Genomic DNA, 57,671 nt, shown 5'->3' with positions numbered 1-57,671 from the left:
TTAGATTATCAGACACCTCGCCCAATAATCTAAAAGTCTCGCTTCTTTAAATATCCTTAAAGCAGATAAGACCAGGATTACTCCAGTATGTTGATCTTATCTTGGTTTCCCATAGCTACTCCCTTTTAGAACCGAAATAATTTTATCATTTCTCATTCTTATTGTCAATAAAGTGATGACAGAAAAAGCATTGTACCCCTAGGGATGCTCACTTCCTAAAGCAAAAATGAGAGATGCACTAAAAAAGTGTATCTCTCATTTTTGAAATCATTAGTCCTCGTCCAGCAAAGAGCAGGAATGTTCAGCCTTCGCTTTGCGGTTAGACGAGGACGGGTCAGACAAAACCTTGTTTTGTCTGACAATGATTATCACGGCGTTCAACTCTAAAAATTCTCAAACAAATCTTTAAAATTTTTATTTAGATAACTGAATACAATCCATATTAACGGCAACATTAGAAGATTCAATAGCAAATGTTATTGTGGCACCTTCTGGAATATCCACATTTACATTTACCGTACCCAGCTTATCCCAACCACCTGTATTTGGAAAAACAATCTCTTGTTTTCGAACCCCATTTACGATAAGTCCAAGTTTACCTGAGTCTTCATTTCCTCTCGTATATGAAATCGTCATTTTTTTTGCAGCAGAAGCTCTTTTAAATTCAATCGAATCCCCTACATATTGAAAATAAGAAGTAATCTTCCCACCTGAAGCACCGTCTAAATTCTCGATCTTAATGTTTCCACTAAGTTTACCCTCTTCTCCTTCAAATTTACTTGAAATGGGAAGCAAAGAGGGGTCTGTTATATCAAGATCAATGTAATCTAAATTCACATCTGACTCTTTAGCTTCAACTACAAATTTTATATTCGCACCTTCAGGCACATTTATCGGTAAATCCAGCTCCTGATACTCAGACCATGAACGTGTACGTGGGAAAATAATATCTTGCATATAAACATTATTTATATAAAGTGAAAGGTTGCCAAGGTTAAAATCACTACTTGAATATTTGATGGTAAGACCATAGGCTAAAGGTACTTTTTTAAATTCAACAGCATTTTTTAGCGTTCTTAAATCCGAGACTATTTTTCCACTTGAAGCTAATGTAAGCTCCTTAATTTTTACGTTACCTGTGAAGCTACCACTTTCTGCTTCAACTCTAAATTTACCAACAGGGGCAGTAGAGTTTATAATATTTAAAGAAGTAGAGGGTTCTTTTGAATAGAAGTCTATACAGTCAATATTGGCAGTTGTCCCACCACCATTGACTTTGAGCTCTATTGTTGCATCTTTAGGGATATCTACTGCTATATACTGGGATTCTTTATAATCCGACCAAGCTTTCGTATTTTGAACTTTGATTTTCTGATTGTATACGCCATTTATATATAGTTTAAGTACACCATAGCCATCAAAATTTGAACTTGAATATCCAAGAATAAACCCCTTTGCTGCTGGTGCCTTTTTAAAGGTAACTGAAAATGCTTCACCTGAAAATTTTATACGCTCATCGCTTGAATTGGAAACCACTCGGCCTTTTGAAGCTAAAGATGAACCGTAAACAATCCCAGCACCACCGATTGTAGCATTTTCTGCTTCAAGTCTTATACCACCATTATTTTGCACAATTTGTTCTATAGCAGATTCGCCGCTTGTAGTCAACGGTGCAACACCCGTTTTAAAAGGCAGTCCTTTTTCTTTTGCATATTTTTCAACAGAGCTTCCAGCTTCTCCATAGAACGTTGCGTTCCCACATTGAAGAAGTGCACCATTTTCAATGACTACTGCCGGATTTAATATCGTTACACTTTTCAAACCAAAACAGAAATCAAATGAATTGCGATTAATATTAGTTATTGACTTTGGTAGTATGACATTTGTTAAGCCTATACATCCGTCAAAAGCACCGCCACCAATTGAAGTTACTGAACTAGAAAGTGTTATATTTTTAAGTGATGTACAGTCTTTAAACATTCGGCTACCCAGAATACTATTATTTATCGTTACGCTTTCTATCCCCGTACATCCCTTAAATATTTCGTTTCCTAAATCTTTAACAGAACTTGGGATAACAATATTTTTTAGGCCAGTACAGTTTAAAAATGCATATCCTTCAATTGAAGTAATTGAATTGGATAGGATTAAACTGGTTAGACCAGTACAACCTTTAAAAGCATTATAGCCAACTGAAGTAACTGAATGTGGAAGTGTTAAACCTGTCAAACCTGTACAATTTTCAAATGCCCCCAAATTAATTGTGATAACTGAATTTGGAATGGTTACAGTTTCCAAATTCACGCTTTTTACAAATGATTCTTGTCCAATTGTCTTAACTGTATTGGGTATCGTGTAGCTGGTATTGACTTTCCCTGCTGGGTAAGAAATCAAGGTTGTTTTATCCTTAGTGAAGAGGACCCCCTCTGCCGCAATATAGTTTTTATTTGAGCTATCAACCGTAATTTCTTTTAAAAGCGTACAATTTGAAAATGGATTAGCGCCTATCTTTTCCACCGAACTCGGGATGTTAATTTTCACCAGAGGGCACCGGTCAAATGCAGCTTGACCAATTTCAGTGACTGTATTTGGGATGATTATCGTTGAAAAACCACAGTTTGAAAAAACTGCATCTCCAATGGTTTGGATTGATTTTGGAATTGTTAAAGTTTTTAGATTATAGCACCCTTGAAAAGCACCTGCAACAATTGTTTTAACTGAGTCTGTAAGCGTCAAATTTTCTAAATCAATGCAACCTTCAAATGCAAGAAAACCAATCTCAGTACTTGAAATAGTTGCCGTTTTTAAAGGACTATTAAAAAACGCCCGTTTGCCTATTTTCTTGACTGAACTTGGAATCGTTATACTTGTTACCCCCGAATTCTCAAATGCACTTTCTCCAATTGAAGTAACGGAAGTTGGAATGTTAATCGTTTTAAGATTTGCGCAGTCTCTAAATGCATATTCATCAATAATCTTAACTGAATTGGGGACGACAAGACTTTTCATAGTAAGATTCCCCGCAAATGCCCAATCGCCAATAGCGGTAACTGAATTTGGGATGATAACCGCACTCGCTGAGCCGTTATATTTAATCAAAACGCCTGTTTTAGGATCAATTTCAAAATCACTGCTTGCTGCAAAGGTCGATATTGATAACATGCTCACCAAACAACAAAATACCAGTGTAAATTTCAAAAACTTTTTCATTTTATCCTTCTCCTTTTTTCAAATAGATTTAGACAAACACTTCTTTTCTCTAAGTATCAATGTCATTATTCTATCTAAAAATGGTCATTTGTGGCCCTCCTTTGCATGAAACAACCTATTTCTGTCATGAATAGAACAGCTTTTTATTCTAAGACAGTTTAAATAGGACCTAATCCCAGAAGCCCTTCTCGACATAACAGGTTCTAATATGAGTGGCAAGTCGATTTTTTTAAGCATCCTCGGCGTAAATGCTATCTTGGCACAAAGTATATGCACCAGTTTATCTAAAAAATAGAAATCCGCATTTTACCCTTTGGTTAGTTCCGTTGCGTACGTGGTACAAGACGAAACAAAAGACGGAACAAGTTGCTTAAAACAATCCCAATACTATCGCTAAAACAACGATCAAGGGGGCAGGCACTTTTTTTGTCAAAAGCAACACCGTCGTAATTACTGTAACCAATATATTGTCTATGGAAAAACCACTTTTTTGCATCAATATTACAGCCGCAACTGCAATCAATCCGCCTGCTATAGCGTTAATGCCCTTGAGAGATACTTTAATTGCCTTGATCTGCTTCAAGTTTTCCCATACAGGATATACAAAATAAATCAAAAGCAAACCCGGTAAAAAAATGCCGACACCGCCGATGATTGCAGCCATAATTTGAAGTAAAACACCGCCATCTCGATAAGACATCCCACCTGCATATGCACTAAAGCTAAACATAGGTCCAGGTAGTCCCTGAACAAGACCATATCCTGTTAAAAACGCCTCATGTGTCATATAGGCTCTAACATCTACCAATTCACTGTACATAACGGGGACTATGACTTGACCACCACCAAATACCAAATACCCATATCTATAAAAACTTTCAAAGAGAGTCAATAAACGATGATCAAATATGACGTTTAAAACAATCCCACCTATTGCAAATGTAACAAAAGCAATTAAGTAGCCCCAAGGTGGATTTAATTTAACCTTATGCCAAAGTTCTTTTTCTCCAGAGGCTAGGATGCTTACAATCCCCCCAAATACAAGCAATAGTGGAAATATCCACGGCAAGTGAAAAAAGTAAGTCACAACAGCGGCAATAACCATTAATGTGCCTGTCACCCAATTGGTCACCACCTTTTTAGTGATTCTAAAAGCGGCAACCATAATAAACCCTACAGCCATCGGCCCAATATATCTTAAAATATTGGGCGCTATATTATGTGTGTCAAATATTTGATAGACAAAAGACAGTGCTGTCATCACAACAAGTACTGGCAATGACCATACAAGCATCGTCAAAAAAGCAAGCAACGGACCACCGGTCTTATAGCCTACTGCAACCAATGTTTGTGTGCTCGTTGGACCAGGTAAAATACTACACAATGCAACAAGTTCTATGAGTTCTTCTTCCGTCAGGTACTTCTTTTTAGCCACAAGTTGATCCATAAAGATACCAATATGCGCTTCTGGTCCACCATAGGCCCCTAATGAACAAATAAATGCATCCCTAAGAAAAGCACTCCATTTGATATTATTTACAGTCATATTTTCCCTCCATATCCCAGTAATTATGCCTAACCGAATTATCAAAGCATATACTCAGTCCGCTTCACTACCTGCGTAACCCTTGCGCAATCCGTTAGGAGCGTTAGGAGCGCTATGGCTAGGCTTTCTATATAAGTTTAAGCCAAATCTCCATACTTGTGGTTTTAGGCGAATGGCTTGCATATCGCTCTGCACAAAACGCATCTGTTTGCAATTTATGGCTTTGAAGCCATTTATTGTAAATGTAATTTTGTGCCTTATAAAGCGCATCCATGACCAATGCTTCAAAGTTTTCAGCTTCAAAAGAACAAACAATATACGCTCCCGTCGGTAATTCCCAGTCTATGAAATCATCCGGCACTTTTGCAGATTCATGCTTTGCACCTGCAAAATAGCTGAAATAACCTTCCACTGCACACGGATACGCCACACCAATTTCCTCATTATCTTCGGGAATTTCAAGTTTGATTTGTTTCTGATTATGAAAATTTCGCCAAAGAGTATCCAGCGGATCAATCCCCGATTCGGTTCCAAGCCCCTCTATGAACTGAACTGGAATATCCTTTTTTAACCCGATAAAATGAACAGGTTCCGTAATTTCTTTTCTGTTTACTTCAAGAACAATCCCATTAGTAATCAAGGGCACCCCTTCATCAATTAAGATGTAGTGCAGTAAGAGCTCAGGTTTTGTCATGCGATTAAATGTTTGTGGATTTTTCCGGTACTCATCTGGCGTTAGCCCAAAGGTATCTTTAAAAGTACGGGAAAAGTGTTCATGAGAAGAAAATCCAAGGTCTAATGCAATGTCTAAAATGCGCCTGTCTTTTTGAAGCAATAAATCTGTTGCCTTTGCCATTCGACGGCGTTTTACATACTCAGCCACTGGTTTTTTCACCAATCGGCTAAACAATCGTTGATAATAAAATGGCGATAAAGAAGCCATTTCTGCGAGTCTCACAATATCAATTTCTTCCTCTAAATGAGCCTCAATATATTCTATAGTCAACTGTATTTGTTCCCATGCGTGCATTTATAAGCACCTCCTTTAATGATAGAATATCATGTTCGGAAAATTAGTACTTGACTCTGTCTGCTCATTTTTCAACTTAAATCAAAGCGTATACTCAGTCCGCTTCGCTACCTTCGTAACACTTGCACAATCCTATCGGATTGCATTCAGTGGGCGTTTGGACTCCCACTGAATTAGGCATATGAACCCCCACTTTGAGAAGTGGGGACATCTCCCAAGGGTTATAATAAGTCGCACGTACGTGGCTTTCCGTTGTGTACGTGCGAGTTTCGTTGTGTACGTGGTACCATTGGGAACGCCATTGAACGCACAACGGAATGTCTTTATGTTCTACGGCTCTGAAAATGGCCTGTCAAAGTGCTTTTTTGTAAAATATGGCCTTCCATTTCTACCAACAAATCACGCTTTCTACTTTTAGGTGATAACGCGCATTTACAATCCAAAATATATACTGTAAAAACATAGGTATGGATTGTCTTAAGGGGAGGTTTAGGACCTTTATATCGATGCCTTCCGTAAGCTCTCCCTTGTATTGCACCACCAAGATTTTCTATAATTTCACCATGTGGTATTGCTTCGGGAATGCTGTTTTGTACGGGTAAATTCCAAATCAACCAATGGTTGTAGTTTGGAAAGAGCGGATGGGACGCATCATCCATAGTTATAGCAATCGACTGTGCTTCAGCGTGAATGCCCTCCAAGTGGATGCTTGGCGATCGATCTTCTCCGCGGGCAGAATACAGATTCGGTATCCAGTCCCCTTCTTTAAAAGCTTCACTCCATATTTTTAAAATTTGCGCATGCATCAAGGTCCTCCTCATAAGAAAACGACCCAACTGAATACAGCTGGGCACATTCGTCACTCTATATTGTCTATATTTTCTTGCGTTAAATTCACAAACGGCACAGTAACCTCTTTAGCATTATTCATATACGCATCACGCCACTGCTCGTATTCTGCATAATCTATTGGTTGATCCAGTTTATACTCACCATCTTGCATGATATAATACACAATGCCATCCCCATCGGTATCACTTTCTGATGGAAATGAATTGCCCTCATAATTTGACTCTGATAGAGATCGATCCCAAGCATCTACCATACCCACATTGGCATATTGATCTGATTCACTTTCATACTTATACAGGGTATAGGGCCAGAAATCGCCCGCTAAACCTTGATTATGTGACCACTCTGCTTTGACGATACCATTGTCGTAATAAGTAATTGTTGGAAATTCTCTGAACACTTCATTTGCAGTTTGAGTATTGATTTCAAAATCATATATCAATTCTACCATGCCTGCCAAGGAAGCATTTGTATAGGCAATAATTAATTCATTTTGACCATCTTGGTCTATATCGTATACTGCAAATTGATTTTGTGATAAATCACTGTCTTCAGTCCAATCACATGCCTCACCCCCTGGGAAAGTATGCTCAGAAAAAATGCCCTCTAGAATTGATTTATAGGCATTCTTCATCGATTCTATTGTACTAGAAGTACTCTCTGGTGTACTCTCTGGTGTATTCTCTGGTAAAACAACTGGTAAAGGATTTGGCACTTCATCTCCAGAGGTGCTCTGTGCTCTACACGCCATTAGGTTGCTTGTTAAAAATAATAACAAAATTAGAACGCCATACTTCTTGATGTTTTTTCTAGATGTCTTTGCTTTCATATTGTTCATATATCTTCTAAAAGATATAAACCCCTCTCTGGAAAACACTCATTTTTCTTTACATATTCATATACATTGCTTAAAATTATTCTGGGTTGAACACCATTTTTCCGTGCTCTATCGTATTCCCTCAACCATAAAGCTTTTAATTCATAAGCCTCAAGCCATTTCAATAATATAAACAAATTGATTTCAGCATCTATTTCGTTGTGATATTTGTTATAAAATTGGATCGCCTTATCATATTCACTCAACTCAATATTAAGTCTGAAAACGATCTCAACTAACTTATTTATTTTTTCTTTGCGTTCATAATCAGAATGTCGTGTCGCCGGTTTCATTTTCAACGCAGTTTGCTTAGTGCGCATAAATCCATCCATAAGCAATTTGCTTTGTTCAATCGCCATTTCTTTTGATTCCGACGATTTCAAATTCTGAATTAATACGGATATCAATGAAGAAGATAAAGTCTCCCTGTCAACGTTGCTAGTGATCACTGACTCAAGGACAGCTTTTACTTTATCTTGTTTTATGCCACTACTAAACCGCCTTGCAATTACTGTATACAACAATTCTGTTTGATCCATACCAATGGATCGAAAAGGATTATCTGTCCTAAAAAGATAGTAGCCACAAGCATAACTTAACATCTCATACAGTTTGAAAAGCAAATCGGTTGCAATATCGCCCTCAGTACCATAAATAGAAACACCCTGTAAATCCTTTATATAACCCTTTACTACAAATCTCCATTTAGGGCGATCTTTCTTATGAATCATACTATTGGGCGCAAGATAGTACTGTTTATACGCATACTCCATAAACAATTCAATTTGTGGTTTTAAAACATAGACATCTACTGGTTCATTTCTAGAGTCATTTGTTTTACCGCTTTTAGTATATTTTTCCGAATTTTTCACCAGCGTATCAATTGCCTTCTCTTCACGCAACTTTTTAGGCATCGCCTTGTACATTTCAGCAATAATGAGCCTCAATTCCGCTTCATTATATGCTTTTATCATTTCTCTCAGTTCTGATATCAACATATTCTGCTTACTTCCAATTCTTTTTTTTATCAAAGTGTATACTCAGTCTGCTTCACTACCTTCGTAGCCCTTGCGCAAACGGTTAGGATTGCATTCAGTAGGCTTCATCTCCCCCAATGGTTATATTATACATGATTAGAATGTCAAAAGTGAAAAGGTTGAGCACTTGTCTACCATTATGATGCGTTTAGGGATTTGCCTTAATTTGATGACAATGTCACTCTGAAATAGCGCAAGTGATGACAATATTACCACTTTGAAAAAATCCGGTGGCATTGTAAGCCCATGTCCCTTCTGATAAATCGACGATTTTTGTTGTATTAGCGCCACTAAAGACTATTTGCTGTTCCTCGCCTGATGGTGAAAAAAGAAACAAATCAACGCTCCCCCCTTGGATATCAGAAGTGACGATCAAGTTTAGTTTTTGACCTGATTCCGCCTGAAAACTGCCAGACTGAATAACGTTTTTTCCACCATTATTGGTGATCATAACAATAGGCATACTCACAGAAGCGCCTTCACGCAGCACGCTTAAAGTTTCTTTTACGCGCTGCGTCCAAATAGAGACTGCCGTCGCATCTGTCTTCTGAATACTGATATTCCCGATCATTTTATCTGGCATATTAATGCTAACAAGGTAAAAGTAGTAAGACCCTGCATCTGTTCCATTCACCTTTACATCACGTTTGACTGGCGATTCTGGATACATAGAAAAATTCAGCGTCTTGTTAAGTTCACTTTGGTTTACGTCCTTTTCATCAAGTTTAGGCACATTGGGAAGGCCTTGCAACAATTGCAAGATTTGATGGTCCTCCAAATCCTCATCTAAATAGAACAGTATCGCATAGCCCTTGCTGGTCCATTGTAAATTGATCTCTAAAGTATTGTGCTCTTCCAGCGTATGCTTTCCGAGTCGCTCAAAAGAGAAGTTCGTGTCGCTCAAAAGCGTCTTTGACATATTGGGCTGAGGAAGGTGTTGCATTGGGTCAGTTTGCACAGGCGAAGACAACGTTATGGAAATTTCACCCTCTATTGCTTTATCTTTGCTGTCTGCCACTGTGATCAAACTCCAAAGACCCTTGGCACCTGGATAAGACCTTTTTCTTTGATCCACAGTGGACTGAATGCCCCGATATACGATTTTGCCACTTGGATTGACCAACCAAACTGCCATTTTACCTTGAGACAACTGATAGTCCAATTCTAAGGTGACTGGTTCCTCATTGTCAACCATAAATGCCGACGGCGCAACATATGTAAAGGATACTATGCCTGTCCCTAACAGCGTACATAACATGAGCAGACACAAGACCATAATGCCACGTCGTTTTATATTCATATCAAACAAATTGCTTAGGCGACTTTTCATATCTTTTTTTGAACTTCCAAATCGTGTGGAGAACATTGTATTCACCTTTCCCTTTCCCTGCAAAGCTGATAATATTGTATTTGCATACTGAGCACGTTCATTGCAATTCATTTTTCGGGTTACATCATAGTCACAGACCAATTCAATATCCCTTGCAGCTTGTGCCGTCATAAGATAAATCAGCGGATTAAACCAGTGTAACGCATTTGCCAGCAAAAGGACCAGCTTATACCACATGTCTTTCCGCCGATAATGTGACATTTCATGTCGTAGGATGAAGCTCATTTCCGCCTTCACGAATTTCGTATGTGGCAATAAAATACGAGGATGAAGAATACCAAGCAGCACTGGAGCCTCTACCACGTCCGTGATGATCGGTTCTGGCAGTTTAGAAATCCCCATATCCGCACCTATTTCACAAATGGTTTCTCTGATAAACTCTGGGACACTTGCTTTATGGGACACTTGCATTTTACGCAAAAAAAAGAGATAAGCGCCTATTTGAAAAAATAAAAAAAGGCACACGCCAATAAGCCAAATAAGACTGCTGATTTCTAGAAATGATAGGGTCATCCTCGATGATTCAGAAGCTATTGGCATAAATTCCGAAACAGAAGTCGTTTTCGAATGAACCTCAATGAGCTTCTGCGAAGCAGCATCACTGATATATGGAACCGTTACAGTTGCACCCTGTTCAGGTACTTTGATCTCCACAGGAGTCACTGGTAAAGTGAACTTAAATGGAATCAATAGCCTAATAGCAATCACAATCCATGCGACATATCGCCACTCTACTCGGTACCGTTTTTGAAGCTGAGGTCCCATAAGCAAAAGAAACCCTATAATCACTGAAGTCGTAATAGATAACTCTAGAACCTGTAATACAAGTTTAGCGTTCATTGCGGTTCCCCTCCTTCAGTGCGTCAAGGTATTCTCTCAGTTCCTCAATTTCCACTTCATCAAGGCCCTGCTGTCCTGTAACCGAAAGCATAAAATTTTTTATAGAGCCTTGGTAGAGCTTATGCAAAATATTTCTGCCTTCTTTGCGTAAGTATGCCTCCCTTTTTACAACAGCGACATAATATTTGTTTTTCCCTTCCCGTGTACTTTTAAGAAAACCTTTTTCCTCCAAACGCGACAAAAAAGAATTGAGAGCGTTTGCACTCCAGCCCTTGTGTGCCAGTTTTTTATCAAAATAAGTACGAGGTACGGGTGGCTGCTCTATTTCCCATAAAGCCAACATAATATCCAGTTCCGATTCTGGTAGTCGTTGCATTCCTTTCACCCCTTTCGACTGCAAATGCAGTACATTAATATACTACATTTGCAGTCGATGTTTGTCAAGATATTATCTTAATTTTTTTTATTATAAAACCCTTGGGAATATGTCCCTCACTTCTTAATAGAGAAGACATATTCTTAATTCAGAAACACTCACACCCTTACTGAAGCCTATACATTTGATATTGGAAAAAGTTTTCATATCAAAATGCATTCGGAGTTGCATTGAGTGGTATTTTGAATTAAAATTGTTATGAACTAGTTTGTTTGTCATAAAATAATTATAACTCATCCGAACTGGCTCTTCGAGCCAGTTTTAAATATTTATAGGACTAAAAAAGGACTATAACAAATCTGATTTGCCATAGTCCTTTTTCTATTTGAGGGCTATTTTGCAACAGCACCATCGTGTTAAAAAAATTACGCTTCCATTTACTTTTCAGATCGGCTGAGCCAGCCTTCCAATATCATCCCATATACAATTCCAGCCACAAAGCTTATAGGATCTTGAAATCCCGTTGAGCTGTAAAATGCAAAGGAGATTAAAAGACCTAGCAAAGCGCCACGAAACAATACTTTGCGTCTCCCTTTTTCGACCCATGGCGCACCCACGACTAGACCTAAGATAACGCGGTTATACCACAATGAAAACACAAAAGTCGGTGAAGCTGTAAAATCAGAGCGGATATAAGCCCCAACCACACACAAAAATCCTAGCAAAGCGCCACCAACAAGCGCTACTTTCATTCTTCTTTTCATCTCATTACTCCCTTTAGACCAATTCTAGTCCATAAACCTACTAATTCCATTAATCACCTTATTTAAACAGTTTAATGGTACCTGTATCATCTAAATGTTTTAATAAAGAAATCGTAATCGGAAATCCAAATAAACCAATAGCGCCCAATAGTTTAACACCTACAAACATACTCATGAGTGCAACTACAGGGTGTAAGCCCAGCTGACCGCCAACAATCTTTGGCTCTAGAATATTTCTGACGATTGTTACAAAGACATACACAACCAGCAACCCAATGGCCATTGGATAATCTCCACGCAAAAATGTAATAATTGTCCATGGAATCATAATGCCACCCGTTCCAAGCACAGGTAATATATCAAATATCGCTACAACAAGTGCAATGAGTATTGCATTTTGTATGCCTATAATAGAAAGCCCTATAGATAGTTCTACAAATGTAATGGACATGATCAGAGCATAAGAGCGCATCACCACAAAGATTGTGTTCGCCATATACTGTTTGATTGTTTGGATGATCTCATTTCCACGTGTAGAAAACTGTCTTAATATAAAGGTGGATAGAACATCAAAATCCATAGCAATAAAAAATGTTGATATGATCATTAACATCATTTTTATTAAAAAAGAAGGCAACGATGACGCAATCCCTGACAAAGAGCCTACGATCGTCAATGATATATTGGTAATATTTTCTCCAAGTGCGTTTACAAACTGGTTAAAACCTTCATTTAGAACTTCCACAAGTGCGGGATCCAAAAGGACTATCGTGTTTTCGATACCATCAAATGCTGAAATCAGGTAGGGTCCCAATTTGTTTTCATAGATTGTTGGCAATGCAGAGATCACAGCAGAAATTGTTGTGATGAGTTTAACCCCAATCAAGAATACAAGAACACCCACCGTGCTGTAAAAAACTAAAACAAGTAAAAATGACACAAGCTTACGCGGCACTTTGAGCGTTAAGGCAATCACTTTTGCTGGCTTCTTCAGCAAATATCCAATAATGAATGCCAAGATAAAAGGGCTGATCAAAGGAAATGCATATTTTAGAATAACATATGTGATTGACGTGATCAGAAAAATATAAATTATATTGACAATAAATTGCTTTTTCTTGTCGTACTGTGCTTCCATTTGTTTCTCCAATCTTACAAAATATAATGAAATAAGTAACTTCTACAGCTTGAATTCGTAAATGTTTGAACCTCACTTCGCTGATTTGACCCTTAGGAGGAATATTTCCCAAAAGACTGATTAACCATTTAGAGTCTCATAGTCTTCAACAGGCAAATCCACATCCAAAGTCGCTTCAATTGCATTGAGGGCAATCATGCCACTCACTTCAAAAGTCACTTCAAAAGTCACTTCATCCAGCTGTTTTAACGCTCTGTCATCTTCATCATACTCATCAAAGATGTTCCCCACAATTTCTTCTAAAAGGTCCTCAATTGTCACGATTCCTGTTGTGCCACCGTATTCATCAATGACTAACGCCAGAAGACCTTTCACATATAATATGCCAATGATATTATCAATACTATCTTCACTCAATAATTTAACCAATTGCTTAGGCTTTTTGTTACCCTCTTCTGCCATCAACTTTATTTAGTAATCAAACCTTCATCCTTTTATAATTTTGAAACAAAAAAGACCGCAAAAACAAAGCACACTCATTGCATCACGGCCTAAAGTTGTAAAATGAAGTTTTAATTCTTATTAGTCTTACCTTAATATTTTACCTCAATCTCTATGGGACGTCAATCTCATAGCACACCTTCAAAACAGCCATGAATACATATAGGAACATATCCACTACATCAAGTCTTAAGATTGTGCTCTTTTACCTCATAAAGATCCAGTCTTCTATTGTTTAGCAAAGTAACGGTTCCAGATTTTCTTGAGCGCTTCAATAATTCAAGATCAAGATCCCCTACAATAACCATCTCAAGATTAGGGGTACACTCCGCCATTATGCCATCCCTTGGAAAAGAAAAATCTGAAGGTGTAAAAATGGCGGATTGGGCATACTGGATATCCATGTTTTCAACATGTGTCAAATTGCCCACAGTGCCCGCGATAACCGTATAGACTTGATTTTCGACGGCTCTCGCCTGAGCGCAGTATCTCACTCGCATGTAGCCTTGTCGCTCATCCGTGCAAAAAGGTGTGAAAATAATATTAGCACCCTTCTCAGTGACAATACGAGCAAGCTCCGGAAACTCAATATCATAACATATAAGAATCGCAATTTTACCACAGTCTGTATCAAATACATTGATCTCATCCCCAGTTGAAATCCCCCACCACTGCTGTTCATTTGGTGTTATGTGCAGCTTATACTGTTTTTCAATAGTGCCATCTCGTCTAAAGAGGTACGAAATATTATAAATCATCCCCTCTTCTTCAACAAAATGAGAGCCTCCAATGATATTCACGTTATATCTAACAGCAAAATGTGTAAAAATTTCAATATAGCGCTCTGTAAAAGTGGTCAATTTTCGCACCGATAAACTCGGTGTGTCTTGATCCATAAACGACAAAAGCTGTGTGGTGAATATTTCAGGAAAAACCACAAAATCAGATTTGTAGTTAGAGGCGACATCCACATAGTACTCACATTGATGCGCAAACTCTTCAAAGGAATTGATTTTTTTCATCATGTACTGGATGACGCAAATGCGCACAGGAAAGGCTGTTTTAAAGTGATGTGAATTGGTTGACTGGTACTCTATGTTATTCCATTCCATGAGCGTCGCATATTGAAGCGATGCACGGTCATCAGGTAGATACTTCTTGATAATACGCTTTAAAACAAATCCGCTACTCAATTGAAATGTCAAAATCGGATCATAAAGATTGAGAGAGATGACCTCCCTCACATATTCTTTTGCAGTCATTTTATCAGCATAATTAACGTAGCCTGGAATTCGACCGCCAATAACAATGCTTTTTAGATTTAATGCATCTGCAAGTTCTTGTCGTGCTTTATAGAGCCTTTTACCAATTTTCATATTTCTATAGTCTGGATGAACCATTACTTCTATTCCATAAAGATTGTCTCCATCAGTATTATGATTCGTTATATAACCATTTGCTGTTATTTCAGCCCATGAATGTTGATCATTATATTCATCAAAATTGATGATCAAACTTGAACTAGAACCGATAATAATCCCTTCCAATTCAACGCAAATTTGTCCTTCTGGAAAAATACTCAAGTGGCTTTCCAACTGCGAAACTGTCCACGGCTCCATATTTGGAAAACATAACTTCTGTAGATTGATAATCGCTTCAAAATCCGCTCTCTTAATAGTCCGAACGGTTACAACTTTCTCGAATTTTGACAAATCTATATCTGGCATATAAACCCTCCTCTAACGACAAGTTAAACTTGTCTCACCTATAGTTTATACCCAATAAATGTATATGGAAACATTTTTGTGTTTATCGCTCAGATATTGAAGTTATAACTAAATGCGGATGTACGTTCCACGAAGTTCTGCATGCAAGGGTTTATGCTTCACTAGGTATGCTTGCACGACCTCAACTGCATGTATTTTCATTTCACTTCTTTGGATTCCATATTTCCGCGGGACGCCTTGCTCAATTACATCTGATGCCCTTTTCTTGAAAATCGACGGTCCGTATGTAAATCAAAATAGGCATGACTATCATTCATTTGAATGACTGTCTGCACCGTTTTATTTTTAATTTTGCCCTCCTTTTGGGTTTCAAATCTGATAATTTCTCCGTTTATCAGGCACCGACTTTTGTAAAACCCAACCTACTTTAATTATGATCCTAAGACCATGCGCTCTATAAACGTATCGTCTGTGATGCATTAAAACAAAAGAGGGGATCACTCCCCCCTCTTTACTATTCCCGAATTTCAATCAATTTTTCCTTGAGTTGCTTTTCCATTTCTTTAAGTTCTACTTCGGCCTGTTTACGTTTTTCACTGCCTTCTTTTTGGATGTTAAGCGTTTCTTCGATTGTGTCTATCAGATCTTGATTGACTTTCTTCAATGTCTCTATTTCTACTATACCCTTTTCAGATTCTTTTGCAACTTCTATCGAATTTTGTTTAAGCAATTCTGAGTTTTTAAGCAGTAGCTCATTCGTTGTTTTAGAAACTTCTTTTTGCTGTTTAAGTGCTTTCTCTTGTCTAAAAAGCGAAATGGCAATAACAATCTGATTTTTCCAAAGTGGTATGGTATTTAAAATTGAACTCTGAATTTTCTCAACCAATACTTGGTCATTGCCTTGGATCAATCTAACCTGTGGCCCAGTTTGGAGCACAATGGCGCGACTCAATTTCAAGTCATAGACCTTCTTTTCAAAACGGTTTAGAATCTGGTTATAATCATTGACGATTTGAGCCTCAATTGGGTCACCGCTTTCCATAGCTTTCGATTTCAGGTCTGGAATCGTAACGTTTTTAAGTTCTTCTATCTTTTTTTCACCCGCAATAATATAGTATTCCAGTTCCCTGTGATACTCCAGATTTTTAGCGTATAAATTGTCTAAAAGTGTGATGTCTTTGAGAAGTTGCATTCTCGATTTGTCCAGTTCGTCTACAATTTTATCAATCTGAACACCAATTTTTTCATACCTTGCCATGAATTTTTGAGCGGATTTCTTAAAGCCGTCAAACAATCCTAAAAAGCCGTGACTGCCGCCTATCTGATCGACTTCAATATTTTTGACATTCACGATGAGATTCGAGAGAATTTCACCAACTGCCCCACTGTCTTTAGATCGCACTTGATTTAAAATGTTGTTTGAAAAATTGGAGATATTACTTTGAGCTTGTAATCCAAATTGTAAAACAGCGGCAGAGTCTGATAAATCCATGTCTGCAACAATTTTATCCACTTTGGATTTTTCTTGAGAACTCATTTTTTCATATTCAGTAATTTCTTTTGTCATGGTATCAATGGATGTTAATGACTGATTTGCTAATGTTAAATGCTCCATATTGGGTTCCTCCAAATTGTTTTTTTACTGTTCTTCAAAAATCTGCATTAACGCTTCCATAACGTCCGCCTTTGGCAGTGGCATAACACTGTCTATATTCTCAGGTATACCGACGGTCTTAATAATTTCTTGATCAGCATCACTGGTTACAAGCCCTGTTCTAAAACCATGTCTCTCCCATGCCATTTTTTGAATTTCTTCATCCTGTAAGGCTTCTATCAGCAATTTACCATGATCACTTAATGCGATCACCGTATGTTCCGACCAAATCGTAGGTTCTGGGTACAGAATTGCCACGCGATTTTTTACTTTCTCCCAAATATCTGGATTATCTAAAGCAAATTCAACCAACTGATTCTCATAGCCAACAACTAACGGCCCATTACCCATCCCTTTTTCTATATAACTGGAAAACAAATTACCTGATGAATAATCCATATAGCCAAGCTTGTCTAGAATTGCTTTTGCCCTAGGGCCCACGGTGTTCACATCATCTGTTTCAACCAATTCCAAGTTATTGAGTACATTGCTTAAAAGCCCTAGATACATATTGCCTGAATTCGACTTGTTTGGATCAGTGCAGATAATATTGATCTTACCGTATAAACTAAGTCCTATATCTTTCCAAGTCTTTTCTGATTCTATCCCTTTGATAAGACCCTGAAAGTCAGATAGATAAAGCGTATCGCCTCTCTTTGTCACATAGCTTTCTGTTTCCAGTGCAGAAGCAACTTCATCCCAACTGTAAATTACTATGGGGGAATTAAAAACCTTTTCACTTTTTTTGAGCAGACTGCCTTTTTCTCTCTTAAAAATCTCTAAGGCCATCTGACTAGAAGGGAAGAGAAAATCAACATTCTCATAATCATTATATCTTACCATTTCCACTGATCCTGCTTTTGTATAGTCCACAATGATGCCATATTTATTTTTTAATACCTTTTGAATGGCTTCATCTTCAAAAAAACCTTGCTTTTCGCCACCAATGTAACCCGAGAGCGTTATGTTTTGCTTATGCCCCCCATTGCCAATTGTCACGATGGCTATAACTGCAATCACTATAAAAATAGCGATTCCTATGATTTTGGTTTTCACTATATGCCCTCCGCTTTTATGGTTTTTTCAAGTACTTCAAGTTCCACATCTAAATCCAGAATATCATCTTCAAGAAGTTTTCTCATTTGTTTTTTAAAAGTTTCATCTATTAAACTCAACATTTCTTCCACCTTGGTAAGTGTCACATCTATCTCGCCATCCCTTATCTTCTTATTGCTTATCATCACATAACGATCTAAAATGCGTTCTGTGGTATCCAGATAATAGGATAAAAATTTTCTTGCAGTCTTAACATCTTTAGGGTCTTCTTTAAAATCTTCAAATATAGCATTCGCAGTGGCACAAATGCTATAAATTTCATCTTGAACCTGTGTGTTTCCAATAGATTTATTCAGTTTCTCTATGGAATTGACTTTTTCTTTGCCAGCGCGTATAACTTCATCCACGTCTGCCCGAGTAAGCCCATCGACTATGAATTCGAGTGAGGCTTCTTTTTTAGGAAACAAAAACTGACCTCCGATGAAACTCAAGATACCTAATCCAAGTGATATGAATACATTTGAACGCAACAATAAGTAAAACAGTAAAAAAACACCTCCAGCCGTCAACCCGCTGAGTATGTCTGTCATACCCTTTTTTTTCATCAATTGTACCCCCTTGCTTTTTTAAAAGCACTGATTAGGTCCTCTTTGCCATCAAAAATACGACTCAATGTAAGTTTTTCGATTTCTTTCAATTGATCTTCTGACGCATCCCCAAAGAGAATTGAGAATATTGGAATATCCACACCAATATCTTCATAGTGCTGCTTTAACGCATCAAAAGATCGCCCTTCGTTTGAGTTGCCATCTGTAAGTAAAACGACAGCAGGAATATAGTCTTCATATTTGTTTTGGGAAATAAGATCAAGCGCATACATTGAAGGGGTATAAATATCCGTTCCGCCATCAGGCTTTAAGTCATTAATTCTATCGATCAATTCGTTGAGCTTTGATTGATCGTTCCCTTCAACTGCCCACGCATCAATAATATCATGATTAAACGGCACGATAATTGTGATATCCTTCTGAGTTGATTGAAGCAAATATTTTGATGCAATCTCTTGGTTAAGGATCATCGCCATCGCTTGCTTAAGTTGCTCTTCGCCCTCGCCTTCCATACTGCCTGAATAATCTAAACAATATACGGTAAAACTCGGTTTTTTAAATTCAGTTTGATAGAGCAATAACGCTTCACTGATGACTTCAGCACTTGGCATACGTATGCCGGATATGGTTTTCCCTGCATCGATCCCCCATTCAGGATTAAAAATCTCTTTGTTGGCACCTGTAACCGTCCCGCCAAAACCAGTACGCCTTCCAAGTGCAAGAATTTCCTTTTGTACAGCATCACTCAACAAGTATTCTTGAAGCTGTAAAAATGCCTCTTCTTTCTTTTTATCACCGTTATTGACATAGCCAAGTGGTGAATCTGCGACGGCCAAGCCATCATAAGGATAAATGGCGTAAAGTGGTTCTCTATTGGCCTTCACTAATGCTTGATTTGTTTCTATAATCAAAGCTTCATAATTGATCATAGCATCATAATGGCCTTCTAAAAATAATGACTTAAGCCATCCAGAACTGCCAGATGAACGGTTGATGCCACTCAGTAGATGGGTGATGTCGGAAGTGAGTTGTTCATTTTTTAAATCCTCAAGTGTGATCGTATCAGGATTGCCCAGTAATGCATTTATAAATCCAATATAAGCGCATGCACCTGAGTTCGACTGCGTTGCTGATGTCATCATAAATTTCAATTTGTCATTGTTGATTAGGGTCAGTAAATCTTTTATGGAAACTTCCTTGTCAACCAGTCCTAAATCTTCAGCGAGACTTTTTCTCACACCAATAACGATTGGTGAAGTCATAATCGATGTGGTGTGTTTAATCTTGTGCTCTTGGTCCCCCATAGCGATCCAGAGACTGTTAGCTGGCCATATGGCATCATATTGAAGGATTTCATCTGTTTGCATTTGCATCATCATGTCAACTGAACCCTCATATTTCATCTCAATTTCAATGCCATATTGCTTTTGAAAAGACTCTAAAATAGGTTCAAGGGTTTCGTTTTCAGAACCAGAAATGATGATGAGTTTCTCTTTTGTACCGCATCCCGATAATGAAATCATGATGCCCACCATTAAAACCACTATTAATATTAATTTTCTCATATTTTCTCCCTTTTTTTGTGGGTTTATCAATATTCTTAATGAAATGATACTCCAAAAATTTCACTTAAACAATTGAATAAACGTTAAAAAAGTAGTCTATAAGACAAAATTACATCTTTCTAATACAAACCTAACACAGACTTAACACTGTGCACATATTTGAGTTTTAACAGGGCTGGTATGGTGTAAAGGTCAAAAAAAAACAAGTTGATAGATCTTGCTTTATGATCTAAAAACCTGCCGTCGTCCATGCCTTTACAAAAGGTTTACCCAAGTCCCTATTTGCGGCATTATAAACATTTTGACGCTTTGCTTGTTAAGGGCGTTTACAAAGTGCTCAGCATCTTTATCATTAAAAATCTTTTTTGAAGCTTCCTTTAAGTCGTCTTTAGAATTCCAATGCTGTATCATGTATCATTCTTGTTCCTCATCATGATAAAGTAATTCTGTGTCAATAAAGCCACTCAGCCTAGAATCAAATCGACTCCCATCTCTGTCAAAGCACCTATAAGCCCACCTGCAACAGCACCACCTAGTGTTCCGCCAATTGCAGCACCTTTGCCCATATCATCTCTGACTAATTGCCCTTTTTCAAATTTTCTAATTGCCTCATCTGCCTCGTCCTTAGACTTACCATATTTCTCTTGAATTTTCCCTGAAAGTATCTCTATATCACCTTCAACGACATCAATGTCATCATCTGTAAGCTGTTCCTATTGTTTTTTGACGTTTCCTTTGACTTGTTTCCACATTTCCTTTTAAAATTGATTCATTCATTTTTATCCTCCTGTGTAATCTGAATTGATTGAGCATCAAAGCGTATACTCAGTCCGCTTCGCTACATTCGTAACCCTTGCGCAAGGGTTATAATAAAATAACCTAAGATCATTTAATATCTTAGGCTACTCTTTATTATTTTTAGGCCATTTCTTTTAACAAATACTAATAGGTAAAGGCCTTTCTAACTTTAATTATTTAGATCTATTCTTCTTGCCGTTATATACTCTCTATCATAAAAACCAGAATCAAGTTTTGAAATCGTCACCTGATACCCATTACTACTTGAAGACGAGGCATGAATAAAGTTGCCATCACCTACGTAAATACCCACATGATTAATATTAGTGCCTCCATCAGTAGCAAAAAAAACAAGATCGCCAGAAGCAAGTTCTGATTTTTCTAAAGCCACACCCAATTTGCTCATTCCAGAAGAACTATGACCTAGATCCTTATCGTAAACGCTTCGATAGACATAGCCTACAAAACCAGAACAATCAAATGAATCTGGACCCGATTTTCCCCATGAATATGGCTTGCCAAGTTGCTTCTTAGCAAAATTTATTAATGCATCTCGATCACTAATAGTTGAGCTCTCCATTAAAGATAACTCTATTTCAACTAAATCCGAACGAATATAACCCGTTTTTTCATCACATACAACCTTGTACCACCCATCAGCTTTGGATAAAACCTGTAGCGCTGTACCTTCAGACAGGCTTGGTATTACAATATCGCTACTCGTAGTGGCTTTTTCTCGCATATTTACACGTTGTGATGAAATAGTCCCCTTCACATAACCACTCTCTATCAAGCAAAACTCTTGCTTTACATAACCCATTTGATTTTCATTAACAAATATTTGATACCAGTCGTCAGCTTCACCAACAACCGTAAGAATATGGCCATCATGTACGCGCCCAATAACATTGGATTCTATACTGTTATTTTCTCTTATATTTAATGCATCTACGTTTACTTCAACTGTACTATAAGCGTCAGCACTCCCTATGTTATTCGTGAAAACCATTCCAGCTAATAGTAGGGTGGTCATTATGATTCGTTTCATCGTATCTCCTCTTCATTTCAAATTTGATCCTATATTTCACACTTTAACTATCATTGAAACTTTATCATATGAACCGTTATTTATCAACCTTAAAATAATTGTTTCGTCACGTGTTTCGTCACGTACCACGTACGCCACGTAACTCGCCACGGATTTACTACACCATTTCTCTTCTTTTCTTCCTACCGTACGAATCTAACCAAATGATTCCAACTGTCACTATGCCTTGAAAAAGTAGTTGAACATAAGAATCTACCCCTACCATATTCATGGCGTTTTGTAACACTGCAAATACGAGCAATCCGATTAAGGAGTGTTGAGCGCCGCCAATACCACCTGCAAACGATGTGCCTCCAACGACTACCCCACAATTGACCAGTAGCGCCGTATTCTCACCATAGGTAGAATTGCCTGAATTCAACATAGATGAAAGCATAATACCACCTAAAGCCGCTATAGTACCGCTATAAACATATGCGAGTGCCTTTGTGCGCATTACATTAATGCCAGAATATTTGGCCACTTCATAATCACCACCAATGGCATAGCAATTTCTTCCAAAAGAAGTGTAACGCAGTATAAAAAAGGTGAGTACAAATACACCGATCATCACGATAACTTGATTTGGGATTTGATTAAACAACTTACCATTAGACAATAGTAAAAATCCTGGATTCTTACTTGATACAGGATGAGCATCCGTCAATTGTTGAGCGATGCCTGTGAGCAACATGCCCATGCCTAATGTTATTATAAAGGGTTCTGTTTTTTGATATACAGAAAAGAAAGCGTTAATCATGCCCACAACAACGCCCACTAAGAGCGCGCAAATTATGGCAATTGCCATTGGTACATCAGCATTCATGAGTTTTATTGCTACGATTCCTGATACCACCATCACGCCGCCTATGGACAGATCAGCACCACCTGCCACTAAGACAATTGTTATGCCAAAGGCTAGGATTAACAATACGGACCCTGATTTCATCAGATTTATAAGATTAAGAGGCGTATAAAAGTTTGTTTTAAAAAAGAGCATTGCTGTAAACATTAAAATTAATGCCAGAAAAGCTTTTTGTTTATTGACAATGGATAATAGCTTTTTACAGTATCCTAAGATGTTCATTACATATTCCTCCTAACTCTGCTTTCGGTTGTCCATCCAAATGGCAATAACCAGAATCGCTCCTTTTAAAACATACTGTAAGTAAACAGAGACGCCCAATAAGTTCATACAATTTGACAAAAGTATCACTAACATAGTCCCAAGTACAGTACGCATGACACTGCCTTTACCGCCTGCAAGAGTCGTCCCACCCACAACTACAGCAAGAATTGCATTTGTTTCATAACCCATTCCGATTACAGGAGATGCCGTTGTAACCCTGGATATAAGGACTATCGATCCAATGGCAGACATTAGACCTGATATTGCATATATAAAAATGATACTTCGGTTAATATTGACGCCACATAATTCTGCAGCTGTTTTATTGCCGCCAGTCAAGCGCATTACTCTGCCTGCATACGTATAATTTTGAAGTAAATATAATATCAATAGACATATTAAAAATAAGATAAATGATATTGAAAAAAATCCAACACTTCCTGATCCTATTAACTCAAATAGACTTGTGTTGTTTTCTGACCAGAATATATGCTGCGTTGATCCGCCACTAATGATTAATGCCAAAGCACCATATACTAAACTCATACCATAAGTAATGAAAAGGGCTTCAGCTTGAGTCAAAGCACCACTTGTCAGCAGTAGAGCGCTATTCAAAATACCACAAGCAATTCCAATGCCTATGCCAATAATGAGTGCAGGGCCTTGCCCAACTATATCAATCAAATAGACCGTGGCAACGGCCACTAGCGAAATGATACCCGCCACCGACAAGTCAATAAAGCCTCCGATAATCACAAAAGTCATCCCAAGAGCTACCATGATTAACGGTCCAAACTGGCGAATGACATTTGACAAATTGCCTACCGAAAGAAAAGCGGGCTGTACTATAGAAGTGACTAAAACTAATATTGCGATTGCGCCTAATATCAAATATTCTTTGAATATTAACTCAAATATTTTCTTAAATTCATATTTTGATGTCATGATTCTATTCCTTTCTTTCAGACGCGAATGCTTTACTCATTATTTGGTCTGGAGTTGAATCATTCGGATCAAATTCACCCGTTATACGTCCTTCACATACCGTAAGTACTCTGTTGCTCATGTTGAGAACCTCTGGAAGTTCTGAAGATATTAGAATAATGGCACTTCCACTTTCAACTATTTGTTTCATCAGAAGGTAGATCTCATATTTAGCCCCCACGTCTATTCCCCTTGTAGGTTCATCAAGAATAAGAATACGTGGATTAATCTCCAGCCATCTCCCCAAGATACATTTTTGTTGATTGCCACCCGATAGATTCTTTACAGTTGTCTTAATAGACGGCGTTTTTATGCCTAGTGAGTTTACATGTCGTTCTGCTATTTCAGCTTCCATTGATTTATTTAAAAAGCCATATTTTGATATTTTATCAAGTGTCGCCATCGATATATTGTTTTCTACTGAAAAGGGTAAAACCAGTCCTTGAGTCTTTCTATCTTCTGTCACCAATGCAATTCCAGCCTTTTTGGCATCGCTCGGCTTTCTAATTTTCACAGGGTTACCATCAATGGTAATTTTATGACCTTTTATCTTATCTGCACCAAATATAGCCCTAACGATTTCAGTTCGACCGGCTCCCACAAGTCCAACTAATCCAAGGATCTCACCCTTATTCAATTTAAAGGCAATATCGCGAAGTTTTTTTGTATTGATAGATTGAACCTCCATGAGCGTTTCACCAACGCAATTTGGTCGTTTAGGGTATTCATTTTCTATTGTACGCCCTACCATCTTTGTAATCATTTCACTACGTGTTATTTCATTAATTTTTTTTGAGTCAATAACATGCCCGTCTCTCATTATAGTCACTACACTGCAAAATTCAAAAATTTCATCTAGCTTATGGCTGATATATATAATCGAAATGCCTTGTAACCTAAGCTGATGAATAATCTTGACCAGCGCCTTCATCTCATCTGCAGTAAGACTACTACTGGGTTCGTCCATAATGATAAGCTTAGAATCAAAAGACAAAGCTTTTGCAATCTCAACCATCTGTTTTTCTGAAACACTTAACTCTGAAACCAGTTTATACGTGGTAACATGACTGCCAATACGCTTTAGTAGTGCCTTTGCTCTTTCATGAACGTGCTTTATGCCGCCAAGTTCACCAAAGCGACCCAGAAAGATATTTTCACCGACGGTCATCGTGCTTACAAGATTTAACTCCTGGTAGATAATGCTCAATCCGCTTTTCATGGACAAAATTGGCGTTGTATTTTCAACTAACTCACCATCAAAAATAATAGTGCCAGAATCCTTAGAATGGACACCACTCAATATTTTCATCAAAGTCGATTTACCTGCACCATTTTCGCCTACTATGCCATGGACAGTACCGCGTTCTACTTCAATTGAAACTTGATCTAAAGCTTTAACACCCGGAAAATATTTACTAACATTTTTAATACTGAGAATCGCATCCTGTTTTATGTTTTGCATTAAGATCCCTCTTTCAAAATAGTTTTAGATAAAGCTCGCATCGGTTTTATCCGAGACGAGCTTGGTAATATTTCGTAGGTTCTTTACCATTCAGGAGCAGTAAAAGTATCGATATTATCTAGATCAACAATATCAAGTGGAATAAAATTAACACTTTCAACATCTTTGCCGTCTATTTTATCCTTAGCTAATTCTAGAGATTTTTGGGTCATGTTTGAAAAGTTCTGCATAATGGTAACGCTTTGTTCACCGCTTTTGACTTGTTCAAATCCAGCTCTACAACCATCTACTGCCACAAGATATACTTGATCCATTTTTGCCGCCTTTAGAGCTTGAATAACGCCAGTGCCGCCATTGTCCCAATGACAGAATATGCCATCTATCTCTGAACCATATTTGGTAATCATGTCCTCTGCAATAGCCATAGCTTGATCCGTTGCCCACTGCTGGGTTGCTTTATAGTCTATTACCTTGATATTGGTGCCTTCCAGTTTATTGTTAAAGCCATCATGTCTCTTGTTTTGGGCATCATGGCCAGCTTGTCCACCAATTTCAACGATATTAGCGCCATCAGGAAAATGGTTGATAAAGGCTTGTGCTGCTGCCTCTCCAGCCTGGTTATCATTTACGCCAACAAAGAAATCACGCGCCTCTTGACTCCCCTCAGGTAAGTCAGAAGAGAACATGCCTACTATAACGCCAGCTTCTTTTGCACTTTGCAATGATGGAATAATCGCATTTACATCATTTGGTGTAACAAAGATCGCTTTTACCCCTTGTGCAACTGCATTATCTACTGCTTGTACATTAATTTGTGCATCTCCCTTAGCATCAAGAATGATCACTTCAAACCCATAATCCGCGCCATATTTTTCAAACTCTTTTGCAGCAAAAGACATCGCTTCTGTTGCCATGTTTTGGGCTATGAATGCCACCTTAACCGGAGCATCAGCCGTTTCATTAGTGCTCCCTGAATCATTGACCTTTGTAGCAGTATCGTCAGTTGCCTTAGTACAACCCGATAACACGCCAATCATGAAAATTACCATGATTATGGATAAAACGCTCATCTTTTTCATCTTCATTTTAATTGCCTCCCCTTAATTCAATCATATTTATCCAAATGCCTGTAATGACACAAGCATAGAGATACACCCATATTGTAACCCGTCTTTTGTTTAAAAAAGTAGTTCCATGGCACCAATGACACCAGATTGATCCCCTAATTTTGCTTCTAAAAAATAGACTGGATAATCTATATTGTTATAACTGTTAAACAAGGTCTTCACACGTCCAAACAATTTATCCCCCATTGACAGTAAACCTCCGCTGAAAACAAAGCAATTTATATTCAGGATCATATATATGTTGAATAACCAAATGGCCATATACTGTGCCATTTGCTCTACAGCCCTTTTTGCAAGAACATCATCCATATCAAAAGCCTTGTCTATATGTTCTGCTGTTATATAATTTATGCCACCAGCAAGCTCAGTCATTATGGTTTTCTCGCCATTTTCTATCCACTCTAAAACACTGTTCACGATCATCTTGCCAGAGCATTGCGAGTTGAAACAGCCTGGATTATCACACCCACATACATTTCTTTTATTGAGATTAACACCCGTTAACATATGTCCACTTTCACCTGACCAACCATAACTCCCTCTGAAAACCTCTCCATTAATAATAAAACTCGATGATATGCCCGTACTTACAGGGCAATAAACAAAGTTGTTGTATTGCTTTCCAACGCCGTACCTGTATTCCGCTAAAGCCCCAGCATGTCCGTCGTTATCGATCACAATTTTAATCTCATTTCCCAATTGCTCTTGCAAGTACCGCTTTAGCGGGAAATGGTGTAGTCTGGGCAAACTACCTGTTTTTACAATATACCCCTCTTCAAAATGTACGTATGAAGGTAAACCCATTCCAATCCCCAAAACATCTGCAATTGTCAATTGTTGGTTTTTCAACAACTTGTAAATATGGTCAATAATAAGATCGAAAAAAGCCTCAGGCGAAATGGAAGCATCGGAATCTATTTTCATATTTGCAATCAGTTCTTTGTTTTCATCAAACAATCCATACGCAATTTTAGTGCCTCCGACATCAACGCCAATTAAATACTTCATGTTACCTCCAAATTTCAATATTTGACACTCTAGCAAATAATAGTACTTTGTTATATTTCTAGAATCCCTTTGCCATCAAATCAATGACGATAGAATCCTTTGAAGCTATTCCCATACGCTTTAATTCCGTAATCTTTTCTTTAAATTGTGGTAAATATTGCTCATGAGCTACTAATAATTCATCCAGAACAGCTTTAGCCTCTTCACCACTTTGAATCAGTGGATTCAATGTAAAAGCTTCAAGCGCCATACCATAATCTCCACTGATTGCCGCTTGAATTGTACAGGCCTCCATAGCTTTCATTAATTGCAACCAACCCTTTTCAGCGGGTCTCATCTCCCCCCATACAATTGGCTCAGCACCACATGCAGAAATTATTGAAGATACCTCGACGATAGACTCAGAATCAAGGCAAGGGATGGCACCCTTATTTTGAGTGCTGACGACCATATGCAGTTTCTTATCATTGTAAATCGCACTAATGCATTCACAAGCCGCATTGCTATAATACGCGCCTCCTCGTTTTTCCAGCTGATCTGGTTTACTACACAAATCTGGATTTTTATATAGATCAAAGAGGGCTGCTTCTACTGCAAGCATTTGTTCAGCACGAGTCCCGCCTTCAGCAAATTCCTCCAGTGCATGTTCTAGCATTTCCTGAGCATTGTAATAATATCTATGATAACCGCAAGGGACTAAATTCATAGATTTTAACATTTCCATAGAAAACTTAGCACTGTATATATTGGCTGGCGTTCCATTGTTTTTTGCGTTGATATTGGCTATCATTTTTCCTGTGAGTTCAGTACCTTCATCATCAAAGATTTTATGCCAGTGAAAATGATTTAAACCTGCAAATCGAAATGTGAGTTCATCTCTCTTCTTTCCTAATACTTCTGGTTCTTTCATCATCGATATTTCAGGCACATTACAAAGCCCAATACATTTCTGCCATCCAAAAGCCTTAATGACAGCTTCAGTGATCATGCCACTTGGATTAGTAAAATTAATTAACCATGCATTTGGGCAATATAACTTCATATCCTCTACTATTTGCTTGATTACCGGTATTGTTCTAAATGCTTTTAGGATACCTCCGGCGCCATTAGTCTCCTGACCTAACATGCCATGTAACGAAGGGATTCTTTCATCTTTTATTCGAGCTTCTAATAGTCCAACTCTAAATTGTGTTGTTACAAAGTCAGCATCAACTAAAGCTTCTTGTCTATTCAACGTCGTGTGTATTTTAACCTCATAAGGCGATGCATCCCACATCCTCTGTGCCATAGCACCAACAATTTCCAGTTTTTCTTTGCCATCTTCAATATCCACGAGCCAAATTTCTTTGATTGGTAGCTCTTCAAATCTTTTGATAAACCCTTCAATCAGCTCAGGGGTATAGCTACTCCCACCACCAATGGTTACGATCTTAATTGCTTTTTTCATCTTCACACACTCCTTATCGTAGATTTTTGAATTGTATAAAATCAAGTGCAAATTCGTTATCTTTATTTAGTAACTATACTTTCTATTGTAGAATATCATAGCAAAACGATTATTTCAATAACTTTTTTACATATTGTTAACATACTTCGTTTAATAACTAAATTAACTAAGGTGTATTATTTGGGCTTTCAATGCGGTTATCCTATTTTATATCCGAACGCTAAGGCGCTGTTGCAAATCTAAAAAAGGACTAAAAAAGGACTATAACAAATCTGATTTGATTTGCCATAGTCCTTTTTCTATTTGAGGGCTATTTTGCAACAGCCCCTAAACTTTGCAACAGCCCCTAAACAAGTCTTCTTTAATTCCTTCCGTTTTTATTAATAGAGGGTTAAAGTATGAGCACAAAACTTGTGTTAGCTTTGAAACAGCCTTTTATGTACTCTTAAATAAATTTTGCATCCCTAAAGATGCAGCGCCTACTACTCCCGCATTATCTCGAAGTGATGATATAACAATAAATACGCCTTCCGCACATTCATCTAAAGATAAATTAATTGCAGTTGACCTTATGGATTCAATGATATATTCCCCTAAAACAGACATACTACCGCCGAACACAATCATCCCTGGATTCATCATATTTATCGCATAGGATACCGCTACACCAATGTACCTCCCCATTTTATCTAATGCCTCAAGAACGCATTTATCACCAAGCCTTGCAGCTTCCTTCAGCATGTTAAGATCTATTGTACTCAAATCGCCCTTCGAAAGCTCCGTGATAGAACTGGACACGCCTGTATGGATCGCATTGATAACATCTCTAATGATACTGTACTCAGTAGCTACAGTATCTAAGCAACCATATTTCCCACAAACACATCTCCTCCCGCTTTCGACTACGCGGATATGACCTATCTCTCCTGCCGCATAGCGGTTTCCATGAAACAATTCTCCATTAATAACAATACCTGATCCAATGCCTCGACCAACATTAAGAAAAATATAATTTCTAACCCCTTTTGCTTGGCCAAACCAGCTTTCTCCAATAGCCATTGCATTAGCATCGTTATCAATAAAAACTGGCAGAGATTCCTTCTTTTCAATATAATCTTTTAATGCAATATTCCTTCTCGACATGGCTGGCGCATAAATAGAAATGCTTTGATTCGTATCCACGATGCCATGCATACCAACTCCTATTCCGTCCAACTTCATATTGGGCAAGAAATCTCTAACATTGCGAATGCAGGCTACTACATCATCTTCAAACTCAGTACTGTGACCATTAAACTGCCTTTCGGATCTTGCAAGAATTTTACCTGCCAAATTTACAATAGCTGCTTCAACGCCATCTTTATGAATATCAACACCTATGAAAAGCTTTCCGTTTTCATTTAATTCAATCATCATCGGCTTTCTGCCTCCATTTGATGAACCAATACCAACTTCGTGAACAAGTCCATCTCTTATTAGACTATTGATATTACTAGAGACCGTAGCTGGTGTTAAATTCAATATCTTGGCAATATCGGCTCTTGAGACAGCGCCTTTTTCAAGGACAACCTTTAAAATTGAATTCGTATTTAATTTTTTTATCAAATACCGATCCGCTATTGTGTAACTCATATTTATACAATCCTTCCGCTTTATCAAAGCGTATACTCAGTCCGTTTCGCTACCTTCGTAACCCCCACTGAATTAGGAATATAAACCCCCCACTTTAAGAAGTAAAGGACATCTCCCTAGGGGTTATACCACTATTTTCGAAATACAAAAGTAAAGTGTACATTAAGCATTATATAATGGGTTTAAACATTTTTCAAGTTAGTAAGTGTTCAAGTTAACAGTCATTCATTTTCCCCCTACTATCAAAGAGCAAAAAACGACTTTTTTAGGCTCGTTTTTTGCCCCATAATGGGTCTTAAATCAAAGTAGGACGAGTTGCTCCCCCAATGTAATGATCCAGTTCACCCTTTTCTTGCATTCTTCCTTCCGAAAAATTAGTGGAAGCGCTAATAATCCCAGTTGGTTCTACATTTGAAACTTCAATTTACATAAAGGGTTGCTCTAAATCATAAGCGATCCCAATTGCACCAGGTCCAACGTGGGTACCGATAACCGGACCGATATCCACCACTAACACTTGAACACCTAGAGCATCCTGAAGGCGCTGAGCCAAAGCTAGCCCCTCTTCATATGCTTCAATGTGATGCACCACAACGTTTTTAAGGCCGTAGTGTGTTATGTCCTCTAATGCAATTTGTAACAGAGTCTCCACTGCCTTCTTCTTTGTTCGCACCTTTTGAAGCACCTCAGTGCGTCCGTCTTTTACGGTAAGGATAGGCAGAATCTGCAAAATATTACCCATTACCGCTTGGGCGCCGCCAATGCGTCCACCCATTTTTAAGTAATCTAAAGTCTCGGGTAAAAAAACAAATCGACTTTGATGTACATAGCCACGCATGGTCTGAGCAACAATTTCTAGGGGCATACCTTGAGCCGCCAACTCTGCCCCACAAAGCACACAAAGGCCCAACTGCATGCAGTTAGTTCTAGAGTCAATAAGCTCAATCTGAGCATTCGGGTACTTCTCCAAAAGCTGTGCCCTGACCATACAAGCCGTTTGATAAGTGCCGCTCATTTCTGAAGACAAAAATGTTCCGATGACATCATCCCCCTCAGACACAGCCTCTTCAAAAGCTTTCATCATTTCATCCACACTAGGTTGAGCTGACTTTGGAAAGCTCCGCCCCTGCGCCATTCGAGCGTAAAATACCTTATTCTCTGTTTCAGTTTCTATAAATAGATCCTCATCAATTAAGACGCTTAGAGAAACTATTCGTATAGGATAGTCTCCAATCAGTGCCTTAGGCAAGTAAGCCGTACTGTCTGTAATCAATTTAATCATATTTACTGCTCCAATCTTTAAAGGGTTTATATTCTACTTCAATTTAAATCACACCTTGGAATTTCATCTTCACTTTCAATAGTCTGTGTTCCAAGAAAATAAAGTCACCCATGGATAAAGTTAGTCTCCGTTGAAGACCGTAATAATAACTTTTCCACGGGCATGACCTTTCCCAATATATTGTAAAGCATCGGCTGTGTCACTTAATGGATAACATCTATCAATAACAGGCTTAATTTTCCCATCTATAATAAGCTTCATAATAAATTCCATATCTTTTGTATTGGGTTTTGCAGCAAGACTACATACTTTTCTATCACCCAGCGACATTATTGGCCCTAATAATAGCGCCTTGATGATCTGAGACAATGACCCTCCCACTATAACAGCTTTACCTTTAGGGGCTAAAGCGCGCCTATAGACAGCTAATGGCTGATATCCGTGAATGGCCAGTATAAGATCGTAGTACTTCCCACTTTTAGTATATTGCGCCTTCGTATAGTCAACGACGTAATCTGCGCCGAGTGAGCGCATCAGCTCCAGATTTCCTGTGCCACATACAGCAGTGATTTCTGCTCCGAAGTATTTGGCAAGCTGAACTGAAAAAGTACCAACACCACCACCAGCACCGCAGATTAAGACCTTTTGTCCCGGTTGAATTTGGCCTTTGTCACGAAGTGCTTGTAGGGAGGTAACCGCCGACATTGGAATTGCAGCGGCTATTTCGAAGGAAACATCTGCCGGTTTCAAAACTAATACAGTTTCCGGAACAGCTACATATTCAGCAAAGCCTCCAAATCCAACAGCAGAAATGTCTCCAAGTACTTCATCTCCAACTACAAACCGAGTTATGTTTTTTCCAACCGCCTCAACGCTTCCGGCTATATCCGCGCCAAAAATCTTGCGTTTTGGAATAGCGCCCATCTTCATTGAACGGTAGTCAGCAGCATTTACCGATACAGCATATATTCTTACTAAAACTTCATTGTCATTTGGTATAGGTTTTTCTACTTCGCTCAAAACAAAAGGATTAGAATGATTTCTTTTATTGTACACAATAGCTTTCATTATTTTTGGTCCTTTCTCTTTGTTTAGGTAATTTCTATTGCACCAAAAAACATATAATACATTGTTGGTTTTCCAGCAAACAAAGTAGCAATTTGAACTACAGTTATAATAGTAGCAGCTATACTATTTGCTATCCTATTGACATTATACGGCAATATTTTTGACAAGAGAACCATTGAAAGTGATATTTCAATTAAATACCCGCAAATAATAAGAACAATTGATTTTTTTCCATTTCTTCAATAATGCCTGTATAATAAACGGCAACAGTCAGTAAAAATTGTGCGCAATAAAACTTTCATATACTGGTGTGCTACTAAAAGCAACCGTATTAACAGTTACGGTCGATATGATGTCCACTATTCCATTACTATGCCTTAATCTTCGTAGCAATCTATTTGATTAAAGCCATACAGCCCAATCACAATATTGAAATGTTCCGCTTCCATGATGTAGTTTGCCCTCTATCTTAAGTTGTTCAAATGCATCCCTCATTCTAACAAGTATTTCAGGGTGAATGTCCAATGTGTGATGGGCAGGAAATACCCTCTTTACTGGGAGTTCTGCAATTTTTTTCAGAGACGTGAGATAGGCTTCTGGATCAGTAGATGGATAGTAGGCAAACAATGTATCTTTATAAACCAGATCACCGGTAAACAGATATCCACGCTCTTTTTCAAAAAAAACCATATGTCCAGGTGAGTGACCTGGCGTATGTAGAATATGAACGGAACGATCACCAAGATCAATAATATCATTATCTTTCAACACTCTTGTAGGCGTACCCTGAAAGAAATCATAGGTGTCCACATTATAACCTTCCGGTAAGTCACAGCGATCGATGACCATTTCTCTGATTTGTTTCATAGTAAGTGGAAATTCTCCGTTTAACCAATTCAGTTCATCTTTTTGAGCATAAAAATCAGGAAAATATTTATGACCTCCGATATGATCCCAGTGAACATGCGTTGCAACCGCTGTAACTGGTCTGTCCGTCAACTTGATTACCTCGTCATAAATATTACAAATGCCTAGTCCTGTATCAATCAAAAGGCTACGCTCAGAACCGTTAAGCAAATAGCAATGCGTTTCCTCCCAATGACGGTACTCACTAATAATATATGTTCCTTTGTCTATTTGATCTATTGTAAACCAATCATTCATTTGCTAAGTCCTCCAAACTTATAATTAAAATTTTGAATTAGGAATATGAACTGCCATTCCGCTCGCTAGAGGGAAATCAGCTACGCTGATTTCGCAGCTCCCACCTATCCTTTATTATATCTCAATCACAACTCAAGAACAAGCGTTCGCATCTATATCGATATCTTTTTATTTGTTATAAAAAAACCACCAAATGTCATCTAAACACCCAGTGGCTTAATGTATTGATATTATCTTTCTTTCAAGCTTCACCACACACGCTACATGCCTTGAGAAAACAAAAATGATGTCGTCAGGACCTAGTGATGCCTTGGCGGAGGGTTATTTTTCTCGATATAAACCAATTGTGAAGAATAATATTTCTTTTTTAATCCACTAGGGAGTTCTTAAAACTTTAGTACTTTCTCTAAATCATTATCCCAGTATAAAATACAAGTTTAGCAATCATCTTAATGATATAATTGGACAATGCTCTTCACTTGTGTTGACCTTGTAAAAAATTTTCGCAAGGTGTGGTTGCCTTATAGGAAGCATTAATTTTCTCTCGAAGTAGTTTCTATTAATGTTGGAGTACCAACAGATACGCGCGCAATTCTTATGCTACTGTCTTCTGCACTCTGCTCGAAGATAAACATACACTGTTGCTCATATAAGTTAAAATACATGTCCTTAAACAAAATACTAAAAGTCACCTTATCAATATTCATATCCCCCAGATTATCTGCAGTTTGTTTTTCACTTCAAAATCATCCATGGTGCTTTCCACATAATTAATACCGGTATAAACTGGCTTAGCAAAATCACCTTTATAATTTGGATAAAGTGCATTAAAGCGCTTTACGATGAAATCTGCGTGTTTCTTATTCTTAGCAAAGATAATGGTCTTCCCTAATTTGTCGCCACCCTCTACTTTAAGGCCTTTTTCCATCAATTCCTGTATAACGGTATCAATGGTATTGTCATTGAATAAAAATGAATTTAAAGCTTCACCACTGATGTCTTTAACATCATCATCAAAGGTCTCTTCAAACATTTCTTTTTCTTCTTCAGTAAGGTCATCGTAATGAATCCCCTGTTCTAAAAACTTCATCTTCGTCTCAATGGTATGATAAGGCACCAAATACTTATCTTCTATGGCTTCACCTAACTCATAGGCATAGGTTGGCACATTATTTTCAAGTTCAAAAATTGTATAGGTATTTTTATCTAGCTCACTTTTAGGTGTTGCTGTTAAACCTAATAAAATGGCATCAAAGTAATTGAAAATATCCTGATACTTCTTATAAATACTTCGGTGACTTTCATCTATGATAATGAGGTCAAAATGCCCACTGGTAAAGAGCTTTTGATCTCGTTTATTCTTGACGTCATCAATGGCATTCATCATGGTCGGATAGGTTGAAAAAATCATTCTGCTCTCTGGATTGTCTTTACTGTCCAATAAATTACAAAGGGAAAGCTCCGGTAATAATGCCTTAAAGTTCTTCTTGGCTTGCTTCACTAAAGCTGTACGATCTGCAAGGAAAAGAATATTTTTAACCCAGCCTCTTTTAATCAGTATATCTACAATGGATATAGATACCCTTGTCTTACCCGAGCCTGTTGCCATGACAAGAAGTGCCTTACGATTCCCCTTATCCAAAGTATCACATACTGCTGTAATGGCCATCTTCTGATAGTGACGATTGGTGATGGCATCATTGATGATAGGATCTTTTAAAGACGATTTGTCTTGTCTCTTGAAATGAAGCCATTCAAGTTCTTCCTTGGTGTATATGCCTGATACCAAACGCTCTGGATAACTGCGGTCATCCCATAAATAATATTCAAAGCCATTGGTGTAGAATATCATAGGTCTAAATTTATGTTCTTTTTCTAAACAGTCTGCATAACGTTGGGCTTGAATCTGACCCATTCTGGGATTCACAGAGGTTTTCTTAGCTTCTATCACTGCCAGTGGCTTGCCATTGTCTGCATAAAGCACATAATCTACAAAACCAATTTTTGCTTGATTAGGCATAGCATTGACTTCAACTTCTTCAAGGCAACCTTTACCAATGGTCCATCCACTTAATTCAATCTCAAGATCAATGTACATTTTTCTTTCTTTTTCATTATCCCCAAGTAGGCTCTCTTCAAAGGTAATCTCTTCAAATTCATCAGAATAACAATAATCAATCCAAGAAATAAACTCAAACAGATTACGAAGGGCTAATACAGCTTGGTCTCTTGAAATTGGCGTTGCAGAATGGACGGTTTTATTACCAAGCTTTTGAATGTACGTGATCATCGGGAAAAGCTTGGTATCAATAATGCCTTTAAAACGGTAATCATGAATTAAAGAAGCAAGGTTATCCTGATAAGGCGCATCTAATTCATGGTCATAAGAAAACACCCATTTTACAGCTAATTCTAAGACTCTACGCGCAAGAATCGCGAAACCACCAAGCTCTTTTCAGCTTCGATACAGGCGTATGCAAAGTCCTTATATTTATCTTCTTTTTTTAGGAAATCAAAGTTGTAGCACATGGTATTCACCCTTTATTATTCTTTTATTGCATTGAAAATTTGAAGTTTTATCTCTTCATTGATGTCGTATTCACCCTCAAGTAATAGCTTCATGATTCTGTGCACCAGTTCTTTGTTTATCTTGCCAGCAGCAACATGATAACTAATGTTCTCCATTTTAGAAATAAAATCTTTAGCAATAAACATATATCCATTTTTAAGTAAAAATTGAGTTGATAATGTAATTGCTATCCTCTTATTTCCATCTGCAAAGCAATGAAATTGACAAGCGCAAAAGAATAAATGTGTTAGCTTATCAACAAATTCAGGATAGTAATCGTCATTCTGAATATGATTTAAGACGCTATCCAGCCTATTTCTATCAATACACTGAGTCATACCTCCACCACTGTTTTCAACTGTTTTTATATGAATATCTAACGCTTCCTCAATAGTTATATAAGAGTATGAACTCATATCATCCACGCTCCTTTAACCTTTTAAGAACTTCAGCATTATCTTTCATTAACTTCTCTATTTCATCGCTCTCTGTTCCTAAAAAGCGATCATATTCTTTAGAATCTAGAGGTTTTATATATTCCTCTAGTTGCTTATGAAAAGCATCCCTTAATGCTAAATCTCTGCTTGCCATTTTATTTCGACCGCTTGTAATTAATGGCTTCCAATGGGGTAAGTTGTCAAATTCACGGAAAATTTCATCTACTTCCCAGCTTGTTAACTTTCTATTTTGTTCAGTCGCCTTTTTTTTGAGTAAGTCAGCAAGCCCACATTCATAGGCAGCAACTAAATCTAATATTTCAGAATAAAACGTATCCCTAACTGTATCTTTACTTTTTAATTTGAGAATTTCCCTATATTCTTTTGCTTTTTCCTTAAATATACTTTGATAGATCATATCCGTGTACCTAGCGTACTTAAAATTACCCATTTCAACACAATCTCTTAGAGCGTCTGTAAATTCTTTACGGTAATTTTCACCTTGTAAAAATGCTCCTAAAAAGTCACGGTCTCTTTGATTAATATATTTTGTTGACCCACCCGTTTTTTGATTAATCGTGTCTATAACCACATCTAAAATCATTTGTCTTAAAACCCGAGCGTTTTCACTTTCAACAAGTAACATTCCAATGTTTAAAAACGCTCTAAAGTCATATATTGCAAGCTGTGGCGTGCTCTTCCCGACATTTATGTCGGGAACCTTTTGCTCATCAATTGCTTTTAAAAATTCTTTGAGTCGTATACCCTTCAATACCTCATAACCATTATTCTTTAGTTCAACAGAAAATTTAGTACTATATCTTTCAATGGTCCTTATATCAACATCATAAAACTCGGCTATCATGTCTTTTGTAAATGTAATTTTACCTTCGAAAATAATACCTCTAATATCCGCTGTTTTCTGGATTTCATTTAAAGCAATTGCATTGTTTAATATATTTTGTCTGTCTATATCTGAATTCGTTAGGTCTTTTGCCATTTTTTTCACCTCTTCTATGGTAAATGTTGGAGTTTAACATTTTTTAGATTCAAACTCTTTTTAGCATGAAAAACAAATCCTTGTATTCTATAAAGCTTCTAAAATCGCTTTCTTTATAAATTTATGATCTTGCATTTTATTGAATTTACATCTTTCTATTTCAGCTCTTTTCGCAGTTTCTAAATCAATATTGTAAATGCCCACAGCTTCAGAAATATTTGACATCCATCCATAAAGTTGATCATTAGCAAAATTTTTAATTTGATCTTTTATGTCAAATACTTTATCCCAAGTCTCAATCTCTTCGTGGAATGTTATTGGCATCTTGATCTGGCAATTATCAAATCTTATTGATTGTCATAGCTCTGCTTAGTATACTGTCATTAGTATATGAAAGGAAAAAGTCCCTGAACACATCTCCTACAACAGACCATGCATCCAAGGACTCTCAAATAACATGATAATTGTAACCGATTATGAAACTTTTTTCAATGAGGAATTTGATTTTTTTATATTATGAGTAATGATCCAACCATTTGTCCTATCTGCGATAATGTACTGAAGTATAGAGATTCTCTTTTAAGACATATGAAACTTGAAGGCCAGAATCGTAAAAACTACATGATACGCCGTCTTCAATGTACCCATTGTGGAAGTCTCCACAGAGAGCTCCCTGACTGCTTTGTACCATACAAGCATTATGGGGCTGAAATCATTTCTGGGGCTATTGACGGCATTGTAACTTCAACTGACGCCGATTCTGAAGACTATCCATGCGAGATAACAATCAACAGATGGAAACATTGGTTGGCTTTTAACACCAATAGAATTAATGGGTATTTGAGATCTATTGGTTTTCAGGTCCTGGGTTTCAGTGAGGAACTTCTGAAATCCACTACATCACTACTCGATGAATTGCGAAGTTCAAATCCAGAATGGCTTGAAACCATTCTCAGATTCATCTACAATTCAGGCGGTTTTTTAGGCGTTGTGTAGTTTGCTTCTGCACCGACTTTGTTTTTGTGTCATAAAGCACTGTTTTAAAAAATATCATTGATGCTTCAGTTCTGGGATCATAGTCAATACTTGTTGTATAGATATCAAGTACTTTTCTCCAGAACACCTTTTCAGCGGAACGTATATCTCAAATACGTTCTAACAATTCATCAAAAAATACTCCGCCACCATTATTTTTCAATAAATCGTCATTCATAGCAAAGCCTTTTCGCATATATTCTTTTAAGACACTGCTTGCCCATATTCTGAACTGTGTACCTCGTAATGACTTTACTCGGTAACCAACAGAGATAACTACATCTAAGTTATAATACTCTACTTGATATATTTTGTGGTCAGAAGCAGTTGTTGCAAAATTTGCAACAACTGAATTTCTCGTCAACTCACCTTCATTAAATATATTTTTAATATCCTACATTCCGCTGAATAGGTTACAAAAATCCAACATTTAAATCCAACTATTTTTAACCTCAACTAGAACCTTTGATAAAGGTCTCAAGTGGTATATCTAAATAGTTTAATATTTTTATAAGAGATTCGTCTAAATTATTGGCATAACTACGCTCCCACGGTTTGTTTGGGTGTTTTATAACACGCACACGAACGGAATAGAACATGTCGTATATTGCTCTTTGAGTAGGTTTTTTCATTTTTACCTGACCTGGTCCAACAACTTGATCTTGATCTGCACACAAGCCTCTGCGGACAACATACTCAGCTGTGGATAGCAACAACATGCAAATGAGCATCAAATATGAAAATGCTTCAATGCGTTCTGGTGATTCCAAATAGATTGAATTTACAAACTGTGGTGATTTCAACTGTTTGAACTTCTTTTCAACACTGTCTTGAGTTTTGTATTCTTTTAGAATTTCTTCACCATTGATTACAAGATCATTTGAACAGAGTACAAAACAACATTCTCTCTGTATTTCATAATGAATGAATGCTTCATCTTGAGAGCTATTTAGTTTTAAAAAGTACTCATAGCCAACAAGGTCAGCTTTTGGATCCAATGAAGGTCGACCACGTCTACGTTTGAGTTTGGATTCTATTGTAAAATCTATCTTATGGTATTTGAAATTTTTGAGATCTTTCAATTTGAGTTTTTCAATCTCCAAATTTGAATCTTCTTCACAGGCGAATGCTCGTTTTGAAAGCACTTTTGATAGTTTATCTAAGGCATCTAATTCTTTACTTACTTTTTTCCGAATGGTTTTTTCTTTTTGTGTTTTATATTTTGTGCTGTAATAGGTTGCAATTTTTAATGCGTGTCCTTTATAATCACAGGTTTTTTCAAGGACTTTATAATCATAGGATTGACCCTTGTAATCTTTAATTGTAATCGTATCAAGGCCATCAAGATGTGTTACAACCTCATCAATTGCATCTTTGGCAAGGAGCACGTTATCTGGCATGCGTGTAATTAACTTAATTGAACGGTCAGCTGCCATATCTAAATTTTTTTCAGAAAACAGGGCACTATCAGCTATATAGTAAAAATCAGACTTTTCAACTTGAAGATTTTCAAGAACATCATTCAAACGTTCAAGTGTATCTGTGTTGTATGTTTTGTCGTCTTTGTTACCTGAAAGAACAATTGCATCAACGACAATTCCATTGGCACAGCCTATACCGTATTTGATTTGTTTTTTATCCTGGCGTTTGTCTTTACTATGACCAAAATCAATTTGAATACTGCCCAAGATACCTTCGGCTGTTTCATATGAACCCCACATGACTTTCGAAGTTGTATCAAAGTTAATGTTTTTGATCTGTACACCATAGGTTATCAGTGCATTTGCCGATGCTTTAGCAAATATTTTTTGACATCCTGCTTTGTAGAATAGATCTAAAAATCCACCAAATCTATCATCATTTATTTGATCAAGGGCGACCGACTGATGAAATATGCCTTCAAGATCTTTATATTTGTAGTATTCATTAAGACGATATAGTGGATGATGATCGTCACACATATTTACCATCATCATCATTGCCAGCACCCCATACGATATTTCGGGCGGACGACCAGCAGGACTTTCAAGAGCACTGTCGATAAGTCTAGGAATACCAATAGCTTCACAGAGTGCTACAATAAAACCTTCTTTTCCGCAACTATATGTTTCAACTATATTTGGATCTACTAACATACGATAACCTCCATTTTAAAGTCTTCTTATGTTAGTATTCGCTATAAATTCATAAAATCCTTTTTGGAATTTTATGGATTTTTTAATCATTTACTTTCATTTTAGTTCAGCGGAATGTAGGAAATAAAATAGACCAATGCATCTTACCTGCGATCGGCCCTTTTCCCTTCAGCTATTAAATTGTAATGCTCTGATTCTAAGACGCTAAATCAATAATCTTATGATTCACTAACTTAACATAATAATTCTGAACTTCTTCAACTGTATATTTAGAATGCTCTGATTCTAAAACCTCTTCTACAACATTGCTCATGACAATCTCACCATAAATATCATAGATGATTTCAGCCGCATGGATAATTTTGTTACAAAGTTCGAGTTGTGTATTCGTTGCAATTTCTAAAACTTTAATCTCTTCGCTTGACATATAAATGCCTCCTTGATTTTGCTATACCTCTATTATCGTCCTTTTTTGTTAAATTGCCAGTCTTTTTTGATTACAATCGTGTTAAATCTTATCAAACTCTACTTCACAAACTTATGCATTTAGTCTAGAGTGTAAAACAATCCCCAAGCGATTTTTCACTTGGGGATTTATTAGCATTCTGTACTACCCTTCAATGTGTTTAGATGCATTGATTTTTTTGATTTCCTCGATTACAAACGGCAACACTTTGTGCACATCACCTACAACACCCAGATCAGAAACATCAAATATCGGTGCGCCTTTATCCTTATTGATCGCTATAATGAGGTCCGCTTCTTCCATACCCGCCACATGCTGAATTGCACCTGAAATACCACAAGCCAAATAAAGATTTGGTCTAACGGTTTTACCGGTTTGACCAACCTGTCTGTCATGATCCATCCAGCCGCTATCAACTGCCGCTCTTGAAGCAGATACCAATCCACTGAGTTCATCTGCTAAGTCATAAAGAAGTGAGAAGTTCTCAGCAGAACCTACACCTCTGCCTCCAGAGATCAAAACAGTTGATTCTTGAATATCCATTTTTTCTTCTGTTTCCTTTTCAAAAGAAAGCACTTCAACGCATTGGCTATTTTGCTCAAGTTTCATATCAAGCTTAACGATTTCGCCTTTTCTTGAAGCATCTCTCTCAAGTTTCGTCATAACACCAGGTCTTACTGTGGACATCTGCGGTCTATGATCTGGTGAGATAATGGTCGCCATGATGTTGCCACCAAAAGCTGGACGTGTCATCAAAAGCATACGATCTTCATCAATTTCAAGTGATGTACAGTCTGCAGTTAATCCAGTTTGAAGTCTTGCAGAAACTCTTGGTGCTACATCTCTGCCGATTGAAGTTGCACCAAAGAGTACTACTTCTGGTTTTTCAGATCTAATAACTTCTACAAGTGCTTGAGTGTAAGGTTCAGTTGTAAAGATTTCAAGCGCTTCATCATCAATAATCACAACTTTGTCAGCACCATATTCTACCAACAATTTTCCATGCTTTTCGGCTTTAAACCCTGGTAAAACTGCCATCAATGAAACGCCGAGTTCATCAGCAATCTTTCTGCCTTTACCTAAAAGTTCTAGTGAAACATTTTGTATTTCGTTAGAGCGTTGTTCTACAAAGACGAGAACACCTCTATAATCCTGTAAATTCATAGTATCCCTCCTAAATCACAAACTTTTCCTTTAACTTGTCAACAATTGCAGTTGCAAGCTCCTTAGGTGATCCTTCAACCACTTTTCCAGCTGATTTAACCCCTTTAGTAAACGACTTTTTAACTTTCGTAGGTGAACCTTTAAGACCCATTTTTTCTGGATCTGCTTTAATATTTTCAAAAGTCCAAGTTTCAACCTCTAAGTCTCTATGAGCATCTAATATCCCTTTGATACTCATATAACGTGCATCGTTCATTTCCGATAATGTTGTGATTAAGCATGGATACTTCACTTTAACCAATTGGAATCCATCTTCAAAGCTTCTTTTAACGATAGCATGATCCCCTTTGTGCTCAAATTTGGACACATAAGAAATCTGTGGTAACCCTAAATGTTCTGCAATTTGTGGTCCGACTTGAGCTGTATCGCCGTCAATCGCTTGACGACCTGTGATCACTAAGTCAAACTCAATATTCTTAAGTGCAGCTGCAATCGTCGTAGACGTCGCTAAAGTATCTGCGCCAGCGAACACTCTGTCCGTCAATAAAATTACGCGATCAGCGCCCATCGCATATGTTTCTTGTAAAGCGACTTTGGCCTGCGGTGGTCCCATTGTAATAACCGTAATATGAGCACCAAATTCATCTTTCAATCTCAGTGCTGCTTCTAGCCCTGCTTTATCATCAGGATTTATAATACTCGGAACACCATCTCTGATAAGCGTTCCCGTTTTAGGATCTAATTTAACTTCGTTCGTATCAGGAACTTGTTTGATACATACAACAATCTTCATTTTCTCGCCTCCAAACATTCAATTCAATTACTTAAGTTCTGCCGCAGCAATAACCATTCTTTGAACTTCACTTGTACCTTCATAGATTTCTGTGATTTTAGCATCACGCATCATTCTCTCTACTGGATACTCTCTTGTGTAACCATAACCACCGTGAAGTTGAACCGCTTTAGTTGTTACCTCCATTGCCACTTCAGAGCAAAACAATTTTGCCATAGCCGCATCTGAAGAATAAGGTAACTTTTTACTTTTCTTATCTGCAGCAGAATAAAGCAAGAATCTTGCTGCTTCAATTTTAGTTTTCATGTTCGCGATTTCAAATTGAGTGTTTTGGAATTGAGCTATTGATCTTCCAAATTGTTTTCTCTCTTTTACATATTTTACAGTTTCATTGTATGCACCTTGAGCGATACCAAGTGCTTGAGCTGCGATACCGATACGACCACCATCAAGTGTCATCATTGCAACTTTAAAGCCTTTACCAACCCCGCCCAGCATATTTTCTACTGGTACTTTACAATTTTCGAAAATGAGCTCACATGTACTTGAACCTCTGATACCCATTTTCTTCTCTTTTTTACCAACACTAAAGCCCTCAAATGTAGATTCAACTATAAAAGCAGTTATCCCTTTGAGTCCTTTTGATTTGTCCGTCATCGCAATGACGATGTACACATCTGCATAGCCTGCATTCGTAATAAAAATCTTACTGCCGTTTAAAATGTAGTGATCACCTTCTAAGATCGCAGTAGTCTGTTGACCTGAAGCGTCTGTTCCAGCGTTTGGTTCTGTTAATCCAAAAGCACCTAGTTTTTCACCTTTTGCAAGTGGTACGAGGTATTTCTTTTTCTGTTCCTCTGTTCCAAATTCATAAATAGGTGCTGCACATAAAGAAGTATGTGCAGATAAAACGACTGATGTTGTGCCACACGCAACCCCAAGTTCTTCAACAAGGTTGATGTACTGAAAATAGTTTCCGCCTGCGCCGCCGTATTCACGCGGGAATGGAATTCCCATCATGCCTAGAGCTGCCATTTTTTTCACAGTCTCTATTGGAAACTCTTCGTTCTCGTCGATCTCTGCAGCGATTGGTTCAACTTCGTTCTCTGTAAACTTTCTGAACAGATCGCGCATCATTAGATCTTCATTTGTCATGTTAAATGTCATTTTTCTCCCTCCAATTGTTAATATTTTAACTCTTTAATGCAAAAAAATAAAATCCCCATGACACTATTTTAGCACTCCTACTAAAAAAATGACAGGGGATATCTTATTAAAATGTTAACTTTTTTTGAACAATTCTGCTTTTTTGCGTTTATAGGTCTATTTTGTCTCCCTAGAATTTTATAAATTTAAAAAGAAGTAATAATATAAGGATCATAAAACCTATCCACGAATAACGCCTTGCCGCTAGAAAGCGTGCTTTAATACCGTATTTAACTTTATATAAGTTTTTATTTTTATAAGTGAGCTGTTCATCAAAAACGTGATACAATTCTTTTTGTACGTCAATAATCTCTTTTACTTCTCCAGCAATTACCGCTCTGGCAACTTCTGCATCTTTCAGAGGCACCCACAGTTCAAGTGCTCCCGCCTCATTTATTTGCACCCGAGTTCTGATCCCATATCGATTGAGCCTCAGCTCAGAGTCAATATAATCACCTTCGTCCTTATAAGTCACCCGTGTATCGATGAGTGCCCATTTATAAAGTCTTTCCATATGGTATTCCCTTCTTAAATAGCGCTTTCATTATAAAATCCAGCAGTATTGAAAGCACAATGGTAACGAGCGCCCAAGCAAAAACGGTTTCTGTTTGAATGTTTATCTTTGCCATTTGAAAACTACGGCCTATGGAGCTTGGCGTTTGACTCAATACCTCAGAAGCAATTACAATTTTAAGGCCTAGAGATGTAATTGCAATGATGCTACTTCTCAAATATGGCAATATAGAGGGGATATAGATATTTTGAATCACTTTCTTATAATGGACTTCATAAATTTGCGCCATTTCTATAAGTTTCAAATCTGTTTGATGATAACCTTCCAGTGTATTCGCATATACAATCGGAAATGTCACTAAAAAAGTAACGAATATTGGCGAAAGTGTATTGGGCATCCATAAAATCACATAGACAATAATAACAATCGTAGGTAATGTTCGCGTAATTAACAGTAAGGGCTTTAAAAGATGCTCCATGAATTTGAATTGGCCTGCAATCAGTCCAAGTAAAACGCCCACTACAATGCTCATGCTCACACAGATCAGTACCCTTATAAGCGTCATCACAATTGTGGGCAAAAAAGAGGCATCTGATACGACTTGGATCAAAGACTTTAGAGACACCCAAGGGGACGGTAAAATATAAGATTTCCCAATTATAATAGATACTAGCCACCAAATTGCAATTAAAAACACTGATGACAAAATAGTGAAATAAAGCTCTCTATTTTTTATAGTAGAATCCTTCATCTGGCAATTTGCCTCCTATGGCTTCTGGAGATGCCTTTAGTAAAATATCATAAAACATTTCTAAACTGTCTTTGTGCTCATAAGCATTTTCATGCCAAATATTGAGTCCCTCCATTGCTTTCACTATAATAGGCGTAGGTGTTCCAAGTTCAAGCTCCTCGGCATAAGCACCTGCTTCTTTTGGATTTTCATTCACCCAAGTGCATGATTCCTCAAGCTTCGCTATAAAGGCGTCTACCACTTCTGGGTATGCCTCTATGACTGTATTTTTAACCATTAGACCCGCCTGTGGAAACCCACCTTCTAAGCCCGTTGCCTTTTCAAATTCCTCTTGAAAATCAAACAGAACGGTATAAGGGACATCCTTTGTACTTACAACAGAAAGGATTGGTTCAGGCATCAGAGTTATCGTCGATTTACCCGCCAAAAATGTAGGCGCAACTTCTGTCGTTCCAGCTAAATAGATGAGTTTCATATCTTGATCAGGATCTAATCCATTCGCTTCCGCTAAATATCTAAAGATCAAATCTGGGATTAACCCTTGCCCGATCATATAGATCTCTTTTCCTTTTAAATCCTCCCATGAGGTAATATCTAAAGAAGTAATCATGTACAAATTTCCATGCGTGTTGATGCTTGCAAACTTGTAGGGAACGCCTTTATTGTAAAGTTTAATCGCAAGATTGGTGGGCACGATTGCAAAATCCGTTTTTTCACCCATGATTTCGGTTGCCAATAAATCTGTTGCGGTTAGGCTTTCATATTCAACGGTTACATTTTCTTTCAATATAGGCTGCTCATGAATCATTTTAAGCATTGCAATGGTCGTTGCGCCCTCTGGTGTAATTGCTCTCAAAGTCAACGGTTCAAGTATCGGAGACGTTTCTAAATCACTCTCTTCAGGCGTTTGAACAGTTGCCTCAGTTGGCGCCTCAGCCGGCGTCACAGCTGGTGTCTTATTTTCATCTGTTGATGCTACCTTAGGGGTACATGCCGATAAACCGATCATGATCATTAAAACCATTAGTATTGCTGCTATTTTCTGTGTCTTATTTCTTAAATTATTCATATTTCCTCCCAGCACTCTTTTATGCGCTTTCTAATATTGAGTTGTTCTCTTTCTGATACAGCTCTAGGATGTTCAATTGAGATTTCTTTAATAATTCGCGTGGGTTTGTCGCCAAGCACCAATATCCGATCTGCCATTAAAATAGCTTCATCGATATCGTGTGTTACAAACACAACTGTGGTGGTTCTCTCTTCCCACACTTTTATCAGGGCTTCTATAATCTTTGATTTAAGATAATAATCTATCGACTTAAAGGGTTCATCCATAAGCAATAAATCAGGCTCATAAGCAAACGCCCGCGCGATAGCAGCCCTTTGTCTCATGCCGCCACTTAATGCCGCAGGATACTTATCTTCAGCACCCGCTAATCCAAGCATATCAATGAGATGTGTGAGATCATCATCACTAATATTATCTTTAACAAAGAGGATGTTTTCCTTAAGCGTTATCCAGGGCAACAATCGATCTTCTTGAAAAACATAACTTAACCGCTTTGCTTCCGTTATGAGTACACCCTCCGTCGCTTCTAGTATGCCCGACATAATATTGAGCAGAGTGGACTTTCCCGATCCCGAAGGTCCTACTACAGATAGGATTTCAGAACGCTTCACATGCATTGATATGGACTCAAAAATCGGCCCATTTCCATAGTTTTTTGAAACATTCTCTATTTTTAACACATTTGCCTCCAATGACTTGCATATCAAATCAAAGGACCACTTTGATTTATCACGATTTTAACATAAAAAGAGACGTGTCACAACACGTCTTGTAAATTACTTGCTTTTATTGCGCCATGCTCGCGCAAACAGAATACTCAGTCCGCTTCGCTGCCTTCGTAACCCTCGCCAAACAGAATACTCAGTCCGCTTCGCTGCCTTCGTAACCCTCAGTCTAACAGAATACTCAGTCCGCTTCGCTGCCTTCGTAACCCTCGCGCAAACAGAATACTCAGTCCGCTTCGCTGCCTTCGTAACCCTCGCGCAAACAGAATACTCAGTCCGCTTCGCTGCCTTCGTAACCCTCAGTCTAACAGAATACTCAGTCCGCTTCGCTACCTTCGTAACCCTCGCGCAAGCCGGTGGCTTGCAATCAGTGGAAGTTTGCACTTCCACTGATTTTGGAAGAAATACCCCACTTAAAAAAAGTGGGGTATTTCTTCCCTCGGGTTAAATTGATCATTTTCAAGTTTAATAATTTCAAAATAGATTAAACTGGGTTGATGTGTTTTGATGACGATATTTTTGTCGATTAATAGATCGTTTTTTTCTATGATATTTGCGATATAGTCTATTGACCAGCTAAAGGGGACTTCTTGTTTCATTAAGTATTTGACTTTTAACTTGTTGATCCAACTTGAGAAAGGCTTTTGTTCTTCAAAATTATAAAAAGAGAGAAATATTTTACCGTTCTTACGCAATACTCTCTTTGCTTCAACAATAATACGCTCTGGATCATTCGCATTATTGAGTGTGTCGTTTATGATAATCTTGTCAACACTCTCTTGCTCAATACGAATTTCATCTTTATGACCTTCGAAATAATCTGTTTTTAGATCACCATGGAAAATACTAATACCTTCATTTTTCCACTCTAAGATCACATCGATTGGTGTGAAATTGTCAGGGTTCAGTGTTTTTATCCGCTCTGTTGTCATAAATCCCCCAAATTCGCAAATCAATATATGTTGCTCTTTAAAACTACCATAGAGCCAATACAAATACAATGAAATACCTATTAAAAAAATGGGAAGATTTATTCATATTTTTCATCTACTCATTACATATTAGAAACAAACGGACAAATCCTCACTTGTACACGCTGATGTCAGCATAATAATTTAAGGGAGTGATTTGTCCATTTTTCAAGCAGCCTGCTTACAATCTCACAGAATTATAAGTGCTCAGGATTCTTTTTAAAATACACTCGTTTTGCCGTTTCTTTAGTCTTTCTAATCTCTTCATCAATCTGATCTAATTGAATCGAAATAATATCAGTTTCTTCTTTTGGCACATTATAATACAGAAAAAGATCTTCAAATTTCATTAAAGTTTCATTTAAGCGTTTATTGATTTCAATAAACGCTTCAATATTATGACTTTTCACAGCATTCTTAAACTGCTCAAGGTCAATTTCAATGATATCAATAGCATCTTGCTCTTTATCAAATTCTCGAAGCGCCAAAGGGTATGGCTTAATACGCTCCAAGAAATATTTACCTTTTTTGTTGACGTTGTAACAATAGGCCACATCAAACTCTTCCAGTGGAAAAACAACAAAACACATTTTCGAGTTAATCACTTGAACATCAGCCCCCATCTGCCTTAGGCGCATGGTATGTTCCATAACTTCTGCATTCATTAACTTCCTCATAAATTCATCCTTCCCTACACATAAAAGATGGTTAGATAGATACTAGAAATAATAATTGATAAAATCATTAGTGGAAATCCCACTTTCATGTAGTCCATGAAAGAAAGTTTGTGGCCGTGTCTTGAGAGCATTCCAGATACGATAACATTTGCAGATGCACCCACAAGCGTTCCATTTCCACCGAGACAAGCACCAAGCGCAAGCGCCCACCAAAGAGGCCCTATGTCCATACCCGACATAGCTCCCATGGATTTAATTAACGGAATCATCGTTGCAACAAACGGAATATTATCAAGGAACGATGACGCTATTGCAGAAACCCATAACACCAACAACGTTGACATAAAAGGATCCCCTTTTGTCACACTTAATAACTTTTCTGCTAAGTACTCCATGACACCAACATCTTCAAGAGCACCTACCAAAATAAAGAGAGACATAAAGAAAAATAAAGTTGGCCATTCAATCTCAAGAAATATATCCTCTACATCTACTTTACTGATCAAGAGTAGTACAGATGCAAAAAACAACGCAATCGTTGCAGACTCATAACCTAACGACTGATGCAATATGAATCCTAAAATAGTGAACCCAAGCACAAAAAGACTCTTTTTAAGTAAAACCATATCCTTTATAGCACGATTTTCATCCATTTGCAATATTTTAAACTTATTATGATCTTCACAATTATACTGTTTTTTAAATAAAAACTTAAAAACCAGCATGGTTACAATAAAGATAACGACAACAACAGGTGCCAAATTTACAAGAAAATCCATGAATCCAAGACCCGTGGCACTGCCAATCATTATATTCGGTGGATCTCCAATCAAGGTTGCTGTTCCCCCAATATTTGCAATCAATATTTCAGGTACTAAAAACGGAACTGGATTCAACTCTAGTGAATCTGTGATAACAAGCGTCACAGGTACAATGAGCAGTATTGTCGTCACGTTATCCAGTAATGCAGAAGAAATTGCCGTAATAATCGAAAAGGCGACCAGAATCTTCCACGGTTCCCCTTTTGCCATTTTTGCTGCTTTTATTGCAACATATTCAAAAATACCGCTCTTTTTCATAATGTTGACGATGATCATCATCCCAACAAGTAACCCAATGGTATTAAAATCGATATGTGAAAACGCCTGTTCTTGCCCCTCCACATTCAAAATGAGCATTAAAAATGCACCCACCATCGCCACCGCCGTACGGTTAAGTTTTTCAGACATAATGATCAGATATGTCACTGAAAAAACCCCAATTGCTATTACTAACTGATTTTGTAACACCACACACACTTCCAATATTTTATTTTCTTGCTTTTCATTAACCCAACTCTGAAGACAAACGCAAGATATTACTATGTTACGCCTAACACTCTTAAAAATCAAGCTATACAATAAGGTTTTTAGAATAATAAGCTTCTTTTTTAAAAGAATTCTAAATTAAACTCTATTTTTATAAATTTTACACAAAGTAGACACATTGGTGTATTATAATGAGATGAACTTAACTTAATATAAAACTTATTTGCAAGGAGACTCTATTTTACATGAAAAAATATAAATTTCTATTCACCTTTATTTTTGTTGTTTTTCTGGTATCATCCTGTGAAGTTCAACCTTCTGAGCCAGAACCAACAACTAAAAGCATTGAAATTCCAGTGGAGAGCACAAAGCCAATTGAACCAGAACCCACAGAAGCAGAACTCTCATTTGTCACAATTGAAAACAAAATAAACGAAGTTTTCCTGAATTACGCTGAACACTATGATTTGATCGGCAACTTAGAAAACACAAAAATTAGAACGCATATTAATCAATCCATTGAATATGTTATCAATAAGTCTAAAAATAACGCGATTCAAATTGAGCGTTCTCTATATGACCCCTCTGCCGAGACGCCACTTGAAATAGAAATAACCGGAAAACCCATTTATTTCAATGATCAGGTATTAAGCTATGAAATTGTATACAAATCCAAAGATGCAAACGCAGAGGAAAATCTCAGCTACACTTTTTTGAACTATGATCTTGCATCTGGTCAACCTGTGAAACTAAAAGACTTGATCCCATTAGATCAGCTTTATTCACAAATTGAAAAGGTATACCCAAAGTCGTATGAAGAGCCCTTTAATCGAGAGCATATTGAACTCTATAACCTCAATCAATCTTTTCATTTTAAAGATGAAAATAATGCCGTATTCGTGATTTCTCCCTATGAACTGACCTATGAGCAAAAACAGTTTATAAAAGTGCCTTTAACCGATATAAAATACGAGCCTTCAAAAAAAATGATGCTTGGCACTTCAATTCTCAATAGCGAACGCATTGAAAATACTGAGTATTATGATATTTTTTTCTCCTACCCGCATTTTGATGGTCTTGGTAAGCATTATTCAGAAATAAATCAAACAGTAAAGCAACATGCAAATGAATTTTATGATTATGGCGTAAGCATGGCCCTGTTGGATCATAATTCTTCAGAGCAACAAATTATCGATAATCCCGACGCTGCCATTGCACCACCTGATTTAGAAGCGCCTGAGGAAAATGTAATTTCTACTGAAGACAGTGAAATCACGACGGAAAATTCAGACGCCACTAATCTTAATCCGTCAGATTTTGTTTTGCCAACTTACTGGTATAACTTAAGCTATGAAATTTATACGAATAATGAAAAAATATTAAGTTTTGGTCTTTATGATTATCAATATACAGGAGGTGCCCACGGTTTATCTTCTGGTAGTTTTTACTCATACGATTTAGAGCTTGGTAAACAAATCGAACTCAAGGATCTTTTTGAACCTAAATTTGACTATATCACCTATATAAATGATCAAATTTATAGAAAAGTGGATCAAGAAACTAAAAAAAATTCAGAAAGCAGCTATGCCTACTACGATTTTTCTGGTATTGATGAGAATGTCAAATTCTACATTGAAGACAACGAACTGGTCATATTTTTCGATCAATACGAAATAGCCGCTTATGCAGCAGGTACACCCACTTTTAGAATTCCTTTACCTTAAATGTGATTTGCAGTTTAATAAAAACCACACACTTTTTAGTTGACTTTTATTTTAAAGCGTGTAGAATTATATGAGATAGAGGGAGTAACTGCCATTCGTGGAATTTAAGTCGTCAGAACGGATTAATCATCCCGGCTTAAATGATGTAACAGTCGTGTGAGACTCTACAATTATGAACAATAATTGTAGAGTCTTTTTTATTCCATATTATGAGTTCGCGTCCAGCTTCTCACAAGAATATTCAGCTATTGAGAAGTATTCAGATGGGAACGGATTCGAGACAACAAGATTTGAGGCATTATAGTATGATTCAAATCTTGTTCGGATGTTAATATGCCCTCATTTTATTTTATATTGAAAGGTGGATTATATGGAACATTGGATTTCAACATTATTGCTTAATCTCGCAACGCCTCTTATTTTTGTCATTGCAGCTGTGAGCTTATTTACACTCGGAAAGGGCGCAGACATTTTAGTAGATGAATCCGTTGGCATATCGAAAAAACTTGGCATCCCAAAAGCCATTATTGGTGCCACTATTGTTTCCCTTGGTACCACGCTCCCAGAGGCTTCCGTATCCGTCATGGCAGCACTGAAAGGCAATCCGGATTTGGCGCTTGGCAATGCTGTAGGCTCTATCATCGTAGATACCGGCTTGATCATAGGTATTGCCGCTATGATACAACCTATCATCATCGACTATAAAGCGATTAAGGTCCAAAGTTGGATTCAAATTTTATCAGGGTTACTCCTTGTATTTATAAGCTTACCTTTTATCTCGGGTGGGGTTATTCATCAATGGATGGGATTCTTGCTAGTGGCTTTGCTCATAGTGTATCTCGTTTGGTCTCTCAAACACTCTAAAAAAAGTGTTTCAGGTACTACGGATTCTGAATTTTCTGTTGATCTTCTTGAAAACGACTCAGCGGAGGCACAAAATCCTGCCTTGCAATTTTTACTGATGATTTTTGGTATCGCACTTATTATCTTATCTTCTAAAGTCCTTATTCCTTCTGTGGAAGTTATAGCAACGCGCATTGGCATTCCTCAGAGCATTATTGCTGCAACATTGGTTGCCTTTGGAACAAGTCTTCCTGAACTCACCACTGCTATTAAAGCGGTTAGAAAAGGACATGGAGACCTTGCCGTTGGGAACATCATTGGAGCAGATATACTAAACGTTCTTTTCGTAGTAGGTGCATCTGCTTCGTTTACCACTACAGGCTTAGTTGTACCTCATGATTTCTTTACGCTTCAATTCCCTGCACTGATTATTATTTTGTCCCTTTTCAGATTCATGACGCTCAATAAAGATCGCAAAATTTCTAGATTCGAAGGCGGCTTACTCCTTGTAGCTTATTTCATATATTTAGCGCTCAACTACCTCCTGTAAAATCACCATTCACACCACATACTTCGTTTCGTGGCGCGTTTCGTGGCGCGTTTCGTGGCGCACGTGGGAGTTTCGTGGCGTACGTGGTACACAAGGAAACACACAAGGAAACAAAATAAATTGAACATAAAAAGAGACCTCTGAGAAAGGTCTCTTTTTGTGTTTAAGCTTCAGTCAAATTCGCATTTTTTCCGATCGCTTATTGGGATTAGTTGCAAAGATAGCTTGTCTTATTAGATGAGTTCTTTTATGTACGCTATGCACTCTTTGCAAATATGCGTTCCTTTATAAACCACCAAATTGTCTTTTTCTTTACAAATTTTGCACACCGCCACTTTTGAGTTTGTTTTCATCTTTTTTCTCCTTTCATTATATGGGTTATTTAGTTTTTAATTCCTTTTCATTATATTACAAAAAAATCATTTATGCAATATAATTATTAAATAAATATATTTATTTTGTTGTTTTTTTTAATTTTATTTTATTTATCCATTTTTAGGGTGTCTCCCCCCCTACTCCCGATTCCCCCGAACCGGCTCAATGTAGAGCAGGTCATAGATGTTGCCTGTGATGTCGATGTCGGTGATCTCCATTTTGATCACGCCCTTTGGGATGACGTAGAGTGTGGCTTTATAGCTCGGCTTTAGGCGCTCGTTCTCAAAGCTCTGGGTGGAGTCTGCATAGGGCAGGGCRTATTCAAATTGMCAGAGGTCACCTTCTGCGGTTTTCTTGGTGCGTCTTAGGCGTTCTGGGAAGTAGTATCTCGTTTTAAAGTCATCTTCATAGCGGTAGACGTTGTTGTACTTGTCCCAGTAGGTCATGGATTCCAGTTCTGGGCTGAGCCTTAGGAGCGCCYTTTCTATATCCCCTTGGATTAAGGCTTCAAAGATCACRCATTCGTGTGATAGAAACCGGTGRGGTTCTATGGTGGTGACTTCGCCCTTGAGTGTGGTCTGTCCTCGCCAGTGGTTCCAGTAGCCTATGGCRTCGAAGTATTTGACGGTTACRGGYTGATAGTCAAAGGGCACTTCGTCTATGGCACGGTTCCCTGATAACGTCTGGGTTTCAAACCTTGCGGTGTACTGTCCAGAGGGTGCTGGTGCACCTGTGACTGGATCTGTTGCGATGACTTTTATATTGCGCTTCCATGTCTCTTCGTCTTCTAGGCGATTCGCTTTATGCGTTTCTGAGGTTTTGGATAGAGCAAATGTCTTTTCATAGGAGGTCCCTGAAAAGAGTCTGACGAGGGTCTCGTTTGAATATCGCCCTGTGATGCCTTTGAGGTCATAGGTGTTGCCACTTTCTGCGGTGAGTGATGCGGTGATTTTAACGGGTGTCTTCACTTTGAAAGGGTGTGTGTTGATCATCTGGTCCTCGTCCGAAATCGGATAGTCTACACTTGTGCTCGTCTTTAGGTCTTTTAGGGCGAGTTCGATTTGATAGTCCCCATCTTTGTAAGGCGCTGGAATCTCTATGGTGATGTCATGCCAGTGCCTTTCGCTTGCATTTGGTTCGGTGTAGTGAGCGGTATCGATATTCGTATAAACAGCATACTTTTTAACGGTTATGCCGTCATTACTTTTTAAAGTGACTTCTATGCCATGTGCTAAGGTGGTGTTCACTTTTATGTCTTTGAGTTTTAGAATTTCTGATGCGGGGATACTTTGGGTGTTAAATTCTGGTCTTTCTGTGATTAGGGTGCTGGTCAGGGTTATGGGCATTTCATCAGGCATTATAAACACCCTTTGATTGATCTTCGAGGTCGCCCCTTCTAGGTCTGTGACGGTAAGGGCGATTTCAAGGGTATCTTTGTAGTTAACATTTGTAGGCTTGCCTGTGTGCCATGTGGTCTCGTTATTGATCTTATATGCCCAGTCCCATTTAATAATGCCTTTGTTTGCCATTGAAACATGGTCAAGGTCATAGGATAGATCGTTTAGGGTGATGCCTATGTCTGCGTCCTTGTAATCATAGGTGAGGTCAAAGCCTGCTATGGGCCGTCTGTGCACATAGACTTTTAAGGTGGCTGGGTCTGATGTTTTATTGTAGTTCATAAACCGTGCATCTGTGCTAGGTTTGTCTGTTGCGCTGTATTCGATGGTAAATTTGCCCACTTTGTCAAAGGTGGTCAGGGGTACGGCTAATACTTGATTGTGATAGGCGGATAAACCCATGGTGTTTTCAAAGTAGTCTTTGTCGTGGATTGCCTTTGACTGCTCTGAAAGTTTCGGGTCTCCTTCAAAGTCTCTGTAGAATTTGTCATAGGTGATGGTGTCTTCTCCATAGACGAGGTATAGGCCACCATCAGGTGCTCTTTGGATACTGTTGAGGTTACTGATATCCGTTAAAATGCTTTCAAGGGCACCCAGTCCATATTTTTTACCGTTTGGTTTTGCGGTTAAGAGCTGATTGAGGGTGATGACTTCTAAATTCAGCTTCGATTGTTTGTTATTATACTTTGGATCACATGAGATGTAGACGTTTAGATCTTGTGCTTTGATAAAGTCTGTAAGGGCTGATGTAGCTGTTTTAAACGAATCCCCTTTGGCAAGGTAGATGAAGTATCGGTTTGAGTTTAGCCTGTAAGTTGAGGTGGTGGCATCGTTTACGTCTATGACTTCGATGTTTCGACCAGGATAGCGAAAATCTATATTAACCCATCCCCCTTCGTAAACATTTCTTGTTATTTCATAGGGCGCACAAGGAACCAATTCGTAGCCACCATCTTTTCGTGAACCTACCCATTCAGATCTATGTGTTACCCACTCTTTTATGGTACCCGTAATTGTTTTTTGAGCGTCCCAATGGATTAAGTGCGTACCATTATAATAAACAACATAATCATAACTATCTGTTGGATTATAGGGCACTAAGCTTACAAAATCTTGTGGATATTGTTTTACAAGATTGACTCCAAATGTAAATGGCGGTTCTTCTACAAAATAATTTCTCGCTTGTTCACTCCAAACCCATTCCCATCCGCCTGTTGATGCGATGACTTTGTAAAGTCCTTTGTCTTTACTTACATAGTAAATACCATATTTATCCGCTGCAATATCAATAAAATCATATCCACCAAGACAAGTCACTTCGATTGCTGTTGGAGCGTTATCCATTATTATTTTACCCGCGGCTGATGTCGGATGCCTGTTTTTCCCCGATCTATAAAACCCACCTACTAATTGGGGGCTTTGCCCTGCTGTAAAAAAACGATGATCTGTTGTCATGCCAAGCACCAATCCATTTCGAACTTCAATACGTGTTATGTTATTAAAATTCGGAATTTGTTGAAATCCAAGCGTTGCGCTTACAGGATAACGTCCTTCCAGTCTTAAATTCGCAAGATTTACAGCAAAGCACGTCCTATTTTCTTCCC

At 37.8% G+C, this 57,671-nt stretch carries 49 protein-coding genes and 3 pseudogenes; 4 read left to right on the top strand and 48 right to left on the bottom strand.

Features of this window, described 5'->3' with window-relative positions:
• Nucleotides 1-414: 414 nt before the first annotated feature.
• The 34 genes and pseudogenes from F3D3_RS16860 to F3D3_RS16710 all read right to left on the bottom strand — a co-directional run bounded on the left by F3D3_RS16860 (nucleotide 415) and on the right by F3D3_RS16710 (nucleotide 38,689).
• Nucleotides 415-3,210 (bottom strand): leucine-rich repeat protein, encoded by a 2,796-nt coding sequence (locus F3D3_RS16860; protein ID WP_069875624.1) that lies wholly within the window; start codon nucleotides 3,208-3,210, stop codon nucleotides 415-417.
• A 370-nt stretch (nucleotides 3,211-3,580) separates the two neighbouring features.
• Nucleotides 3,581-4,756: a chromate efflux transporter gene (gene chrA, locus F3D3_RS16855; RefSeq protein WP_069875623.1), complete on the bottom strand. Its 1,176-nt coding sequence runs from the start codon at nucleotides 4,754-4,756 to the stop codon at nucleotides 3,581-3,583.
• Nucleotides 4,757-4,883: 127 nt separating this feature from the next.
• A complete protein-coding gene (locus F3D3_RS16850) occupies nucleotides 4,884-5,786 on the bottom strand; it encodes a helix-turn-helix domain-containing protein (protein ID WP_069875622.1) in 903 nt (300 codons plus the stop codon).
• Between the two features lie 323 nt (nucleotides 5,787-6,109).
• Nucleotides 6,110-6,592: a YbhB/YbcL family Raf kinase inhibitor-like protein gene (locus tag F3D3_RS16845; protein ID WP_069875621.1), complete on the bottom strand. Its 483-nt coding sequence runs from the start codon at nucleotides 6,590-6,592 to the stop codon at nucleotides 6,110-6,112.
• 53 nt (nucleotides 6,593-6,645) lie between these two features.
• Nucleotides 6,646-7,467 (bottom strand): hypothetical protein, encoded by an 822-nt coding sequence (locus F3D3_RS16840; RefSeq protein WP_139132129.1) that lies wholly within the window; start codon nucleotides 7,465-7,467, stop codon nucleotides 6,646-6,648.
• Between the two features lie 5 nt (nucleotides 7,468-7,472).
• On the bottom strand, nucleotides 7,473-8,546 hold the full coding sequence (locus F3D3_RS16835; RefSeq protein WP_139132128.1) for a hypothetical protein: 1,074 nt from the start codon (nucleotides 8,544-8,546) through the stop codon (nucleotides 7,473-7,475).
• A gap of 184 nt (nucleotides 8,547-8,730) precedes the next feature.
• A complete protein-coding gene (locus tag F3D3_RS16830; RefSeq protein WP_069875618.1) occupies nucleotides 8,731-10,782 on the bottom strand; it encodes a M56 family metallopeptidase in 2,052 nt (683 codons plus the stop codon).
• Nucleotides 10,772-11,158: a BlaI/MecI/CopY family transcriptional regulator gene (locus F3D3_RS16825; RefSeq protein WP_069875617.1), complete on the bottom strand. Its 387-nt coding sequence runs from the start codon at nucleotides 11,156-11,158 to the stop codon at nucleotides 10,772-10,774. Before F3D3_RS16825 ends, F3D3_RS16830 begins: the two co-directional genes overlap by 11 nt.
• Before the next feature lie 437 nt (nucleotides 11,159-11,595).
• Nucleotides 11,596-11,922: a hypothetical protein gene (locus tag F3D3_RS16820; RefSeq protein WP_069875616.1), complete on the bottom strand. Its 327-nt coding sequence runs from the start codon at nucleotides 11,920-11,922 to the stop codon at nucleotides 11,596-11,598.
• Nucleotides 11,923-11,980: 58 nt separating this feature from the next.
• Nucleotides 11,981-13,060, bottom strand: coding sequence for a sporulation integral membrane protein YtvI (ytvI, locus tag F3D3_RS16815; protein WP_069875615.1), 1,080 nt, complete (start codon nucleotides 13,058-13,060; stop codon nucleotides 11,981-11,983).
• Between the two features lie 120 nt (nucleotides 13,061-13,180).
• On the bottom strand, nucleotides 13,181-13,522 hold the full coding sequence (locus F3D3_RS16810; RefSeq protein WP_069875614.1) for a CBS domain-containing protein: 342 nt from the start codon (nucleotides 13,520-13,522) through the stop codon (nucleotides 13,181-13,183).
• A 221-nt stretch (nucleotides 13,523-13,743) separates the two neighbouring features.
• The gene (locus tag F3D3_RS16805) at nucleotides 13,744-15,288 is read right to left on the bottom strand and encodes a carbon-nitrogen hydrolase family protein (protein WP_069875613.1); all 1,545 of its coding nucleotides are present in this window, start codon (nucleotides 15,286-15,288) and stop codon (nucleotides 13,744-13,746) included.
• A 514-nt stretch (nucleotides 15,289-15,802) separates the two neighbouring features.
• Nucleotides 15,803-16,903: a toxic anion resistance protein gene (locus F3D3_RS16800; protein ID WP_084389118.1), complete on the bottom strand. Its 1,101-nt coding sequence runs from the start codon at nucleotides 16,901-16,903 to the stop codon at nucleotides 15,803-15,805.
• 24 nt (nucleotides 16,904-16,927) lie between these two features.
• Complete coding sequence (locus F3D3_RS16795) at nucleotides 16,928-17,998, bottom strand: substrate-binding domain-containing protein (protein WP_069875612.1); 1,071 nt, start codon at nucleotides 17,996-17,998, stop codon at nucleotides 16,928-16,930.
• The gene (locus F3D3_RS16790) at nucleotides 17,998-18,603 is read right to left on the bottom strand and encodes a 5-bromo-4-chloroindolyl phosphate hydrolysis family protein (RefSeq protein ID WP_069875611.1); all 606 of its coding nucleotides are present in this window, start codon (nucleotides 18,601-18,603) and stop codon (nucleotides 17,998-18,000) included. The genes F3D3_RS16795 and F3D3_RS16790 overlap by 1 nt, the downstream gene beginning before the upstream one ends.
• Nucleotides 18,603-20,171 carry a substrate-binding and VWA domain-containing protein gene (locus F3D3_RS16785; protein WP_069875610.1) on the bottom strand — a complete coding sequence of 523 codons (1,569 nt, stop codon included), beginning with the start codon at nucleotides 20,169-20,171 and terminating at the stop codon, nucleotides 18,603-18,605. The genes F3D3_RS16790 and F3D3_RS16785 overlap by 1 nt, the downstream gene beginning before the upstream one ends.
• A gap of 587 nt (nucleotides 20,172-20,758) precedes the next feature.
• Nucleotides 20,759-20,923: pseudogene (locus F3D3_RS25005) on the bottom strand (CsbD family protein); the annotation flags it as partial.
• 215 nt (nucleotides 20,924-21,138) lie between these two features.
• Nucleotides 21,139-22,017 carry a C40 family peptidase gene (locus F3D3_RS16780; protein WP_069875609.1) on the bottom strand — a complete coding sequence of 293 codons (879 nt, stop codon included), beginning with the start codon at nucleotides 22,015-22,017 and terminating at the stop codon, nucleotides 21,139-21,141.
• Between the two features lie 157 nt (nucleotides 22,018-22,174).
• The gene (locus F3D3_RS16775; RefSeq protein WP_069875608.1) at nucleotides 22,175-23,143 is read right to left on the bottom strand and encodes an ABC transporter permease; all 969 of its coding nucleotides are present in this window, start codon (nucleotides 23,141-23,143) and stop codon (nucleotides 22,175-22,177) included.
• A 12-nt stretch (nucleotides 23,144-23,155) separates the two neighbouring features.
• Nucleotides 23,156-24,130: an ABC transporter permease gene (locus tag F3D3_RS16770; RefSeq protein WP_069875607.1), complete on the bottom strand. Its 975-nt coding sequence runs from the start codon at nucleotides 24,128-24,130 to the stop codon at nucleotides 23,156-23,158.
• A gap of 4 nt (nucleotides 24,131-24,134) precedes the next feature.
• Nucleotides 24,135-25,631 (bottom strand): sugar ABC transporter ATP-binding protein, encoded by a 1,497-nt coding sequence (locus tag F3D3_RS16765; RefSeq protein ID WP_069875606.1) that lies wholly within the window; start codon nucleotides 25,629-25,631, stop codon nucleotides 24,135-24,137.
• 83 nt (nucleotides 25,632-25,714) lie between these two features.
• Nucleotides 25,715-26,716, bottom strand: coding sequence for a sugar ABC transporter substrate-binding protein (locus F3D3_RS16760; RefSeq protein WP_069875605.1), 1,002 nt, complete (start codon nucleotides 26,714-26,716; stop codon nucleotides 25,715-25,717).
• Between the two features lie 93 nt (nucleotides 26,717-26,809).
• Nucleotides 26,810-27,766 carry an ROK family protein gene (locus tag F3D3_RS16755; protein WP_069875604.1) on the bottom strand — a complete coding sequence of 319 codons (957 nt, stop codon included), beginning with the start codon at nucleotides 27,764-27,766 and terminating at the stop codon, nucleotides 26,810-26,812.
• Between the two features lie 58 nt (nucleotides 27,767-27,824).
• Complete coding sequence (locus F3D3_RS16750) at nucleotides 27,825-29,213, bottom strand: 6-phospho-beta-glucosidase (RefSeq protein WP_069875603.1); 1,389 nt, start codon at nucleotides 29,211-29,213, stop codon at nucleotides 27,825-27,827.
• A gap of 435 nt (nucleotides 29,214-29,648) precedes the next feature.
• Nucleotides 29,649-30,845 carry an ROK family transcriptional regulator gene (locus F3D3_RS16745; RefSeq protein ID WP_069875602.1) on the bottom strand — a complete coding sequence of 399 codons (1,197 nt, stop codon included), beginning with the start codon at nucleotides 30,843-30,845 and terminating at the stop codon, nucleotides 29,649-29,651.
• A gap of 313 nt (nucleotides 30,846-31,158) precedes the next feature.
• Nucleotides 31,159-31,266: pseudogene (locus F3D3_RS24720) on the bottom strand (AraC family transcriptional regulator); the annotation flags it as partial.
• Between the two features lie 3 nt (nucleotides 31,267-31,269).
• A complete protein-coding gene (locus F3D3_RS16740) occupies nucleotides 31,270-32,127 on the bottom strand; it encodes a DegV family protein (protein ID WP_069875601.1) in 858 nt (285 codons plus the stop codon).
• A 120-nt stretch (nucleotides 32,128-32,247) separates the two neighbouring features.
• Nucleotides 32,248-33,195 carry an NAD(P)-dependent alcohol dehydrogenase gene (locus tag F3D3_RS16735; protein WP_069875600.1) on the bottom strand — a complete coding sequence of 316 codons (948 nt, stop codon included), beginning with the start codon at nucleotides 33,193-33,195 and terminating at the stop codon, nucleotides 32,248-32,250.
• A 23-nt stretch (nucleotides 33,196-33,218) separates the two neighbouring features.
• Nucleotides 33,219-33,404, bottom strand: coding sequence for a DUF6326 family protein (locus F3D3_RS25245; RefSeq protein ID WP_374700085.1), 186 nt, complete (start codon nucleotides 33,402-33,404; stop codon nucleotides 33,219-33,221).
• A 193-nt stretch (nucleotides 33,405-33,597) separates the two neighbouring features.
• Nucleotides 33,598-34,359, bottom strand: a complete 762-nt coding sequence (locus F3D3_RS16730; RefSeq protein WP_069875599.1) for an MBL fold metallo-hydrolase — start codon at nucleotides 34,357-34,359, stop codon at nucleotides 33,598-33,600.
• A 703-nt stretch (nucleotides 34,360-35,062) separates the two neighbouring features.
• Complete coding sequence (locus F3D3_RS16725; protein WP_069875598.1) at nucleotides 35,063-36,754, bottom strand: DEAD/DEAH box helicase family protein; 1,692 nt, start codon at nucleotides 36,752-36,754, stop codon at nucleotides 35,063-35,065.
• Nucleotides 36,755-36,903: 149 nt separating this feature from the next.
• Complete coding sequence (locus tag F3D3_RS16720; RefSeq protein WP_069875597.1) at nucleotides 36,904-37,344, bottom strand: type II toxin-antitoxin system death-on-curing family toxin; 441 nt, start codon at nucleotides 37,342-37,344, stop codon at nucleotides 36,904-36,906.
• 1 nt (nucleotide 37,345) lies between these two features.
• Nucleotides 37,346-38,365: a DNA-binding protein gene (locus F3D3_RS16715; RefSeq protein ID WP_069875596.1), complete on the bottom strand. Its 1,020-nt coding sequence runs from the start codon at nucleotides 38,363-38,365 to the stop codon at nucleotides 37,346-37,348.
• An 87-nt stretch (nucleotides 38,366-38,452) separates the two neighbouring features.
• The gene (locus F3D3_RS16710; protein WP_069875595.1) at nucleotides 38,453-38,689 is read right to left on the bottom strand and encodes a hypothetical protein; all 237 of its coding nucleotides are present in this window, start codon (nucleotides 38,687-38,689) and stop codon (nucleotides 38,453-38,455) included.
• A 192-nt stretch (nucleotides 38,690-38,881) separates the two neighbouring features.
• Here F3D3_RS16710 and F3D3_RS24260 point away from each other — a divergent pair, with 192 nt between their 5' ends.
• Nucleotides 38,882-39,361: a DUF6431 domain-containing protein gene (locus tag F3D3_RS24260; protein ID WP_175438412.1), complete on the top strand. Its 480-nt coding sequence runs from the start codon at nucleotides 38,882-38,884 to the stop codon at nucleotides 39,359-39,361.
• 37 nt (nucleotides 39,362-39,398) lie between these two features.
• Here the strand turns inward: F3D3_RS24260 and rhuM are convergent.
• The 13 genes and pseudogenes from rhuM to F3D3_RS16640 all read right to left on the bottom strand — a co-directional run.
• Nucleotides 39,399-39,791 (bottom strand): annotated as a pseudogene (gene rhuM / locus F3D3_RS16700) (RhuM family protein); the annotation flags it as partial.
• Nucleotides 39,792-39,852: 61 nt separating this feature from the next.
• On the bottom strand, nucleotides 39,853-41,535 hold the full coding sequence (locus tag F3D3_RS16695) for an IS1634 family transposase (RefSeq protein ID WP_069870609.1): 1,683 nt from the start codon (nucleotides 41,533-41,535) through the stop codon (nucleotides 39,853-39,855).
• Nucleotides 41,536-41,731: 196 nt separating this feature from the next.
• Complete coding sequence (locus tag F3D3_RS16690) at nucleotides 41,732-41,962, bottom strand: hypothetical protein (protein ID WP_069875594.1); 231 nt, start codon at nucleotides 41,960-41,962, stop codon at nucleotides 41,732-41,734.
• 183 nt (nucleotides 41,963-42,145) lie between these two features.
• Nucleotides 42,146-43,165: an electron transfer flavoprotein subunit alpha/FixB family protein gene (locus F3D3_RS16685; RefSeq protein WP_069875593.1), complete on the bottom strand. Its 1,020-nt coding sequence runs from the start codon at nucleotides 43,163-43,165 to the stop codon at nucleotides 42,146-42,148.
• A 10-nt stretch (nucleotides 43,166-43,175) separates the two neighbouring features.
• Entirely contained in the window at nucleotides 43,176-43,958 is a 783-nt protein-coding gene (locus F3D3_RS16680; protein WP_069875592.1) for an electron transfer flavoprotein subunit beta/FixA family protein, read from the bottom strand.
• A 27-nt stretch (nucleotides 43,959-43,985) separates the two neighbouring features.
• Complete coding sequence (locus F3D3_RS16675; protein WP_069875591.1) at nucleotides 43,986-45,125, bottom strand: acyl-CoA dehydrogenase; 1,140 nt, start codon at nucleotides 45,123-45,125, stop codon at nucleotides 43,986-43,988.
• 169 nt (nucleotides 45,126-45,294) lie between these two features.
• A complete protein-coding gene (locus F3D3_RS16670; protein WP_069875590.1) occupies nucleotides 45,295-45,678 on the bottom strand; it encodes a hypothetical protein in 384 nt (127 codons plus the stop codon).
• On the bottom strand, nucleotides 45,662-46,429 hold the full coding sequence (locus F3D3_RS16665; protein WP_069875589.1) for an ABC transporter permease: 768 nt from the start codon (nucleotides 46,427-46,429) through the stop codon (nucleotides 45,662-45,664). The genes F3D3_RS16670 and F3D3_RS16665 overlap by 17 nt, the downstream gene beginning before the upstream one ends.
• Nucleotides 46,404-47,498, bottom strand: coding sequence for an ABC transporter substrate-binding protein (locus F3D3_RS16660; RefSeq protein ID WP_069875588.1), 1,095 nt, complete (start codon nucleotides 47,496-47,498; stop codon nucleotides 46,404-46,406). Before F3D3_RS16660 ends, F3D3_RS16665 begins: the two co-directional genes overlap by 26 nt.
• Nucleotides 47,495-48,178: an ABC transporter ATP-binding protein gene (locus F3D3_RS16655; protein ID WP_242877160.1), complete on the bottom strand. Its 684-nt coding sequence runs from the start codon at nucleotides 48,176-48,178 to the stop codon at nucleotides 47,495-47,497. Before F3D3_RS16655 ends, F3D3_RS16660 begins: the two co-directional genes overlap by 4 nt.
• A gap of 458 nt (nucleotides 48,179-48,636) precedes the next feature.
• Entirely contained in the window at nucleotides 48,637-49,155 is a 519-nt protein-coding gene (locus tag F3D3_RS16650) for a class I SAM-dependent methyltransferase (RefSeq protein WP_069875587.1), read from the bottom strand.
• A gap of 236 nt (nucleotides 49,156-49,391) precedes the next feature.
• On the bottom strand, nucleotides 49,392-49,871 hold the full coding sequence (locus tag F3D3_RS16645; RefSeq protein ID WP_069875586.1) for a hypothetical protein: 480 nt from the start codon (nucleotides 49,869-49,871) through the stop codon (nucleotides 49,392-49,394).
• 14 nt (nucleotides 49,872-49,885) lie between these two features.
• The gene (locus F3D3_RS16640; RefSeq protein ID WP_069875686.1) at nucleotides 49,886-51,100 is read right to left on the bottom strand and encodes an SLC13 family permease; all 1,215 of its coding nucleotides are present in this window, start codon (nucleotides 51,098-51,100) and stop codon (nucleotides 49,886-49,888) included.
• A 323-nt stretch (nucleotides 51,101-51,423) separates the two neighbouring features.
• Here F3D3_RS16640 and F3D3_RS16635 point away from each other — a divergent pair, with 323 nt between their 5' ends.
• The 3 genes from F3D3_RS16635 (at nucleotide 51,424) to F3D3_RS16630 (ending at nucleotide 54,295) form a co-directional block, all read left to right on the top strand.
• Nucleotides 51,424-52,902 (top strand): DUF3298 and DUF4163 domain-containing protein, encoded by a 1,479-nt coding sequence (locus tag F3D3_RS16635; protein ID WP_069875585.1) that lies wholly within the window; start codon nucleotides 51,424-51,426, stop codon nucleotides 52,900-52,902.
• 209 nt (nucleotides 52,903-53,111) lie between these two features.
• A complete protein-coding gene (locus F3D3_RS24930) occupies nucleotides 53,112-53,234 on the top strand; it encodes a hypothetical protein (protein WP_255364401.1) in 123 nt (40 codons plus the stop codon).
• Nucleotides 53,235-53,272: 38 nt separating this feature from the next.
• Nucleotides 53,273-54,295, top strand: coding sequence for a calcium/sodium antiporter (locus F3D3_RS16630; protein WP_069875584.1), 1,023 nt, complete (start codon nucleotides 53,273-53,275; stop codon nucleotides 54,293-54,295).
• A 512-nt stretch (nucleotides 54,296-54,807) separates the two neighbouring features.
• Here F3D3_RS16630 and F3D3_RS24255 read toward each other — a convergent pair.
• Nucleotides 54,808-57,671, bottom strand: a 2,864-nt coding sequence (locus F3D3_RS24255; RefSeq protein WP_207645394.1) for a hypothetical protein, incomplete at its 5' end; no start/stop codon positions are given.

The organism is Fusibacter sp. 3D3 (genome assembly GCF_001748365.1).
In the GTDB taxonomy this organism is placed as follows: domain Bacteria; phylum Bacillota; class Clostridia; order Peptostreptococcales; family Acidaminobacteraceae; genus Fusibacter_A.
Note: the sequence above shows the minus strand (reverse complement) of the source record. Positions and strands in the feature narration are given on the sequence as shown.

Excerpts from the sequence above, each read along its gene's own strand:
- F3D3_RS16780 (WP_069875609.1), bottom strand. The coding sequence starts at position 22,017 with ATGAAACGAATCATAATGACCACCCTACTATTAGCTGGAATGGTTTTC.
- F3D3_RS16685 (WP_069875593.1), bottom strand. The coding sequence starts at position 43,165 with ATGAATTTACAGGATTATAGAGGTGTTCTCGTCTTTGTAGAACAACGC.
- F3D3_RS16740 (WP_069875601.1), bottom strand. The coding sequence starts at position 32,127 with ATGATTAAATTGATTACAGACAGTACGGCTTACTTGCCTAAGGCACTG.
- F3D3_RS16845 (WP_069875621.1), bottom strand. The coding sequence starts at position 6,592 with ATGCATGCGCAAATTTTAAAAATATGGAGTGAAGCTTTTAAAGAAGGG.
- F3D3_RS16810 (WP_069875614.1), bottom strand. The coding sequence starts at position 13,522 with ATGGCAGAAGAGGGTAACAAAAAGCCTAAGCAATTGGTTAAATTATTG.
- F3D3_RS16710 (WP_069875595.1), bottom strand. The coding sequence starts at position 38,689 with ATGCCAATAACATTCCACGAAGAGATTGAGACTTGGGATAAAGTATTT.
- F3D3_RS16850 (WP_069875622.1), bottom strand. The coding sequence starts at position 5,786 with ATGCACGCATGGGAACAAATACAGTTGACTATAGAATATATTGAGGCT.
- F3D3_RS16765 (WP_069875606.1), bottom strand. The coding sequence starts at position 25,631 with ATGCAAAACATAAAACAGGATGCGATTCTCAGTATTAAAAATGTTAGT.
- F3D3_RS16730 (WP_069875599.1), bottom strand. The coding sequence starts at position 34,359 with ATGAATGATTGGTTTACAATAGATCAAATAGACAAAGGAACATATATT.
- F3D3_RS16640 (WP_069875686.1), bottom strand. The coding sequence starts at position 51,100 with ATGTCTGAAAAACTTAACCGTACGGCGGTGGCGATGGTGGGTGCATTT.
- F3D3_RS16820 (WP_069875616.1), bottom strand. The coding sequence starts at position 11,922 with ATGAAAAGAAGAATGAAAGTAGCGCTTGTTGGTGGCGCTTTGCTAGGA.
- F3D3_RS16860 (WP_069875624.1), bottom strand. The coding sequence starts at position 3,210 with ATGAAAAAGTTTTTGAAATTTACACTGGTATTTTGTTGTTTGGTGAGC.
- F3D3_RS16745 (WP_069875602.1), bottom strand. The coding sequence starts at position 30,845 with ATGAGTTACACAATAGCGGATCGGTATTTGATAAAAAAATTAAATACG.
- F3D3_RS16755 (WP_069875604.1), bottom strand. The coding sequence starts at position 27,766 with ATGAAGTATTTAATTGGCGTTGATGTCGGAGGCACTAAAATTGCGTAT.
- F3D3_RS16770 (WP_069875607.1), bottom strand. The coding sequence starts at position 24,130 with ATGACATCAAAATATGAATTTAAGAAAATATTTGAGTTAATATTCAAA.
- F3D3_RS16665 (WP_069875589.1), bottom strand. The coding sequence starts at position 46,429 with ATGAAGGATTCTACTATAAAAAATAGAGAGCTTTATTTCACTATTTTG.
- ytvI (WP_069875615.1), bottom strand. The coding sequence starts at position 13,060 with ATGGAAGCACAGTACGACAAGAAAAAGCAATTTATTGTCAATATAATT.
- F3D3_RS16790 (WP_069875611.1), bottom strand. The coding sequence starts at position 18,603 with ATGAAAAAAAAGGGTATGACAGACATACTCAGCGGGTTGACGGCTGGA.
- F3D3_RS16825 (WP_069875617.1), bottom strand. The coding sequence starts at position 11,158 with ATGCAACGACTACCAGAATCGGAACTGGATATTATGTTGGCTTTATGG.
- F3D3_RS16720 (WP_069875597.1), bottom strand. The coding sequence starts at position 37,344 with ATGAGTTCATACTCTTATATAACTATTGAGGAAGCGTTAGATATTCAT.
- chrA (WP_069875623.1), bottom strand. The coding sequence starts at position 4,756 with ATGACTGTAAATAATATCAAATGGAGTGCTTTTCTTAGGGATGCATTT.
- F3D3_RS16760 (WP_069875605.1), bottom strand. The coding sequence starts at position 26,716 with ATGAAGATGAAAAAGATGAGCGTTTTATCCATAATCATGGTAATTTTC.
- F3D3_RS24260 (WP_175438412.1), top strand. The coding sequence starts at position 38,882 with ATGAGTAATGATCCAACCATTTGTCCTATCTGCGATAATGTACTGAAG.
- F3D3_RS16695 (WP_069870609.1), bottom strand. The coding sequence starts at position 41,535 with ATGTTAGTAGATCCAAATATAGTTGAAACATATAGTTGCGGAAAAGAA.
- F3D3_RS16630 (WP_069875584.1), top strand. The coding sequence starts at position 53,273 with ATGGAACATTGGATTTCAACATTATTGCTTAATCTCGCAACGCCTCTT.
- F3D3_RS16670 (WP_069875590.1), bottom strand. The coding sequence starts at position 45,678 with ATGGAAAGACTTTATAAATGGGCACTCATCGATACACGGGTGACTTAT.
- F3D3_RS24930 (WP_255364401.1), top strand. The coding sequence starts at position 53,112 with ATGAGTTCGCGTCCAGCTTCTCACAAGAATATTCAGCTATTGAGAAGT.
- F3D3_RS16840 (WP_139132129.1), bottom strand. The coding sequence starts at position 7,467 with ATGAAAGCAAAGACATCTAGAAAAAACATCAAGAAGTATGGCGTTCTA.
- F3D3_RS16715 (WP_069875596.1), bottom strand. The coding sequence starts at position 38,365 with ATGGCAAAAGACCTAACGAATTCAGATATAGACAGACAAAATATATTA.
- F3D3_RS16690 (WP_069875594.1), bottom strand. The coding sequence starts at position 41,962 with ATGTCAAGCGAAGAGATTAAAGTTTTAGAAATTGCAACGAATACACAA.
- F3D3_RS16750 (WP_069875603.1), bottom strand. The coding sequence starts at position 29,213 with ATGAAAAAAGCAATTAAGATCGTAACCATTGGTGGTGGGAGTAGCTAT.
- F3D3_RS16775 (WP_069875608.1), bottom strand. The coding sequence starts at position 23,143 with ATGAACATCTTAGGATACTGTAAAAAGCTATTATCCATTGTCAATAAA.
- F3D3_RS16805 (WP_069875613.1), bottom strand. The coding sequence starts at position 15,288 with ATGCCAGATATAGATTTGTCAAAATTCGAGAAAGTTGTAACCGTTCGG.
- F3D3_RS16635 (WP_069875585.1), top strand. The coding sequence starts at position 51,424 with ATGAAAAAATATAAATTTCTATTCACCTTTATTTTTGTTGTTTTTCTG.
- F3D3_RS16830 (WP_069875618.1), bottom strand. The coding sequence starts at position 10,782 with ATGAACGCTAAACTTGTATTACAGGTTCTAGAGTTATCTATTACGACT.
- F3D3_RS16800 (WP_084389118.1), bottom strand. The coding sequence starts at position 16,903 with ATGGAGCATTTAACATTAGCAAATCAGTCATTAACATCCATTGATACC.
- F3D3_RS16660 (WP_069875588.1), bottom strand. The coding sequence starts at position 47,498 with ATGAATAATTTAAGAAATAAGACACAGAAAATAGCAGCAATACTAATG.
- F3D3_RS16650 (WP_069875587.1), bottom strand. The coding sequence starts at position 49,155 with ATGACAACAGAGCGGATAAAAACACTGAACCCTGACAATTTCACACCA.
- F3D3_RS16645 (WP_069875586.1), bottom strand. The coding sequence starts at position 49,871 with ATGAGGAAGTTAATGAATGCAGAAGTTATGGAACATACCATGCGCCTA.
- F3D3_RS16675 (WP_069875591.1), bottom strand. The coding sequence starts at position 45,125 with ATGACATTTAACATGACAAATGAAGATCTAATGATGCGCGATCTGTTC.
- F3D3_RS16680 (WP_069875592.1), bottom strand. The coding sequence starts at position 43,958 with ATGAAGATTGTTGTATGTATCAAACAAGTTCCTGATACGAACGAAGTT.
- F3D3_RS16785 (WP_069875610.1), bottom strand. The coding sequence starts at position 20,171 with ATGAGAAAATTAATATTAATAGTGGTTTTAATGGTGGGCATCATGATT.
- F3D3_RS16735 (WP_069875600.1), bottom strand. The coding sequence starts at position 33,195 with ATGAAAGCTATTGTGTACAATAAAAGAAATCATTCTAATCCTTTTGTT.